Raw genomic sequence first — 56489 nt, 5'->3', positions numbered from 1 at the left:
AGGTCGGAGTCGGTAACGATGCAACACGGTAAATACCGGTTCATAGTCGGGTTCTTGGTGGTCCCGATGGCGTTGTACGTCATCTTCGTCATCTGGCCCTTCATCCAGTCCATCTACTACTCGTTCACGGACTGGACGGGTCTGAGCCCCGACTTCAAGATGGTCGGGTTCGACAACTACACCAAGATGCTCGACGACGACGTCTTCTGGAAATCGCTCCAGCACAGTGTGCTGCTGGCGGTGCTGCTCCCGCTGGTGACGCTGGGCCTCGCGCTCTTCTTCGCCTTCATGCTCAACGTGGGCGGGCGGCGCCGCAAGGGCGCCGCCGTCACCGGCGTACGGGGCTCGGGGTTCTACAAGATCGCGTACTTCTTCCCGCAGGTGCTCTCGATCGCGATCGTGGCCATCCTGTTCCAGTTCGCCTTCGACCCGGCCCAGGGCATGATCAACGGCACGCTCAAGGCCGTGGGCTTCGACGACGTACCGGACTGGCTGGGCGATCCGAACCTGGCCCTGTGGGTCATCATGGCGGTCCTCGTCTGGTGCACCACTGGCTTCTTCGTGGTGCTGTTCTCCGCGGGCATGGCCTCCATCCCCAAGGACTTCTACGAGGCGGCCCTGCTGGACGGGGCGAGCCGCTTCACGACCTTCTTCCGGATCACGCTGCCCCTGCTGTGGGACACGGTCCAGTCCGGCTGGGTCTACATGGGCATCCTGGCGCTCGGCGCCGAGGGCTTCGCCATCGTCCACATCATGAGCGTCGGCCCCGGCGGGCCCGACTACTCGACCACCGTCCTGCCGCTGTACGTCTACCAGTCGGCGTTCCGTGACGGACAGGCGGGCTACGCGACCACGATCGGTGTCGCCCTGCTCATCGTGACGCTGGCGTTCGCCGCCATCGTCATGCGGGTGGGCCGGCGCGAGCGGCTGGAGTTCTGATGAAGACCACTGACACCCCTCCGTCCGGGCCCGCGGGGTCCCCGTCCGGGGCCGACGCCAAGGTTCCGGCCCAGCGCTCCGGGACGGTCTCCAAGGGCTCATCGGCCCCCGCGAAGAGCAGCGAGGGCACCGTCCTCAACGTCTTCTCGCACGGGATGCTGATCCTGTGGGCGATCATGGTCGTCCTGCCGCTGTTCTGGGCGGTGATGTCCTCGTTCAAGACCGACTCGGACATCTTCAACACCCCGTGGTCGCTGCCCACCTCGCTGAACTTCGACAGCTGGGGCCGGGCCTGGAGCCAGGCCCACATGAGCGAGTACTTCCTGAACACCATCCTGGTGGTGGGCGGGTCGCTGGTGGGCACCCTGGTCCTCGGGTCCATGGCCGCCTATGTGCTGGCCCGCTTCGAGTTCCCCGGGAACCGCTTCATTTACTTCTTGTTCGTCGGCGGCATGAGCTTCCCGATCATGCTGGCGCTGGTCCCGCTGTTCTACGTCATGGACAACATGGGGCTGCTGAACACGATCCACGGCCTGATCGCCGTGTACATCGCGTACTCGCTGCCGTTCACCGTGTTCTTCCTGACCTCGTTCTTCCGTACGCTGCCGACCTCGGTGGCGGAGGCGTCGATCATCGACGGGGCCTCGCACACCCGGACGTTCTTCCAGGTCATGCTGCCGATGGCCAAGCCCGGCCTGATCAGCGTCGGGATCTTCAACTTCCTGGGGCAGTGGAACCAGTACATGCTGCCGACGGTGCTGAACACCGACCCGGAGAAGCGGGTGCTGGCTCAGGGCTTGGTGGAGCTGGCCGCCAGCCAGGGCTACAAGGGCGACTACTCCGGCCTCTTCGCCGGTCTGGTGATCGCGATGCTGCCCGTGCTGGCCGCCTACATCATCTTCCAGCGGCAGGTCGTCTCCGGTCTGACGGCGGGCGCGCTGAAGTAGGTCACGCGAGAAGGTCACATATCGGCAACAACCCGGTGCCCCGGCGGAGTCCCTCCGCCGGGGCACCGGGTTGTTATGGGGTGCGCCGGTGCTCAGGTCTTGACGGGAGGCACCCCCGAACGGTCAGCTTAGAGTTCACATGTTGGAGGAAGCGGGGGTCTCATCGCTGCGGCCCCGGCCGGGGCGGTCCTCAGGGGCCGCCCGCCAAGGGCAGGAGTGGATGAGTCGATGGAGACTCCCGGGTCGCAGACATCGCTGCACAGGGCCAATCTGGAGCGGGTCGTACGCGCCGTACGGATGGCGGGATCGCTCACCCAGGCGGAGATCGCCCGGAGCACGGGCCTCTCCGCGGCCACCGTCTCCAATATCGTCCGGGAGCTGAAGGACGGCGGAACGGTCGAGGTCACCCCCACCTCGGCGGGCGGCCGCCGGGCCCGCAGCGTCTCGCTCAGCGGCGACGCGGGCATCGTCATCGGCGTCGACTTCGGCCATACGCATCTGCGCGTCGCCGTCGGCAACCTCGCCCACCAGGTGCTCGCCGAGGAGTCCGAACCGCTGGACGTCGACGCCTCCTCCGCCGAGGGCTTCGACCGGGCCGAGGTGCTGGTCAAGCGGCTGATCGAGGCCACCGGGATCGGCCCGGACAAGGTGATCGGCGTCGGCCTCGGCGTGCCGGGCCCCATCGACGTCGAGTCCGGCACGCTGGGCTCCACCTCGATCCTGCCGGGCTGGACGGGCATCAACCCCAGCGAGGAGCTCTCCGGCCGCCTCGGCGTGCCCGTGTACGTCGACAACGACGCCAACCTCGGGGCGCTGGGCGAGCTGGTCTGGGGCAGCGGCCGGGGCGTCAAGGACCTGGCGTACATCAAGGTGGCCAGCGGCGTCGGCGCCGGTCTGGTGATCGACGGGACCATCTACCGGGGCCCGGGCGGCACGGCCGGCGAGATCGGGCACATCACGCTCGACGAGTCGGGCCCGGTCTGCCGCTGCGGCAACCGCGGCTGCCTGGAGACCTTCACCGCCGCCCGCTACGTCCTGCCGCTCCTCCAGCCCAGCCACGGCCCCGGGCTCACCATGGAGCGGGTGGTCCAGCTGGCCCGGGAGGGCGATCCGGGGTGCCGCCGGGTGATCGGGGACGTGGGCCGCCACATAGGCAGCGGCGTGGCCAACCTGTGCAATCTGCTCAACCCCAGCCGCGTGGTGCTCGGCGGCTCGCTGGCGGAGGCCGGGGAGCTGGTTCTGGGGCCCATACGGGACTCCGTGTCGCGGTACGCGATCCCCAGCGCCGCCCGGCAGCTCTCGGTCCTCCCCGGGGCGCTCGGCGGCCGTGCCGAGGTGCTGGGCGCACTCGCCCTGGTGCTCAGCGAGATGGGGGATTCAACCCTTTTGGAGAGCACCCTCCCCGTGGCCACTCCTGCCTTCACTTAGATAACGAATGGCACCGTTGTCATCTCGTTAAGGATTTACTCCTTGACGCTGGCGCTGGGGCCGAGTTGACTTCCAGCCACCTCGGCCGCAACGTCGCGGCCTCGTCAGGGAGGTTCGAGAATGAACACGCGTATGCGTCGTGCCGCCGTTGCCGTTGCCGCCACCACGATGGCGATCTCGCTGGCCGCTTGCGGGAGCGCCAAGGAGTCCGGCGACAAGGCCGAACAGAGCTCGGAGAAGAAGGGCGACGACCTGAAGATAGGTCTGCTCCTTCCCGAGAACCAGACGGCCCGTTACGAGAAGTTCGACCGGCCGATCATCGAGAAGAAGATCAGCGAGCTCACCGACGGCAAGGCGAAGGTCACCTACGCCAACGCCAAGCAGGATGCGACCACGCAGGCCCAGCAGGTCGACACCATGATCACCAACAAGGTCGACGCCCTCATCCTGGGCTCGGTCGACTCCAAGGCGATCGCCAACAGCGTCAAGAAGGCCAAGGAGGCCGGCATCCCGGTCGTCGCCTTCGACCGCCTCGCCGAGGGCCCCATCGACGCCTACACCTCCTTCGACAACGAAGAGGTCGGCCGGGCCCAGGGCACCGCCCTGCTGGAGGCCCTGGGCGACAAGGCCGACGGTGCCACGATCGTGATGATGAACGGTGCGATCACCGACCCGAACGCCGCGCTCTTCAAGAAGGGCGCCAAGTCCGTCCTCGACGGCAAGGTGAAGTACGGCAAGGAGTACGACACCAAGGAGTGGAAGCCGGAGAACGCCAACGCCAACATGGAGGCGGCGATCACCGCGCTCGGCAAGGACAAGATCGACGGCGTCTACTCCGCCAACGACGGCATGGCGGGCGGCATCATCACCGCCCTCAAGGGCGCCGGTCTCTCGCCGCTCCCGCCGGTCACCGGCCAGGACGCCGAGCTCGCGGGTGTGCAGCGCATCGTCTCCGGTGAGCAGTTCATGAGCGTCTACAAGTCCTACCCGGCCGAGGGCATCGTCGCCGCGGAGATGGCCGTCGCCCTCGCCAAGGGCGAGAAGCTCGACTCCATCGCCACCTCCAAGGTCGACAGCGCCACCACCAAGGGCATCCCGACGGTCCTCGTCCCGGTCGTCTCGCTGACCAAGGACAACATCAAGGACACCGTCGTCAAGGACGGCATCTGGACGCTGGACGAGATCTGCTCGGCCAAGTACAAGGCCGCCTGCGACAAGATCGGCCTGAAGTAGTCCCCCGGGGCTCCGGCCCCAGGGACCCGGCCCGCCCCCGAGCGGCCGGGTCCCGCCCGCTCCACCGCCACCCGGCCCGCCGCGTCCGCGCGAGGGCCGGGCGGCCCACCGCCCGCGCGGGCGCAGGCCCCCGGCCCGCCCGCGTCACGAAGCCTGTCCGGCGTCCCGCACATCAACCGTCCCGCTACCGGGCGGGGCGCCGGACGGAACGCTTCACCGCTTTTCCCGTATCTCTTCTGCTCGACACCGCCGCGCCTTCCCCCGGGCGCGGCATCCCCGCCGGTCAGGCGGCGAAGGAGATGGTTCATGTGTCCGCTACGCCCGTGTTGGCGTTGCGAGGGGTCTCCAAGCGCTTCGGTGCCGTCCAGGTACTCACCGATGTAGAGCTTGAGGTCCACGCCGGCGAGGTGGTCGCCCTGGTCGGCGACAACGGCGCCGGTAAATCAACGCTGGTCAAGACGATCGCCGGAGTGCACCCCATCGATGACGGCGTCATCGAGTGGGAGGGCCGGGCGGTGCAGATCAACAAGCCGCACGACTCCCAGAACCTCGGCGTCGCGACCGTCTATCAGGACCTCGCGCTGTGCGACAACATCGATGTCGTCGGCAACCTCTACCTGGGCCGGGAGCTGCGCAGGTTCGGCGTCCTGGACGAGGTGGAGATGGAGCGCCGCTCCCGTGAGCTGCTCTCCACGCTCTCCATCCGGATCCCGAGCGTCCGCATCCCGATCGCCTCGCTCTCCGGCGGTCAGCGCCAGACCGTGGCCATCGCCCGGTCGATGCTCGGCGAGCCCAAGCTCGTCATCCTCGACGAGCCGACCGCCGCCCTCGGCGTCGAGCAGACCGCCCAGGTCCTCGACCTCGTCGAGCGGCTGCGCGAGCGCGGTCACGCGGTCATCCTCATCAGCCACAACATGGCCGACGTGAAGGCCGTGGCCGACAAGGTCGCCGTGCTCCGGCTGGGCCGGAACAACGGTGTCTTCGATGTGAAGACCACCTCCCAGGAAGAGATCATCTCCGCCATCACCGGCGCCACGGACAACGCCGTGACCCGACGTGCGGCGCGCAACGCGGAGGTTTCCAAGTGACCACCGACGAGACCACCAACACGGTGGACAAGAGCAGCACCCCGCTCGACAAGGGCGCCACCCAGGCGGACCCGCCGCCGGTCGGCAACCCGGACGCCGCCGAGGGCGCCGCCACGGTCGTCGACCCCCGGCTGCTCATCCGCGAGCAGGGCCTCGCCGGTTACCTCACCGAGTTCAAGCGCAAGATCAGCGGCGGTGACCTGGGCTCGATCCCGGTGGTCATCGGCCTCGCGATCATCGCCATCGTCTTCCAGAGCCTGAACTCCGAGTTCCTCTCCGCGAAGAACATCAGCGACATCGCGGTCACCATGGTCGCCACCGGCATGATGGCCGTGGGCATCATCTTCGTGCTGCTGCTCGGCGAGATCGACCTCTCGGTCGGCTCCGTCTCCGGTGTCTCCGGCGCCCTGGTCGCGGTGCTCAGCGTCACCCAGGGCATGAACGAATGGCTGGCGATCGTCGTCGCCATCGTCAGCGGCGCGGTGATGGGCGCGATCCACGGCTTCTTCTTCGCCCGGATCGGGGCCCCGGCCTTCGCCGTCACCCTGGCCGGCCTGCTGTTCTGGCTCGGCTTCATGCTCCAGCTGCTCGGCGACTCCGGCACGATCAACCTGGACGGCGACGGCGTGGTCGGCCAGCTGACCACGTACTACTTCACCGATGTCGCCGCCGCCTACGGGCTCGCCGCCATCGCGGTCATCGGCTACTTCGCCGCGGCGTTCCTGGACACCCGCCGCCGCGAGGCCGCGGGCATCCCGTCCCGCCCGGTCGCCGACATCGTCGTACGCACCGCCGTCCTCGCGGTGTTCGCCTTCGCCGCCGCGTACATGTTCAACCAGTACCGCGGCCTGCCGCTCGCCCTGGTCCTCTTCCTGATCGTCCTGGTCGGCACGGACTTCCTGCTCCGCCGCACGGCCTACGGGCGGAAGATCTTCGCGCTCGGCGGCAGCGTCGAGGCCTCCCGGCGCGCCGGTATCAACGTCACCGCGATCCGGATCTCCGTCTTCTCCATCGCGGGGACCTTCGCGGCGATCGGCGGCCTGTTCTGGGCCTCCAAGATCGCGGCGGCCAACCAGGGCTCCGGCACCGGCGACCTCCTGATGAACGTCATCGCGGCGGCCGTCATCGGCGGCACCAGCCTCTTCGGCGGCCGCGGCCGCACCTGGAACGCGCTGCTCGGCGTCATGGTCATCGTCTCCATCCAGTACGGACTGTCGCTGGAGGGCATCGCCACGCCGATCCAGTACATGATCACCGGTGGTGTGCTCCTGGCCACCGTCGTCATCGACTCCGTCACCCGTAAGACCCAGAAGACCGCGGGCCGCGCCTGACCGCACAACCGCGCAGGTGCCCGGTGCCCCCAGGGGGTGCCGGGCACCTGCGCGTGTCCGGGTATCGCTACGAACAGGCCCGCCCGCTGCTCACGTCCGGTGGCGGAACACTAGAATCGTCGGATCGGCACGCTCGATCAGCTCAAACGCAAGGAGGCACGGGTGGATCTGCTGACCCGCATCAAGGGACCGCGCGACCTGGACCGGCTCAGCCTCGGTGAGCTGGACCAGCTCGCGGAGGAGATCCGCACCTTCCTGGTGGACGCGGTGTCCAAGACCGGCGGCCACCTCGGACCCAACCTGGGCGTCGTCGAGCTCACCATCGCCCTGCACCGGGTCTTCGACTCCCCCAAGGACAAGGTGCTCTGGGACACCGGCCACCAGGCCTACGTCCACAAGCTCCTCACCGGCCGCCAGGACTTCTCCCGGCTCAAGAGCAAGGGCGGCCTCTCCGGCTACCCCTCCCGCGCCGAGTCCGACCACGACATCATCGAGAACAGCCACGCCTCCGGCGTCCTCGGCTGGGCCGACGGCCTCGCCAAGGCGAACGAGGTCCTGAAGAAGGACGACCACGTCGTCGCGGTCATCGGTGACGGCGCGCTCACCGGCGGAATGGCCTGGGAGGCGCTGAACAACATCGCCGCCGCCAAGGACCGCCCCCTCGTCATCGTCGTCAACGACAACGAGCGCTCCTACGCCCCGACCATCGGCGGCCTGGCCAACCACCTCGCCACGCTCCGTACGACCGACGGTTACGAACGGTTCCTGGCCCGCGGCAAGGACATCCTGGAGCGCACGCCCGTCGTCGGCCGCCCGCTGTACGAGACCCTGCACGGCGCCAAGAAGGGCCTCAAGGACTTCATCGCCCCGCAGGGCATGTTCGAGGACCTCGGCCTCAAGTACGTCGGCCCGATCGACGGCCACGACGTCGAGGCCCTGGAATCCGCGCTCCAGCGCGCCAAACGCTTCGGCGGCCCGGTCATCGTGCACTGCCTCACCGAGAAGGGCCGCGGCTACACCCCGGCCCTGGAGGACGAGGCCGACCGCTTCCACGCCGTCGGCAAGATCCACCCCGACACCGGCCTGCCGATCTCCACCTCCGGCCTCGACTGGACCTCCGTCTTCGGTGAGGAGATGGTCAAGCTCGGCCAGGAGCGCGAGGACATCGTCGCCATCACGGCCGCCATGCTCCAGCCGGTCGGCCTCGGCAGGTTCGAGGAGGCCTTCCCGGACCGGATCTACGACGTCGGCATCGCCGAGCAGCACGGCGCGGTCTCCGCGGCCGGCCTCGCCACCGGCGGCCTCCACCCGGTCTTCGCGGTCTACGCCACCTTCCTCAACCGCGCCTTCGACCAGGTCCTGATGGACGTCGCCCTGCACAAGTGCGGCGTCACCTTCGTCCTGGACCGGGCCGGCATCACCGGCACGGACGGCGCCTCGCACAACGGCATGTGGGACATGTCGATCCTCCAGTGCGTGCCCGGCCTCCGCATCGCCGCCCCGCGCGACGCCGACCAGGTCCGCGCCCAGCTGCGCGAGGCCGTCGCCGTCGACGACGCGCCCACCGTGGTCCGCTTCTCCAAGGGCGCGGTCGGCCCCGCCGTCACGGCGGTCGGCAAGGCCGGCGGCATGGACATCCTGCGCAAGCCGAAGGCGGCCCGCCCCGACGTCCTGATCGTCTCCGTCGGCGCGCTCGCCCCGATGTGCCTGGAGATCGCCGATCTGCTGGACGCGCAGGGCATCTCCAGCACCGTCGTCGACCCCCGCTGGGTCAAGCCCGTCGACGAGGCGCTCGCCCCGCTCGCCGAGCGCCACCGCGTCGTCGTCACCGTCGAGGACAACAGCCGTGCCGGAGGCGTCGGCTCCGCCGTCTCCCAGGCCCTGCGCGACGCCGATGTCGACGTACCGCTGCGCGACTTCGGCATCCCGCCGGTCTTCCTCGACCACGCCTCGCGCGGCGAGGTCATGACCGACATCGGCCTGACCGCGCCGGACATCGCCCGGCAGGTCACGGGCCTGGTGGCCAAGCTCGACGGCCGCTTCGAGAGCCGCGCCGTGGAGCCCGCCCGCGACTGATCCACAGCGCTCCGTACGGCCGACGGGCCGGGAGAACCGCCCCTGTACGGGTGGTTCTCCCGGCCCATTCGCGTGAAACGGGCCGGATGGCGCGTTCGCGCGCCCGACCGGTCCGAATCATGGCGTTCACAACCAATGCGTGGAGGTACGCAGGTGAGCGCGCAGGTCACACCACCCCGCGGAAACGGAATGTTCCGCACCAAGTCCGTCGAACAGTCGATCCGGGACACCGAGGAGCCGGAGCACGGGCTCCGGAAGTCCCTCTCCGCCCTGGACCTGACGGTCTTCGGCGTCGGCGTCATCATCGGCACCGGCATCTTCGTCCTCACCGGCCAGGTCGCCAAGGAGACGGCGGGCCCCGCCACCGCCCTCGCGTTCGTCGCGGCGGGCATCGTGTGCGCCCTGGCCGCGCTCTGCTACGCCGAGTTCGCCTCCACCGTCCCGGTGGCCGGTTCCGCCTACACCTTCGCGTACGCATCGCTGGGCGAACTGGTCGCCTGGATCATCGGCTGGGACCTGGTGCTGGAGTTCGCCCTGGGCACCGCGGTGGTCGCGGTCGGCTGGTCCGGCTACGTCCGCTCGCTGATGGACAACGTCGACTGGACGATGCCCGAGGTGCTCTCGGGGCCGGACGTGGCGGAAGGTTTCGGCTTCGACATCCTCGCCTTCGCCCTGGTGCTCGTGCTGACCGTCATCCTGGTCGTCGGCATGAAGCTCTCCGCCCGCGTCACCTCGGTCGTGGTGGCGATCAAGGTCGGCGTGGTCCTCATGGTGATCATCGCGGGGCTGTTCTTCATCAAGGCCGAGAACTACAAGCCCTTCATCCCGCCGGCCGAGAAGCAGCCCGCGGGCTCGGGCTGGGACGCCCCGCTCGTTCAGCTGATGTTCGGTTACGAACCCACCAACTTCGGCGTGATGGGCATCTTCACCGCCGCCTCCATCGTCTTCTTCGCCTTCATCGGCTTCGATGTGGTCGCCACCGCCGCCGAGGAGACCAAGCTGCCCCAGCGCGACATGCCGCGCGGCATCCTCGGCTCGCTCCTGATCTGCACGGTGCTCTACGTGGCGGTCTCCCTCGTGGTCACCGGGATGCAGCACTACAGCGAACTGTCCGTCAGTGCCCCGCTCGCCGACGCCTTCAAGGCCACCGGGCATCCGTTCTACGCCGGTCTGATCAGCTTCGGCGCGGCGGTCGGCCTCACCACGGTCTGCATGATCCTGCTGCTCGGCCAGACCCGTGTCTTCTTCGCGATGAGCCGGGACGGCCTGCTCCCGCGCTTCTTCTCCAAGACCCACCCGCGCTTCCGCACCCCGTACCGGCCGACGATCCTGCTCGGCGTGGTCATCGCGATCATCGCCGGGTTCACCAGCATCGAGGAGCTGGCCACCCTGGTGAACATCGGCACGCTCTTCGCGTTCGTCGTCGTCGCCCTCGGCGTCCTGGTCCTGCGCCGCACCCAGCCGGACCTGCCCCGCGCGTTCCGCACGCCGTGGGTGCCGGTGCTTCCGGTCCTCTCGGTGGCTGCCTCGGTCTGGCTGATGCTCAACCTGCCGGTGGAGACCTGGGTGCGCTTCGGCGCCTGGATGGTCCTCGGCGTCGTCGTCTACTTCGCGTACGGCCGCTCCCACAGCCGGATGGCGAGGGAGAACCGCTAGCGTTCCCGGCCCTGGGGAGGCCGTACCGTACGGGGTCCCACGCACCGGGCCCCGTACGCCTCGACCCGCTGCCGCAGCCCGCGGTCGGCGGTGACGACGACGCACTCCCGGTCCGGTCCGGCGGCGGCCGCCAGTTCGGCGATGAGATCGTCACCGCTGCCGGGGGCCGATACGACCCGGACCCCGGCCACGGATGCGACGCCCCGGGCGGCCCCCTCGACCACGAGCACGATCTCGGCCGGGCCGGGCAGCCCGGGCAGCCCGTCCGTGGCGTACGGAACCAGGGAGTCGCGCAGCCGGACCGCCGCCCCGCGCCGGTCCCGCCACCAGCCGTCGGGCACGGACCCGACCACATTGGCGCCGTCCACGATCACCAGCACCGCTTCGTCCTCGCTCATCCCGGCAGGGTGTCACGGGCGAGCGGTACGACGGTCCGTCAGCCCCCGGTGGCGGGGGACTTCTTCGCTTCCTCGGGGATCGTGGTGTCCTCGCGGATCGCCTTCCACAGCTGACCGGCCTGCGGCTCGGCGGCGATCACCCGGTTCGGGTCGATCTTGTCGTACGCCACCGGCAGCATGATCGTCTCCATGGAGGCCGGGTCGACGCCGTTCATGGAGCGGGCGAACTCCGCCAGCGAGGAGAGCGAATCGAGCCCGGAGTCGGTGGTGAGCGCCTTGGTGGCCGAGTCGGCGATTCTGTAGGAGCCGGCCGGACTGCCCAGCAGGTCCTGCGACTTGACCTCGCTGAGCAGGGCCATCAGGAACTGCTGCTGGAGACCGATGCGGCCGAGGTCGCTGCCGTCGCCGATGCCGTGCCGGGTCCGGACGTACGCCAGGGACTGGGTGCCGTCCAGCTTGTGCGGACCCGCGGTGAGGTCCAGCCCGGACGCCTGGTCGTGGATGTCCTGCGGTACGTCGACGGTGACCCCGCCGATCGCGTCGACCAGGTCCTTGAACCCGGCGAAGTTGATCTCCAGGTAGTGGTCGACGCGGACGCCGGACATCTTCTCCACCGTCTTCACCACACAGGCCGGACCGACCTGCGCGTAGACGGAGTTGAACATGACGCGCTCCCTGGCCGCCACCGTGGAGCCGTCGTCCTTGACGCACTCGGGCCGGGTCACCAGGGTGTCGCGCGGGATGGAGACGGCGACGGCCTTCGACCGGCCCTCGGGTATGTGCACCACCATCGCGGTGTCGGAGCGCGCGCCGCTGACGGCACCGCCGCCGCCCAGCTCCTGGTTCTCCGCCCCGGCACGCGAGTCCGAGCCGAGGACCAGCAGATTCTGCCCGCTGGTGGGCAGCTTCTCGGGGCGGTCCTCGCCGAGCGCCTTGTTGATGTCGACGCCCTTGATGTTCCCGTCGAGCCGACTGTAGAGCCAGTAGAGGGTGCCGCCGGTCGCGAGCAGCAGGACGAGCAGGACCACCAGCGTGATCTTGAGACCGCGGCGTCTGCGGGGCTTGGCCGAACGTCGGGAGGCGCGGGGGCCCGGGGTCGTCTCGTCGTTGCTCATCGTGCGCGAGTCCTCAAGTCTCATGGCCCGCAGGGGCCGGGGGAGTGCGGGGGACTCGGGTGGGGGGCGCGGCCGGTCCGTGAATGTTCGACTGACCGAGCACTATAGAACAGAAGATCGCAAGAATGTATGTTCCCGCGATCGCGCGGTGGACCGAACCGAACGTCCGCTGTACGCCCGTCGCGACGGCCCCGGAACGCGAACCGGCCCGGCACCCCCCGAAGGGTGTGCCGGGCCGGACCCGTATCGGGGTGCCTAGGCGGGAACGCTCGCCACGCCCTGCGCGAGGAACGGCTTGCCGTTCACCCGCTGGGAGACGCCCTCGCGGTCCAGGTACGGCGTGATGCCGCCCAGGTGGAAGGGCCAGCCCGCACCGGTGATCAGGCACAGGTCGATGTCCTGGGCCTCGGCGACGACGCCCTCCTCCAGCATCAGGCCGATCTCCTGCGCCACCGCGTCGAGCACGCGGTCGCGGGTCTGCTCCTCCGTCAGGACGGTGTCGCCCTGCTTGAGAAGGGCGGCGACCTCGGGGTCGAGGACCGGCGCACCGGAGTCGTAGACGTAGAAGCCGCGCTTGCCGGCCTTCACGACCGCCGCCAGGTTCTCGGAGACGGTGAAGCGCTCCGGGAAGGCGCGGTTCAGGGTCTCGGAGACGTGCAGGCCGATGGCCGGACCGACCAGCTCCAGAAGGACCAGCGGGGACATCGGCAGGCCGAGCGGCTCGACGGCCTTCTCCGCGACCTCGACCGGGGTGCCCTCGTCGATGACGTTCTGGATCTCGCCCATGAAGCGGGTGAGGATGCGGTTGACGACGAACGCCGGGGCGTCCTTCACCAGGACCGCGGTCTTCTTCAGCTTCCGGGCCACACCGAACGCGGTGGCCAGCGAGGCGTCGTCCGTCTGCTCGCCGCGCACGATCTCCAGCAGCGGGAGGATCGCGACCGGGTTGAAGAAGTGGAAGCCGACGACCCGCTCGGGGTTCTTCAGCTTCGACGCCATCTCGGTCACCGACAGCGAGGAGGTGTTGGTGGCGAGGATCGCGTGCGCCGGGGCGACCGCCTCGACCTCCGCGAACACCTGCTGCTTGACGCCGATCTCCTCGAAGACGGCCTCGATGATGAAGTCCGCGTCCGCGAACCCCTCGGCCTTGTCGAGGACACCGGAGACCAGGCCCTTGAGGCGGTTGGCCTTGTCCTGGTTGATGCGGCCCTTGCCGAGCAGCTTCTCGATCTCGGCGTGGACGTAGCCCACACCCTTGTCGACGCGCTCCTGGTCGATGTCCGTGAGGACGACCGGGACCTCCAGGCGGCGCAGGAACAGCAGCGCCAGCTGCGAGGCCATCAGACCCGCGCCGACGACGCCGACCTTGGTGACCGGGCGGGCCAGGTTCTTGTCCGGGGCACCGGCCGGGCGCTTGGCGCGCTTCTGGACCAGGTTGAAGGCGTAGATGCCGCTGCGCAGCTCGCCGCCCATGATCAGGTCCGCGAGCGCCTGGTCCTCGGCGTCGAAGCCGGCGGACAGGTCGCCGTCCTTGGCCGCCGCGATGATGTCCAGCGCGCGGTACGCCGCCGGGGCCGCGCCGTGCACCTTGGAGTCGGCGATGGCCCGGCCGCGGGCGACAGCCGCGTCCCAGGCGTCACCGCGGTCGACCTCGGCGCGCTCGACCGAGACCGAGCCCTTGAGCACGTTCGCGGTCCACACGAGCGACTGCTCCAGGAAGTCCGCGCCCTCGAAGATCGCGTCCGCGATGCCGAGCTCGAAGACCTGCTTGCCCTTGAGCTGACGGTTCTGGTTCAGCGAGTTCTCGATGATCACCGAGACCGCGCGGTCCGCGCCGATCAGGTTCGGGAGCAGCGCGCAGCCGCCCCAGCCGGGGACCAGACCGAGGAAGACCTCGGGCAGCGAGAACGCCGGGATGGCGGTCGAGACGGTGCGGTAGGTGCAGTGCAGACCGACCTCGACACCGCCGCCCATCGCCGCGCCGTTGTAGTACGCGAAGGTGGGCACCGCGAGGCCGGAGAGACGGCGGAAGACGTCGTGGCCGCCCTTGCCGATGGCGAGCGCGTCCTCGTGACGGCCGAGCAGCTCGACGCCCTTGAGGTCGGCGCCGACGGCGAAGATGAACGGCTTGCCGGTGAGGCCGACACCGGTGATGGTGCCCTCGGCGGCCTCCTTCTCGACCTGGTCGATCGCGGCGTTCAGGTTCGCCAGCGACTGCGGTCCGAAGGTGGTCGGCTTGGTGTGGTCCAGGCCGTTGTCCAGCGTGATGAGCGCGAACCGCCCGGCGCCGAACGGCAGGTCCAGGTGGCGTACGTGCGCCTGCGTGACGACCTCGCCGGGGAACAGCTCGGCCGCACCCTTCAGAAGCTCAGTGGTGGAGCTCACTTGTTGCCTCCGTCGAAATTCGGGTTCTCCCAGATGACCGTGGCGCCCATGCCGAAGCCGACGCACATCGTCGTCAGGCCGTAGCGGACCTCGGGCTGCTCCTCGAACTGCCGGGCCAGCTGCGTCATGAGCCGGACACCGGAGGAGGCGAGCGGGTGGCCGTACGCGATCGCGCCGCCGTACTGGTTGACGCGGGCGTCGTCGTCGGCGATGCCGTAGTGCTCCAGGAAGGCGAGCACCTGCACGGCGAACGCCTCGTTGATCTCGAAGAGACCGATGTCGTCGATGGTCAGACCGGCCTGGGCCAGCGCCTTCTCGGTCGCCGGGATCGGGCCGTAACCCATGACCTCCGGCTCGACGCCCGCGAAGGCGTAGGAGACGAGGCGCATCTTGACCGGGAGGCCCAGCTCGCGGGCGACGTCCTCGGCGGCGAGCAGCGAGGCGGTGGCGCCGTCGTTGAGACCCGCGGCGTTACCGGCCGTCACGCGGCCGTGGGCGCGGAAGGGGGTCTTCAGGTTGGCGAGCGACTCCATGGTGGTGCCCGGGCGCATCGGCTCGTCGGCGGTGACCAGGCCCCAGCCCGTCTCGCCCGCCTCGGCGTTGGTGCGGCGCACCGACACCGGTACCAGGTCCTGCTGGATCTTGCCGTTGGCGTACGCCTTGGCGGCCTTCTCCTGCGAGCGCACCGCGTACTTGTCGGCGCGCTGCTTGGTGATCGTGGGGTAGCGGTCGTGCAGGTTCTCCGCCGTCATGCCCATGAACAGGGCGGACTCGTCGACCAGCTTCTCCGACACGAAGCGCGGGTTCGGGTCGACGCCCTCGCCCATCGGGTGGCGGCCCATGTGCTCGACGCCACCGGCCACGACGACGTCGTACGCGCCGAAGGCGATGGAACCGGCCGTCGAGGTGACGGCGGTCAGCGCGCCCGCGCACATGCGGTCGATCGAGTAGCCGGGGACGGACTGCGGCAGACCGGCCAGGATTCCGGCGGTGCGGCCCAGCGTCAGGCCCTGGTCCCCGATCTGCGTGGTCGCGGCGATGGCGACCTCGTCGATCTTCTTGGGGTCCAGGTCCGGGTTGCGGCGCAGCAGCTCCCGGATGGCCTTCACGACGAGGTCGTCGGCGCGGGTCTCGTGGTAGATGCCCTTCGGGCCCGCTTTGCCGAACGGGGTGCGGACGCCGTCGACGAAGACGACGTCCCGGATGGTACGAGGCACGGTGGCTCTCCTCCAGGGTGCGGGATGGCACTGCTGCGGGGCGCGCCACGGGGACGCACCGCCTGCCCATCATGCTACTTGCGGGTAACCAGACTGCCCACCCCCCACGGCCGGAGCGTCGAAGGTCACACCGCTCAGCGCATCGTCGCCGCGATCGGCCCCGAGGACCGGACCACCTCGCGGGCGAACCGGAACCGGCCCACCCCCAGCCGCCGCAGCGCCGGCCCGTGGTCGACGGCCACCACCAGCGCGGCCGCGGCCAGCGCGGCCCGCCACCCGGAGGTCACCAGCACCCGCACCGGCGGCGGCAGCGGGCGCAGCGAGCGGCGCAGGCGGTGGCAGTGGAAGGGCACGTGCCGCTCCTCGTCGGAGAGGATCCGCCCGGCCACCTCCCGCGTCAGCGCGTCGTCGGCCCCGTCCCGCAGGGCCCGGTAGTACCGCAGCGCGACCACTTCCGCGATCATCAGGACCAGCAGTTCGAGGCGGAGTCCCAGGGCGCGGCGCAGCGTCACGAAGACCCGGTCGCTCCAGTGCGAGGTGATCAGCGGAGCGCCGCCGGAGGTCAGCAGGAGCGCCAGCAACCTGGCGTGATTTCGCTCCTCCGCGACGAACATCCGCACCGCCGACGCATACTCCGCGTTACCGGCCGCCTCCGCTTTGGTGATCAGCTCGGCCCCGTCGCCGTCCTCGCCGACCTGGAAACGCTGCACGCTGCGCCGGATCGCGGGGGGCAGGGGGACCCCGGTACTCCAGTCCGGATCGCCCCGCTCGGCCCGCTCACGGCGCGCCGCCTCGAAGTCGCGTATCCACTCCCCGTACGCCGTGGCCCCCATGCCCGCCCCCCGTATCCGCGCCTCGCGGGGTCAGGCGGTGGCGCCCAGCGCCCGGAACAGGAGCGGGGCGACCTGCTGAATCTGCCAGTTCCGCGCCCCGTATCCGGCGAGGGTGTCCTCGACGGCGCCCGGGGTCGGGTTCTTCGGCGGCTCCCAGCAGAGCCGGCGCACGGTGTCCGGGGTGATCAGGTTCTCCTGGGGCATGCGGAGGCGTTCCGCCAGCTCCGAGACGGCCGTGCGGGCGGCCGAGAGCCGGGCGGCGGCGGCCGGGTCCTTGTCGGCCCAGGAGCGCGGCGGGGGCGGCCCGGCCGGCTGCTGACCGGGCTGCGGCAGCGCCGACTCCGGCAGCGCCTTGGCCCGGTCCACGGCCGCCTGCCACTGCTCCAGCTGACGGCGTCCCATGCGGTGGCCGAATCCCGGCAGCGCGGTCAGGGCCTGCACATCGACCGGCAGCGCGAGCGCGGCCTCGACGATCGCGGCGTCCCCGAGCACCTTGCCCGGCGAGACGTCACGGCGCTGCGCGACCTGGTCACGGGTGGTCCACAGCTCCCGGACGACGGCCATCTGGCGGCGGCGGCGTACCTTGTGCATGCCGGACGTGCGGCGCCAGGGGTCCTTGCGGGGCGGGGCTGGCGGCGCGGCGGCGATGGCGTCGAACTCCTCGCGGGCCCACTCCAGCTTGCCCTGCCGCTCCAGCTCCTCCTCCAGCGCGTCGCGCAGGTCGATCAGGAGCTCCACGTCGAGCGCGGCGTAGCGCAGCCAGGGGTCGGGCAGCGGGCGGGTGGACCAGTCGACCGCGGAGTGGCCCTTCTCCAGGGCGTATCCGAGGACGTTCTCCACCATCGCGCCGAGGCCGACGCGCGGGAAGCCCGCGAGCCGTCCGGCCAGCTCGGTGTCGAACAGCGAGGTGGGGGTCATGCCTATGTCCCGCAGGCACGGCAGGTCCTGGGTCGCGGCGTGCAGGATCCACTCGGTGCCGTCCAGCGCGGTGCCGAGGCCGGAGAGGTCGGGGCAGCCCACCGGGTCGACCAGGGCGCTGCCCGCGCCCTCGCGGCGCAGCTGTACGAGATAGGCGCGCTGGCCGTAGCGGTACCCGGAGGCGCGCTCGGCGTCGACGGCCACCGGCCCGGTGCCCGCGGCGAAGGCGGCGATCACCCGGGCGAGGGCGTCGTCGGACGTCACCACCGGGGGAATGCCCTCGCGCGGCTCCAGCAAGGGGATCGGCGCCGGGGCGACGTCGTCCGGGGGAGCGCCCCCGGTGGTTCGCAGTGAAGTGTCTGCTGCGGTCTCTTGGGCGTCGGTCACGTGTCAAGGGTATCTGTGTATGCACGGAGCCCGTCGACGGAACGTTCCGTCGACGGGCGGCCATGCACGTATTCCAGCCGGAGACGCATCGGTGCACGTCCCGGCGGGGGTGCGGTCAGTGGATGATGCCCGTCCGCAGGGCGACGGCGACCATGCCGGCCCGGTCTCCGGTGCCGAGCTTGCGGGCGATGCGGGCGAGGTGGGACTTGACGGTCAGGGCGGAGAGGCCCATCGAGACGCCGATGGCCTTGTTGGACTGGCCCTCGGCGACCAGGCGGAGCACCTCCACCTCGCGTCCGGAGAGTTCGCGGTAGCCGCCCGGGTGGCTCGGGGACCCGGGGGGACGGCGGTGCATACGGGCGGCATTGGCGCCAATGGGGGCGACGCCGGGGCGGGTGGGGTGGCCGATGTTGGTTCGGGTGCCGGTGACGACGTACCCCTTCACGCCGCCCGCGAGGGCGTTGCGAACGGCGCCGATGTCGTCGGCGGCGGAGAGGGCGAGACCGTTGGGCCAGCCTGCGGCGCGGGTCTCGGACAGCAGGGTCAGCCCGGAACCGTCGGGCAGATGGACGTCGGCAATGCAGATGTCGCGCGGGTTGCCGACGCGGGGACGTGCCTCCGCGATGGACGACGCCTCGATGACGTCACGTACTCCGAGGGCCCACAGATGGCGGGTGACGGTGGAACGGACGCGCGGGTCGGCCACGACGACCATGGCCGTCGGCTTGTTCGGGCGGTAGGCGACCAGGCTTGCGGGCTGCTCAAGGAGAACGGACACCAGGCCTCCTGGGGGGAGTGGCGGGACGGGCCGGCTCGGGGGATGAAGCCGGGGGCGAACCGTGCTTGAAGGGTCATTGACCTCTTCGGCAGCGGACCCGTCCTCCTTTAGGGGAAGATCACGATTTGGTGAGTAACAATTCGGGCAAATAGGACGCGCGATCGATTGTACGAAAAGAGATCCGGCGTATGTGCGATACGGGTGACGGAGTGTTACGAAACCTGCGGCCCGCGCCGCTGCGGCAGCGTCACCACCGCCGCGTCCGACAGATCGGACGGCGGCAGCCCCGCGATCTGGCACAGCAGATCACCCCAGGCCATCAGGTGCGACGCGGTGTCCGGGATGCCCCCGCGCCACTCCCTCGGCGTCCACGAGGCGCGGATCTCGATCTGAGTCGCCGGACGGCGCGCGGAGAGCGCACCGAAGTAGTGCGATCCGGCGCGTGTCACCGTCCCGCCGGCCTCCCCGTACGACAGCCCCCGCGCGTCCAGCGCCCCCGTCAGCCAGGACCAGCACACCTCCGGCAGCAGCGGGTCCGCCGCCATCTCCGGCTCCAGCTCCGCGCGGACCAGGGTCACCAGCCGGAACGTGCCCTGCCAGGCGTCGTGCCCCGCCGGGTCGTGCAGCAGCACCAGCCTGCCGTCCGCGAGATCGTCCTCACCGTCCACCACCGCCGCCTCCAGGGCGTACGCGTGCGGCGCGAGCCGCTGGGGCGGCCTGGTCGCCTCCACCTCCAGCTCCGGGCGCAGCCGCGCGGAACGCAGCGCGTCCACCGCCGCCAGGAACGCCGGAGGCACGGGAGGGCCCTCCTCCGCGCGGTCCTTGCTTTCAACGCCGTCGGAATGATCGGAGAACTGTCCCTGAGCCGGAGCCATGCGGGGAAGAGTAGGCGGAAGGCGGGCCGCGCGCAGGGAGAGACACCCGTGCGGGGCCTGGCTCCTTCGGCACGCGTGCGAAGATTCTGTGCGTGAGTGCCAACGACAGCCCTTCGGGCCAGCAGACGACGACCTCCGCCAGCCTCGACGCGGTCCGCAACGCCACCCACGACTCGGCGTTCCTGAAGGCGTGCCGCCGCGAACCCGTACCGCACACGCCGGTCTGGTTCATGCGCCAGGCGGGGCGCTCGCTGCCCGAGTACCTGAAGGTCCGCGAGGGCATCGCGATGCTCGACTCCTGCATGATGCCGGAGCTGGTCGCCGAGATCACCCTCCAGCCCGTACGCCGCCACAAGGTCGACGCCGCGATCTACTTCAGCGACATCGTCGTGCCCCTGAAGGCCATCGGCATCGACCTCGACATCAAGCCCGGCGTCGGCCCCGTCATCGCCGAGCCGATCCGCACCCGCGCCGACCTCGCCCGGCTGCGCGACCTCACCCCCGAGGACGTCCCGTACGTCACCGAGGCCATCGGGATCCTCACCGCCGAGCTGGGCGCCACCCCGCTCATCGGCTTCGCCGGGGCCCCGTTCACACTGGCCAGCTATCTCGTCGAGGGCGGCCCCTCGCGCAACCACGAGCGCACCAAGGCCATGATGTACGGCGACCCGCAGCTCTGGGCCGACCTCGTGGACCGGCTCGCGGAGATCACCGGCGCCTTCCTCAAGGTCCAGATCGAGGCCGGGGCGTCCGCCGTCCAGCTCTTCGACTCCTGGGTCGGCGCGCTGGCCCCCGCCGACTACCGCCGCGCGGTGCTCCCCGCCTCCGCGAAGGTCTTCGACGCCGTCGCCCCCTACGGCGTCCCCCGCATCCACTTCGGCGTCGGCACCGGCGAACTGCTCGGCCTGATGGGCGAGGCCGGAGCGGACGTCGTCGGCGTCGACTGGCGCGTCCCGCTGGACGAGGCCGCGCGCCGCGTCGGCCCCGGCAAGGCGCTCCAGGGCAACCTCGACCCGGCCGTCCTCTTCGCGCCGACCCCGGCCGTCGAGGCCAAGACCCGCGAGGTGCTGGACGCCGCCGCCGGACTGGAGGGCCACGTCTTCAACCTGGGCCACGGCGTCATGCCGAACATGGACCCGGACGCGCTCACCCGCCTCGTGGGGTACGTCCACGAGCAGACCGCGCGCTGAGGCAGCCGCGCCCCGGGCGCGGGAGGCCTCGTCAGCTTCCCGCGCCCCGCACCGCCGCCACCGTCTTGCGGGCGGCCACCAGCACCGGGTCCCACACCGGTGAGAACGGCGGGGCGTAGCCGAGGTCGAGCGCCGTCATCTGCTCCACCGTCATCCCGGCCGTCAGCGCCACCGCCGCCACGTCCACCCGCTTCGCCGACCCCTCGCGGCCGACGATCTGCACCCCGAGCAGCCGGCCCGTCCGCAGCTCCGCGATCATCTTCACCGTCATCGGCCTCGCCCCCGGGTAGTACCCGGCCCGCTGCGTCGACTCGACAGTCGCCGTGACATAGCGGAGCCCCACCGCGCGGGCGTCCTTCTCCCGCAGCCCGGTCCGGGCGATCTCCAGGTCGCAGACCTTGCTCACCGCCGTACCGACCACACCGGGGAACGTGCCGTAGCCGCCCCCGATGTTGGAACCGATCACCTGGCCGTGCTTGTTGGCGTGGGTGCCCAGCGCGATGTGCCGGGTGCGGCCCGCCACCAGGTCCAGGACCTCCACGCAGTCGCCGCCCGCCCAGATGTTGTCGTGGCCCACGACCCGCATCGCCAGGTCCGTCAGCAGCCCGCCGTGCGGCCCCACCGGCAGCCCCGCCGCACGCGCCAGCGCCGTCTCCGGCTCCACGCCGATACCGAGGACCACCACGTCCGCCGGGTACGTCCCCGCGTCCGTCGCCACGTCGGTGACCCGGCCGTCCGGACCGGTCAGGATCTTCGTCACGGCCGCCCCGTTGACCGTCGTGATGCCAAGACCGTCCATCGCCTCGTGGACGAGGCGCCCCATGTCCGGGTCGAGCGTCGCCATCGGCTGCTCGCCCCGGTTGAGGACGGTCACCTCGAAGCCCCGCTTGAGCAGCGCCTCGGCCATCTCCACGCCGATGTACCCCGCGCCCACCACAACGGCCCGCCGGGGCCCATCGCCGGAGCGCAGCGCGTCCAGCGAGTCGAGGAGCGCCTGCCCGTCGTCCAGGGTCTGCACCCCGTGCACCCCGGCCGCGTCCATCCCCGGCAGCGCCGGGCGCACCGGACGGGCCCCGGTGGCGATCACCAGCTTGTCGAAGCCCGTCCAGTACGTCGTCCCGCTCTCCCGGTCCAGCGCCTTCACCCGCCGCCCGGCCACGTCCAGCTCGGTCACCTCGGTCCGCATCCGCAGATCGATGTCCCGTGCCCGGTGCTCCTCGGGGGTGCGGGCGATCAGGTCGTCGCGCTCCTCCACGTCGCCGCCCACCCAGTACGGGATGCCGCAGGCGGAGTACGAGGTGAAGTGGCCACGCTCGAAGGCGACGATCTCCAGCGCGTTGGGCCCCTTCAGCCTGCGGGCCTGTGACGCTGCGGACATCCCCGCCGCGTCACCGCCGATGACCACCAGTCGCTCCGCTGCCATGCCGGGTCCCTTCCGCCGGTTCGCCGCACCGGCGAATCAGGGCCCCACGCTACGACGCCGAGCGGTTCAGGAGTCCGAGGCGTCGTCCTTCCCCGCTGCGGGCGCCGTAACCGCCGGAGCGGCGGGACGGGCGGCCCTGCGCTTCCGCAGCACCCGCCAGACCAGCGCGGCCAGGGCCCCGGTGAGCAGGAACGGGAACGCGGCCCCGAACGCCACCGCGATCCACCGCAGCATCGTCACGAACGCGTCCCAGCCGCCGCCCAGCGCGTCCAGGAACCCGGGGTCGTCGTCCTTCTTCCGGTCGTCGTCCGGGGCGTCCGGCGGCGTCAGGTCCAGCGTGATCGTCGCCAGCGAGGTGCGGTCCTTCAGGCTCGCCTGCTGGGCCAGCAGCGACTCCAGATCGGACTGACGGCTGCTCAGCTCGCCCTCCAGGGCCACCACATCGCTGATCCGCTCCGCCTTGTCCATCAGCTCCCGCACCCGCGCCACACTCGCGCGCTGGGTGGAGATCCGGCTCTCCACGTCGACCACCTGGTCGGTGACGTCCTTCGCGTTCGAGGTGCGCGACAGCAGCTTCCCGGAACCCGCCAGCTCCCGCAGCACCTCCTGGAACCGCTCCTGCGGCACCCGCAGCACCAGATGCGAGGTCTCGTGGGTGTCGTCGAGCCGCTCGGTGTTCTCCGAGGCGACCAGGCCCCCGGCGCCCTCCGCCGCGGCCCGCGCGGCGGCCACGGCCTTCGGCACGCTCTTCACCTCGACGGACAGCGTGGCCGTACGGATGACGTGCGAGACGCCCGGCTTCGGCGCCGCCTTCTTCCCGCCCGCCTTCTGGTCCGTCTGCTCCCCGGGGGCGGCGGAGGCCGCCGCCCCGCTCTCGTCCGCGTACCCTTCACGCGCCGCGGCTTCTCCGTTCGCCGCCTTCGCGCCGCTGTCCGACGCGTCACCAGACGCCCCGCAGCCGCCGACGGCGAGCAGGACGCCGAGCGCCCCGGCCACGAGCGCCACCCGTGCGCGGACGAACGATCGCCCGCTCTTGCTTGCGTTCCGCATAACTGGTCCCCCCAGGACGTTGGTTGATGTGACCCTTCGACGCGGCGGCTCCGGGACCGGTTGCCGGAGGGGGTTTCGAAGCGGTCACGGTCAGGACTCGGTACGGGTTTGAGAGAGTGGACCCATGCAGCGTTCTCAACAGCGTGCGGAAACGCCCCCGGGGCACGTCGTCGTCATCGGCGGCGGCATCGCCGGCCTGGCGGCCGCCCACCACCTGGTCGCCACCGGCCTGCGGGTCACCCTCCTGGAGGCCACGGACCGGCTCGGCGGCAAGCTCATGACCGGCGAGGTCGCGGGCGTCCAGGTCGACCTGGGGGCCGAGTCGATGCTCGCCCGGCGCCCCGAGGCGGTCGAACTCGCCGAAGCGGTGGGCCTCGCCGACCGCCTCCAGCCGCCCGCCACCGCCACCGCGTCGCTCTGGACGCGCGACGCGCTGCGCCCCATGCCCAAGGGCCACGTCATGGGCGTCCCCGGCGACCCGGCGGTCCTCGGCGAGGTGCTGTCCCCCGAGGGCCTGGCCCGGATCGCCGAGGAGCGCGACCTCACCCCGACCCCCGTCGGCGACGACGTCGCGGTCGGCGCGTACGTCGCCGACCGGCTCGGCCGCGAGGTCGTCGACCGGCTGGTGGAGCCCCTCCTCGGCGGGGTCTACGCGGGCGACGCCTACCGCATCTCGATGCGTGCCGCCGTCCCCCAGCTCTTCGAGGCCGTGAAGGAGGGTGGCCCGCTGCTCGACGGCGTCCGCCGCATCCAGGAGCGGGCCGCCGCCCGGCAGCAGACCGGCCCCGTCTTCCAGGGCATCGCGGGCGGCATCGGCACCCTCCCGCCCGCCGTCGGCGACGCCGTACGGGCCGGGGGCGGCGACATCCTCACCGAGACGCCCGTCCTCGGTCTGACCCGTACGGAATCGGGCTGGGCCGTCCGCACCGACGCCCGGACCATCGCCGCCGACGGCATCGTCCTGGCCACCCCCGCCTGGTCCGCGGGCGCCCTGCTGGCCGCTGAGTCCCCGGCCGCCTCCGCCGAGCTGTCCGGTGTCGAGTACGCCTCGATGGCCCTGGTCACCCTCGCATTCCGGCGTACCGACATCGAGGCGTACGAGGCCCTGCGCGGCCGCTCCGGCTTCCTCGTACCGCCGGTCGACGGGCACACGATCAAGGCGTCCACGTTCTCCAGCAACAAGTGGCAGTGGGTCGCCGACGCCGCCCCCGACCTGTTCGTGCTCCGTACCTCCGTCGGCCGCTACGGCGAGGAGGACCACCTCCACCGCGAGGACGAGGAGCTGGTCGCCGTCTCCCTGCGCGACCTCGCCGCCGCCACCGGCCTCACCGCCCGGCCCGTAGACACCGAGGTCACCCGCTGGATCGGCGGCCTGCCGCAGTACCCGGTCGGCCATCCGACCCGGGTCGCCCGCATCCGCGACGAGGTCGCCAAGCTGCCCGCCCTGCGGGTCTGCGGCGCGGTCTACGACGGGGTGGGCATCCCCGCCTGCATCGCGAGCGCCCGGCGCGCGGCCGACGAGATCGCGAGCGAGATCATCGCCACGCCGACCCTGGTTCGGGGCACGGGGAGCGAGGCGGGACAATAGCCGTATGAGTGCTCCTGAGACTGTGACATCAAGCAAGAGTCCGAACGCCGGCAAGAAGGCCAAGGACCTCAACGAGGTCATCCGCTACACCCTGTGGTCGGTCTTCAAACTGCGCGACGTGCTCCCCCTGGACCGCGCGGGATACGCCGACGAGGTGCAGGAGCTGTTCGACCAGCTCGCGGCCAAGGACGTCACCGTCCGGGGCACCTACGACCTGTCCGGGCTGCGGGCCGACGCGGACATCATGATCTGGTGGCACGCCGAGACCTCGGACCAGCTCCAGGACGCGTACAACCTCTTCCGCCGTACCAAGCTCGGCCGCGCGCTCGACCCGGTCTGGTCGAACATGGCGCTGCACCGGCCCGCCGAGTTCAACAAGTCGCACATCCCGGCGTTCCTCGCCGACGAGACGCCCCGCGACTACATCAGCGTCTACCCCTTCGTCCGGTCCTACGACTGGTACCTGCTGCCCGACGAGGACCGCCGCCGCATGCTCGCGGACCACGGCAAGATGGCCCGGGGCTACCCGGACGTCCGCGCCAACACCGTCGCCTCGTTCTCGCTCGGCGACTACGAGTGGATCCTCGCCTTCGAGGCGGACGAGCTCTACCGCATCGTCGACCTGATGCGTCACCTGCGCGCCTCCGAGGCACGGCTCCACGTGCGCGAGGAGGTCCCGTTCTACACGGGCCGCAGGAAGAGCGTCGCAGACCTGGTGGCCGGGCTCGCATAACCAGCGAGTCCCGCACCACCCCAACCCGGAAGATCAGAGAGTCGGGCACCGGGCACCGATCGTGCCGTCCGCCTCTCCAGCGACACCGGGTTCGGCTTCGGGGGCCGTCACACCGTCAAGGTGCGGCGGCCCCCGCTCCGTACGCCCGCCGACCGCCGGATCAGTCCAGCGACACCGGGTTCGGCTCCGGATGCGCGGCGCAGTCCGCACCCCGCCCCGGCACCTCGCCGGTCAGCAGATACCGGCGCAGATGATCGTCGACGCAGGCGTTCCCCGCCCCGCCGATGCCATGCGTCCCCGCGTCCCGCTCGGTCACCAGCGAAGAACCGGGCAGCCGCTTCCGCAGCTCCAGCGCCCCCTTGTACGGGGTCGCCGCGTCCCGCTCCGCCGCCAGGATCAGCACCGGCGGCAGCTCGCCCCACCCCACGCGGACATCCAGCGGCCGCTGCCGGGGAGCGGTCCAGAAGGCGCACGGCAGATTCGAGAAGGCGTTGTCCCAGGTCTCGAAGGGCGCGACGCGCGCCAGCTCCGTGTGGTCGCGGTCCCACACCGCGAAGTCCTCCGGCCAGGGCGCGTCGTTGCACTCGACGGCCGTGTACACCGCCTGCGCGTTCTCGTTGTCCTTCGCCGCCACCGCGCGCGGGGACGCCTGCGCGACCAGCGGCTCCGGGTTGCCCCGGACGTACTCCGACAGCGCCGTCGCCCGCATCGCCCAGTAGTCGTCGTAGTAACCCGCCCCCAGGAACGCCGAGTGCAGCTGCCCCGGCCCGACCTTGCCGCCCGCCGGCTTCACCGCCAGCTCGGCGCGCACCTCGCCGTAGTGCTCCTGCACCGCCTCCGGCGTGGTCCCCAGGTGATACACGTCGTCGTGCTTGGCGACCCAGCGGCGGAAGTCCTCCCACCGCGCTTCAAAGGCCAGCGACTGCCCCATGTTGGAGCGGTACCAGATCTGCTCCGGGTCCGGATCCACCGCCGAGTCGAACACCATGCGGCGTACGTGGGAGGGGAACAGCGTCGCGTACAGCGCCCCGAAGTACGTCCCGTACGACGCCCCCATAAAGGTCAGCCGGCTCTCACCGAGCGCGGCCCGCAGCACGTCGAGGTCCCGGGCGTTGTTCAGCGAGGTGTAGTGCCGCAGCGTCTCGCCCGCGTGCTCCGCGCAGCCCCGCGCGTACGCCTTCGCCCGGGCGACACGCCGCTCCTTGTCCGCCTCGGTCGGATGCGTCGGAGCGTCGGTCGGGCCCTTCGTGTACGCGGCGGGGTCCTGGCAGCTCAGCGGGGCGGAGGAGCCGTTGACGCCACGCGGGGCGTAGCCGACCAGGTCGTACGCCTCGGCGATCTCCTTCCACTCCGGCAGCTCCCCGGCCAGCGGGAAGGTGATGCTGGACGCGCCGGGGCCGCCCGGGTTGTAGACGAACGCGCCCTGCCGTTCCTTCGCCGGTCCGGTGGCGGGCGTCCGGCTGACGGTCAGTTCGAGCTGCCGCCCGTCCGGCTCGGCGTAGTCGAGGGGAACCTTCACCGTGCCGCACTTCAGGGAGTCCGGGAGCATCTCCTCCTCGGGGCAGGCGGCGAAGTCGATCCCGGCGGCGGTGGCCCGGGCGGCGGCGATCGCGGTGCCCCGGGCCTCGGCGGAACCGGGGCGGTCCCAGGCCCCCGCCGGAGCGGCGGCGAGGGCGGACAGGACGAGGGAGCCGATCGATGTGTAGAGCGCAGCAGTTCTCACGCGCGGGGGCCTCTCTGCGGATGCGGAGAGGGGAGGGTCGGGCGGCCGGGGAGACATGTCCAGCACCGACCCGGAATGTCACCGAAAACCACCCTGATGGACGGTCAAAATCCTTGCGTACGCGCCTGATTCAGGTCACCAAGGGAGACCGTTTCAGGACCCGCCTCCGCAACTGGAGCCACCACCGCAGCTGGAACTGCTGCAACTGGAGCCGCCGCCACAGCTCGACCCGCTGCTGCCTCCGCACCCGGACCCCGAGGAGCACCCGGACCCGCCGCCGCAGCTCGATCCGGAACCGCCTCCGGTCGACCCGCCGCAACTGGAACCGCCGGGACCGGACGCGGCGCACCAGACCGTCGTCGCGCCGACGGCGGCGGCACCGGTCGCCGTGGACCCGGCGAGGCGCCGCCCGGAGGACCGCCGGCGCGGAGCGCTCAGCCGTGCGGCCGCCATCAACTGCTCCTGGAACACGGGGTCCGGCAGGGCGCGCAGGCCCAGCGTGGCGACGAGATGGGCGGGGGTCACCGCATAGCCGTGGGCGGCCCGGAACTCCTGGGCGGCCTGGCGCCCCGACTTCGTGAGGCGGCTCGCGGAGGAGGCGGCGACGATCAGCCCGGTGAACGAGCCGATCACGATCGCGGGCAGCATCTTCACGATGAACGGGACCGCGAAGTCCAGGGAGTCGGCCGAGACGAACTGGACGAACGTCAGGAACAGGCTCAGCGGCAGGGCGACCAGGCACAGGATCCCCTGGGTCAGGCCCCACCGCCGCAGCGGACGGACCCGGTGGGGCGGCACCAGCAGCCCGCGCGCCGCGAGCCCGTCGCCGACCTCCTGGACCGCCGGGTGCCGCATCACGGCTTCCCGCAGGAGGTGCAGGGCGCCGTTCGGAGCGGCGGCCAGCTCCTCGAACACCGCGCGTTCCACCGGGTCGTTCGCCTGTTCCCGCTGTACGGCGACGATGCCGGGCCCGCCGACGGCCAGCCGGCCGTCCGCGTGCAGGGCGGTCAGGGCGGTGTCGACGACCCTGGCCGGACCGCCGTTCAGGAAAGCGACCTCGTACACGTCGTGAAGGGGGACGCCGGATCCCGGAGAGGGACGGCGGGACCGCACGGCGACCGCCTTGACGACGAGCAGCACGGAGGAGAGGACGACCCCGAGGGTCGCCAGCAGGGCGAGCGTGTTCATGGCGGTTACTTTCCTACGAGGACGGCACGGGCCGCCCGGACCAGACGGGTGGTACGGCGCGGGGGCCGGGCGCCCGACCGGTCCTGCCACCAGTACGTCAGCCGGCGCCGCGCCACCGGATCGGCGGGACCGCCCGCGATGAGCAGGTGCTCCGCGAAGTTCAGGGCGTCGCGCCGGTAACCGCCGGACATCGGGCGGCTCCCGGCGTACGCGAGGAACGCGGCGCGGTAGCCGTCGCCGAGGATCTCCGGCAGCTCGGGGGCCACCTTGGCGACGACGTCGGCGCGCTTGGCGGCCAGCGCCCGGCTCTGCACCCGCAGCCGCCGGTGGTCGAAGCCCTCGGGGGCGGGCGTTCCGGCGACCAGTGCGGAGAGGAGAGCGGTCTGCGCGACGGCGGTACGGTCACGGGTGCGGGCGGGGACGGGGGTGACGGTACGGGGCTCGGCTCCTGCGGTGCGGTCGGGCGCGGGGCCCGGGGCCGGGCCCGGAGACGGCTCCAGGCTCGGGCTCGGGTCCGGACGCGGGGCCGCCGTGTCCGCCTTCCGCAGTACAGCCCGGTCCGGCCCCGGGCCCACAGCCGTGTCCGCCGCCTTTCGCAGCGTCGCCCGGATCGCGTCCAGTTCACCCGCCAGCTCCGCGCCCGGCGGGAAGGCGTCGTCCCGCTCCAGCAGCACGCCCGGCGGATCGACCCGGGAGCGCAGTTCGGCCAGCACCTCCAGCACGGGTTCGGACACCGGGTGGGCGTGCGTGTCGTGCCAGACGCCGTTCTTCTCGACCCCGCCCGCCACATGGACGTACGCGATGGCCTCCACCGGCAGTTCGTCGAGCGCCTTCGCCGGGTCCTGGCCGAGGTTGACGTGATTGGTGTGCAGATTGGCCACGTCGATCAGCAGCCGCACCCCGGTCCGCTCGACCAGCTCCGCCAGGAACTGCCCCTCGGTCAGCTCCTCGTCCGGCCAGGTGATCAGCGCGGCGATGTTCTCCAGCGCGAGCGGCACCGGCAGCGAGTCCTGCGCGATCCGCACGTTCTCGCAGAGCACGTCCAGCGCGTCCCAGGTGCGGGGCACCGGCAGCAGGTGCCCGGCCTCCAGCCTCGGCGACGCGGTCAGCGGCCCCCCGGCCCGTACGAACGCGATGTGCTCGGTCACCAGGGGCGCCCCCAGCAGTTCGGCGCGCGCCGCGAGACCGGCGAGCCGGTCGGGGTCGGGGCGGTCCGCGCCGCCGAGGCCGAGTGCAACCCCGTGCGGCACGACGGTCACCCCGCGCTCCCGGAGCCGTACGAGCGAATCCGGGAGATGGTCGGCGCAGAGGTTCTCCGCGACCGCCTCCACCCAGTCGATCCCGCTCAGCGACTCGACCTCGGCCGCGATCTCCGGCCGCCAGCCGATTCCGATGCCCAGTTCCATGGTGCCCCCGTCCCCCTGCTCACCTCGTTCTGTTCAGGGGTCATGGCCCCGTCGCGCGGCGATGAACCCGACCGGTGGGACGTTCAGAGCTTCATTTGAGGTTCCGGACCCGCCGCCGTCGTTATGGCATCGGCATCATCGTGGGCGGCACCGGGCGCGAGGTGAAGGACTGGTCGCCGGTCGGCGTCACCGGCACCGGGGCCAGCGGAGCCTGGCCGTCGCGGGGCATCGACGGGCCGGAAGGACTGGCCGTCGACCCGCTCGCCGCCTCGCGCGCCAGGGCGTCGAAGTCGACGAACCCGGTGGCCTCCAGCATGGTGATGTGGTCCAGCACGGTCTGGTTGGCGTCGCTCGCCAGCTGCCGGATGAGCGTGTTGCGGGTGGTGTGGCGGACCTGGCCGATCAGACCGAAGACCTTGCCGTGGGCGGCGCGCAGGATATTGGCGAACTTCCGCTCGTACTCGTCGCCGCTCGCCGCGGTCAGCTCCCGCAGCCACTCCTGCTGCTGGGCGGTGGGCTGGTTGGGCAGCTCCACGCCGAGCTTGGCCGCCACGTCCCGGGCCCGCCGGTCGAGGTCGGTGTGCCCGACGACGAGGTGGTCCCCGGCGGCCTTCGTGGCCTCGCTGGGCGCCCGTTCGATCGCCTGCTGCCCAGCGGGCAGCTCCCACAGCCCGGCGAGCCGCACCTTGACCAGGAAGTCCCGGTCGGTCGCGGAGAGCGGCCCCCACTGGGTGGCGACACTGGAGGCGTTGAGGTTCGCCTCGCCGGTGCCCGAACGGTCCGCGTAGGACCAGACGGGGAACGCGAGCGCGCCGAGTGTGGCGACCAGTGCCGCGATGATGAGGGCCGTGCCGTTGATGCGTCGCAACAAGGTGTCTCCCGGGCCGAGGCGTGACAGCGTCGATCGAACAGGCGTCAATCAACCGCCAATCGACTGGCTGTGCAGGCTACTTGGCGGTAATGCCGATAGGGCAGTACCGGGAGATACGTAAGAGGAACCAGAAACGTTCAGCGCGCGGGCGATGCGGTCGCGGCTCCGTGACGGGGGATCCGCTGTGGTCACCGTCCCGTTCAGCGCCGCAGTGCCGGGTGGTCGGCGATCACCGTGCAGGAGCCGGGGGCGATCTCGGTGAACCCCGCGTCGCGCACCACCGGCAGCCCGCTCGCCGTCAGCGCCCGCCAGCGCTCCGCCCCGGGGGTGGCCACGGAGAGCGGGAACCCGGCCTCGCGCCAGGACTTGCGCTCGGTGTCGGACAGTTCCCACCAGGCGAGCTGCGCCCCGTGCCCGACCTGGGCCATCGTCTTCCCCGCCGACATGTCGACATCGGGGTTGAGCCACAGCACCGGGCCGGAGAGATCGGGCGCGGCGGGCGGCTCGGGGTCCTCCAGATCGGTGCCCGACACCTGGAGCTTGGCCAGCTCCTTGGGCCAGCCGTCCAGCGGGATCGGCGGGAACACCCGTACCTCCGCGCCGTCCTCGCCGGTCACCGTGATGCCCTCCAGCGCAGCCGCCTTCCGCCACTCCGCACCGCGCGCCCGGCGAACGACCTTGCGGATCCGGGCGTCCTGCCAGTCCCGCATCGCCTCCGCCCACACGCCGTCGCCGAGGGACCGCTCGTCGGAGAGGATCGTCAGCACCGCCCGGGCGGCGGTCCGCAGCGCGTCGGTGCGGGCGGGCGGGTCCGTCTTCTCCAGGTGGAGCACCAGCGGCAGCACGAACTGCGGCGCCTGATCGCGGTCGGTCGGGCTGCTGCGGAACGGGCTCCCGGAAGCGGGGGAGGGGGTGTCATGGCTGGTCACCGTCCCAGTCTGCCAGGCGGACGACGTCACCTGCTTGGCGGAACGGCCGGGTCCGGGTGAGGATGCTCCGCATGAAGAGCGATCTCTTTTCCAGCGACCACATGGCCCAGCAGGCCACCGCCCCCGGTATGACCTTGCAGAACTCCAAGTCGATCAAGTATGCCGTCAACGGGGAGATGCACGCCCGGCAGGGCTCGATGATCGCCTTCCGCGGCAACCTCCAGTTCGAGCGCAAGGGCCAGGGCATCGGCGGCCTGCTCAAGCGCGCGGTCACCGGCGAGGGCCTTGCGCTGATGGCGGTCCGGGGCCAGGGCGAGGCATGGTTCGCGCACGAGGCGGCGAACTGTTTCATCGTGGAGCTGGACCAGGGCGACGCCATCACCATCAACGGCCGCAACGTCCTGTGCTTCGACGCCACGCTCTCCTACGAGATCAAGACCGTGAAGGGCGCCGGAATGGTCGGCGGCGGCCTTTTCAACAGCGTCTTCACGGGGTACGGCAAGCTCGGCCTGATGTGCGAGGGCACCCCGATCGTGATCCCCGTGACGGCCGCCCAGCCGGTGTACGTGGACACGGACGCGGTCGTCGGCTGGAGCCAGCAGCTCACGACCAGCCTGCACCGCTCCCAGAGCGTCGGCTCGATGGTTCGCGGCGGCTCGGGCGAGGCGGTCCAGCTGATGCTCCAGGGCGAGGGCTTCGTCATCGTGCGTCCGAGCGAGGCCCGTCCCGACAGGACCTCCAACTGACCCTGGACCTGCGGGGCGTGGGGCACCGGTACGGCCCCGCCGGCCAATGGGTGCTGCGCGGGGTCGACCTCGCCCTGCCCGCCCGGGCGCTCGTCCGCGTCGAGGGCGGCAACGGCGCGGGCAAGTCGACCCTGTTACGGCTGCTCGCCGGCATCGAGACCCCCGCCGAGGGACGGATCACCGGCCGCCCGGCCCGTACGGCGTACGTCCCCGAGCGCTTCCCGGCGGCACTGCCCCTGACCGCCACCAGCTACCTCGTCCACCTCGGCCGGATCCACGGACTGCGGACCGCCGAGGCGAAGCGGTGCGCGGGGGAGTGGCTGACCCGGTTCGGAGCGGCGGAGCACGCCCGCACCCCGCTCGCCGAACTCTCCAAGGGCACCAGCCAGAAGGTCGCCGTAGCCCAGGCGCTGCTGGCCGCCCCGGACCTGCTGATTCTGGACGAGGCCTGGACCGGGCTCGACAAGGCGGCCCGAGCCGAACTCGACCGTGCCGTGGCCGAACGCGTCGCGGCGGGCGCCACCGTCGTCTTCGTCGACCACGACCCGCGACGCCTGGCCGGGGCGGCGGACCTGACGCTGCGGACCGGAGTCGGCGGAGTACACCGGGCGCCGACCACGACAGCGACCGCCCCCGACGTCCGGATCGAGGCAGAGGGCCCGCCCGGCACGCCGCTGCCCCAGGACCTCCCGGGCGACCCGACCCGGAACCGAGTGACCGGCGAGGCCTCGGACGTCGTACGCCTCACGGTTCCGACGCCGTACTCCGACGCCCTGCTGACGGCGCTGCTGACGGCCCGTCCGCCGTGGCACATCAGGCAGGTGGCGTCCGTCGACTCACCCGAGCGGTGTGGGCCGTCGGGCCCGTCCGCGCAGGTCGAGGTATCCGAGCAGCCCGAGGTGTCCGAAGCCCCATGACCGCCCTGCTCCGCTACCAGGCCGCCCTGCTCGCCCGCTCCCAGCGCTGGCTGGCGCCCCTCCTGCTGTACGCGGCCGTCCTCGCCGTCGGCGTGCAGAGCGGGCAGCCCGTACTGGGTTCGCTCGGTGTCGCGGCCGCCGCCCTGCTGCCCGTCACCGCGTGGGCCGTCCACCTCTGCGTCGGCCAGGAACCACCCGCCGCCCGGGCGGTCGCCTCGGCCGCCGCCGGACCCCGACGGGTCCACCTGGCCGCACTGCTCACCGCCACCAGCGGTGCGGCGGTGCTCGCCGGGGTGACCACCGCGCTCGTCGTGCTCGTCAGCAGCCCGGCCACCGACAACGGCACCCACGCCGTCTCCCGGCCGGCCGCCGCGCTCGCCGGCCTGCTCGCGGCCCTGTGCTGCGTGCTGCTGGGCGCGGCCGTAGGGGCGCTCAGCACCCGCCCGGTGCTGCGCCGCCGGGGCTGGTCGGTCACGGCGGCCGCGCTCGGATCGCTCCTGGCGCTCGTGACCACCGGATCCCCGGCGCGGTACGCGGTCACGGCCCTGGTCACCGGATCAAGGACCGGGACGTTCGACCCGCCCGTCCTGCCGTCGCTCGGGGCAGCGGCCGTCGCGGGGGCAGCAGCGCTCTTCGTCTGCCGGCTCGCCGCCCGACGCGGATGAGTAGGCTCGTGGACGTGGACGAAACGTACTGCGAGACCCCGGAACCGATCGCACCGACCACCGAACCACCCGCACCGGACGGACCCGCCGAGGGCCCTCCGTACGCCGAGTGCGTGCTGTGCCGCGAACCGACGGAGTACCCGGAGTCGACGAAGGGCGCCACGCTCTGCCCGGTCTGCACCTGGCAGGAGGCGGGCCGGACGGCCTGTTCCGGCTAGGCAGTTTCTTACGGACCACTGCACCCGCTCTCAGCGGCAGTCCTGGGCGGGCTCTTCACGTTGTGGCTCATCTCGGCTGCCAGGTGAGAATCCAGCCCGCGGCCACCGCCACCGCGCCGCCTGCCAGGGCGATTGCGCCGCCTGTTCCCATGCCTGTGGCCACCGCGCCCAAGCAGACCGGCCCGACGCCCTGCAACGTCATGCTGCCGGAGCCGAGCAAACCGAAGGCCTGACCCTGGCCATCCTGCGGCAGGGCGTCCAGGAACGGCCGTTGCAGGCCGAGGCCGTAGGCGTAACCGAAGCCGCTGAGCAGCAGCAGACAGGATGAGACGCCCACCCCGGGCTCGGCGGCGAAGCCGATCAGGGGCAGCCCCGCCAGCGCGACCAACGGGACCACCAGCCGCTCTCGGGTGCGTGGCCGCAGCAGTCGACCCACCAGCAGGTCACCGACCAGCATGCCGACCGGAAGACAGCCCATCAGCACCGCGTACCGGCCGGGGGCGAAGCGGCGTTCTCCCGCGTAGGCGACGATGATGCCCTCCGCGCCCGCCACGAGCGCGACGGGCAGCCACTGGGCCAGCATCAGTCGGCGCACCGAGCGTCCGCGCAGCAGCAGACCTGCACCCCGCAAGCTTGCGCGGACGGCCCCGCTGTCGCCCCCGGCGCCGCCGGGCGTGCCGCTGAACTCTCCTGGTTGCAGCCGAGGTAGCCGGATGCGGATGGCAAGCGCGCAGCCGAGGTAGAGGACGGCACTGACCGCGAGCGCCCGGCGCGGGCCGATTGCCGCGACGGCCGCACCTCCCAGCGCCAGACCGAACAACTGCGCGCCCGCTCCGGCGATGTTGTTCAGTGACCGGCCCAGTACATAGGCGTCACCCTCCAGCGACTGAGCGACCAGCCGACTCGACGCGCCGTGAAAAACCGGCGTGGCGAAGGAGACCAGCGCCACGACACCGAGGCTCGCCGCGACCGGCATCCGCACCAGGGTGAGCAGCAGGGCGGCGACGCACGTCACGGCGTAGCCGCCGGCAATGAGCGCGCGGGGCGGCAGCCGGTCGGCCAGAGAGCCCAGCAGCAGCGAACCGAACAGCTGAGGGATGAAGCCGATGCCGAAGGCCACTGCGCTCAGCAGCGCCGAGCCGGTGGCCGAGAAGACCAGTACCGAGAACGTGGTGATCCGCAGTGCGTCCGCAGTGATCGAGACTGCGCGGGTCGAGAAGAGCAGCCGGAATCGCGGCTCCGCCAGCACCTCCCGGTAGGTGGCACGGTGGTTGGCCTGCGCGGACCGGGCGGTTGGGGTCATGACGTCCAGCCTCGCCGGGCGCTCACGTCACTCACCAATGATTCGTCGCTGGACGAATCGGAGTAGATGTCCCGCAGTAACATGGCCGGATGCTGCGCTTCGAAGTCGCCGTCGAGGACCTGCTGCGCAGCCGCTTCGCGCTGTCGCCGGTGATGGACCTGTGCTTCCTGCTGGCCGCGCTCGCAGGCCAGGACCGGCCGTTGCCGCGAGCCTGGGCCACCCGGCTCCTGCCGGCTTTCGAACGGCTTCGTCGCGAGACCGAGCTGAACGCCGCTCTCGCCCTGTACAGCCCGCGAGGCGGACCGAACTTCGTCGCTCCGCCCCCGCGTGGCCTCAACCAGACCTGGGCGGACGACCTGGCCATGATCCGGGCCACCCCGCTGGAAGCGGCCCGCCACGAATGCGCCACCACCGCGACCGGCCCGTCCGCCCGTGATCCCCGCGTACGCGCAGTGCTGGACGCACCGGACGCCGTCTCCCGGATCGCCGAGGCGATGGACCGGGCGTGGCACGAACTGCTCGCCCCGGACTGGCCGCAACTGCGAGCGATCTGTGAGCGGGATGTCGTGCACCGGGTGGGTGTGATCGGCGAACACGGCTGGGCCACGACCATCGAGAGCCTGCACCCGAGCATCGCCTGGCAGGCCGGCGGGATCGACATCGGCCACTTTCCCCCGGTGGGAACAGTCCGCCTCGCCGGTGACGGGCTCCTGTTGATCCCCTCGGTCTTCGTCGGGAACATCGCCGCCCACACGGAAGACCCGTGGCCCCGGACCCTGATCTATCGTGCCCGCGGCACCGCCGCCCTGTGGGGTGAACAGGAGACCGTCCCCCGACCGGACGCGCTGACCGCTCTGGTCGGCCGGTCCCGAGCCCGGCTGCTGTCGGCGCTGGACGCCCCGGCCAGTACCAGCCATCTCGCCCGAAGCCTCGCCATGGCACCCGGCGCGGTCGGAGACCACCTGGCCATCCTGCGCAGCGCGGGGCTGCTCGTCCGCGCCCGGTCCGGACGGTCGGTGCTCTACCGGCGCACCCCGCTCGGCGAGGCACTGGTCGCCGGTTCGGGCTGAGGGACCAGCCCGGGCCCGGACAGCGCCTACGCGCCGTCCCTCATCAGTTCCGACACCTTCACGAAGCGGTACCCGCGCTCGCGCAGCTCCGGCACGATCCGGCGTACCGCCGCCTCGGTGGCCGGGGCCGCGCTGCGGGTGCAGTGCATCACTACCAGCGAGCCCGGCCGGACGCCGTCCAGGACCTGTCGGGCGACCGCGTCCGCGTCCGTGGCGAAGGCGTCGCCGCTGATCACGTCCCACTGGACCGCCGTCACGTTCGCCGGGGCCAGGGCGCGCAGGGCCGTGTCGTCGTAACAGCCGCCGGGGAAGCGGAAGTACGGCACGACGTTCCGCACGCCCGCCTTCCGGAACGCCGTGAAGGCGCGTTCCACGTCGCGGGTCATCGCGTTCTTCTCGACCACCGGCAGCCCGTAGCAGGGGGAGCTGAACGCGTGATGGCTGTACGAGTGGTTGGCGACCTCGAACAGGGGGTCCGCGCCGATGGCCTTCGCCTGGGCCGGGTACTCCTCGGCCCAGCGCCCCGTCATGAAGACCGTGGAGGGCACCTTCAGCCGGCGCAGCAGCGCCACCAGCCCCGGGTTGTCGAACCGCTCGCCCGAGGCGGCCCGGGGGCCCTGATCGGCCGTCATGTCGGCGTCGAACGTGAGCGCCACGACCTTCTCCGCCGAGCCGCCGCCCGTGCCCCCGTCCGTCGTCCTCCGCTCGAAGACCGGCGTGCGGCCCGCCGGGCCGGGCGCCATCGTCGGCGGCTTCTCCGGGGGCGGGGAGGCCGAGGCGGAGGCCGAAGCGGGCGGGGGAGCGGGTGCGGGGGGTTCGCCCCCGCACCCGGTCAGGGCGGCGCCCGTCAGCACCCCCGCGATCGCCAGAACCGCCGCCCTCCGTGTCTTCCGCGTCTTCCGCATCTTCCGTGCAGCAGTGATCATCCACGGAAAATATCCGACAATATGGGTATGTCGGTCTACGGCGCTCCGAAGGTGAGAGCCTGGGGGCGGCTACCTCAGCACCACGGCCCCGTCACCGCGAACGTCGTCCCCGGCGTGTAGCAGTTCACGTACATCGTCGAGCCGTCCGGCGAGAACGTGACCCCTGCGAACTCGCCCCACTCCGGCTCCTCGGGCGTCCCGATGTTCTGGCGTCCGCGCGCCATCGCGTACACCTCGCCGCGCCGGGTCACCCCGAGCACGTGCTGCGCGCCGCCGCCGTCCTCGCAGACCATCAGTCCGCCGTCGGCCGCCAGGCAGATGTTGTCGGGGGACTCACCGGGCAGCTGGATGTCGGTGTCCGGGCCGAAGATCACCACCAGGGTCAGCCGGCGCTTCTTCGGCTCGTAGCGCCATACCTGGCCGTAGTGGTCGGCCGCCGAGCCCTCGTCGCGATGGGCGAAGCTGGAGACGAAGTAGACCGACGAGCCGCCCCAGTAGCAGCCTTCCAGCTTCTGGGCGTGCGTGATGCCCTTCGGCCCGAAGTCCTGGAAGCGGATCGCCGTCTCGGCCGCCAGCGGGTCCGGTACGGGGACCCACTCGATCCGGTCGAAGCTCGTGCCGGTCTCCTGGACGACCGAGAGATCCGGCACGCCCGGCACCCGCATCGCCTCCAGCTCCCCGCCCGCCCGGAGCGAACCGGTGCCGCCGAGCGGCTTCTCGGGGAGGAAGCGGTAGAAGAGCCCGAACGGCTTCTCGAACGCGTCCTCCGTCTCGTACACGATCCCCGACTTCGGGTCGACGGCGATCGCCTCGTGCTGGAAGCGGCCCATCGCGGTCAGCGGGACGGCCCCGGTGCGGCGCGGATCGGCGCCGTCCACCTCGAAGATGAAGCCGTGGTCCTTGGTGTACCCGTTGGTCCCGGCCTTGTCCTCGGTCTCCTCGCAGGTCAGCCAGGTGTGCCAAGGGGTGGGCCCGCCCGCGCAGTTGACCGCCGTACCCGCGATGGCGACCCGCTCGCCGAGCACCTTGTTGCGGCCGTCCAGCTCCAGCGACGTACAGCCGCCCTTGGCCGCCGGGTCGTACGTCAGCCCCGGAATCGTCGGCACGCCGATCTCGGCCGTGTGCCGGTTCTCGTGGTTGCGGACCAGGTGGATCCGCCCGTTGCGGCCCCGCAGGGCCGCCATGCCGTCGTGGTTGCTCGGCACCGGGCCCTCGCCGGAGCGCAGCGGCTCGCCCTCCCGGGACAGCACCCGGTAGCGGAACCCTTTCGGCAGGTCGAGCAGACCGTCCGGATCGGGGACGAGGGGACCGTAACCGTTGTGGCCGCGCGCGGCTGCCGTGCCCGCGAAGAGTTCGGAGAAGGCCCCCGTGAAGGCGATCGCGGCGGCCGCGCCGCTGCCGGCCAGGACCTGACGTCGGGTTGCGGTGGTGCGGGGTGCGGTTGACATGAGGTGACTCCCTGTTGGCGGACAGGTGAAGTGACCCGCACGTGTGTAGCACGCACGGAGGCGCGGGGGAACCATGCGTACCCCCGCGCCCCGTGTTGCTGCTGGGACGGCCCCCGTTGGGAGCAGCCGTCCGCGAAGATCAGGCCAGCGAGGCCGACAGCGTGATCGCCGTGCCCGTCAGCGCCTGGCTGACCGGGCAGTTCGCCTTGGCGTCCTCGGCGGCCTTCACGAAGCCGGCCTCGTCGAGACCGGGTACCTCGCCCACGACGCTGAGGTGGATGCCGGTGATGCCCGTGCCGGGCTGGAAGGTCACCTCGGCCTTGGTCTCCAGCTTGGTGGGCGGGGTACCGGCCCCGGCGAGCCCGTGGGAGAGCGCCATCGAGAAGCAGCTGGAGTGCGCGGCGGCGATGAGCTCTTCGGGGCTCGTCTTACCGTTCGCCTGCTCCGAGCGGGAGGGCCAGGAGACCGGGTAGTCGCCGATGCCGGAGGAGTCGAAGGTGACGACCCCCTTGCCCTCGATCAGGTTGCCTTCCCAGTTCGTGTGCGCCTGACGCGTGGTAGCCATGCTGGATCCCTTCGGACGGTGTGCGCGGTGGTACGGGATAAACAGGAGGCACCTCGCGGCGCGCGGTGCCCCGTTGCGTTACGCCCCCGAACCTACTGCGCCACCAGTCCCTTCGCGTCACGCGCCAGCGCCGTCAGCCGGGAGATCGCCCGGAAGTACTTCTTCCGGTACCCGCCGTTCAGCATCTCGTCGCTGAACAGCTGGTCGAACGGCAGCCCGGAGGCGAGCACCGGAACCTCCCGGTCGTACAGCCGGTCGGCCAGCACCACCAGGCGCAACGCGGTCGACTGGTCGGGCACCGGCGTCACCCCGGTCAGACAGACCGCGCCCAACTCGTCGGTGAGCGCGCCGTACCGGCTCGGGTGCACCTTCGCCAGGTGTTCCAGCAGCCCCGGGAAGTCGTCCAGCGACGCGCCCGGCGTGGCGTACGCGGCCCGGGTCACCTGCTCGTCGCTGTACGGCGGCGGGGCCTCGGGCAGACCGCGGTGCCGGTAGTCCTCGCCGTCGATGCGCAGCGGGCGGAAGTGCGCGGACAGCCCCTGGATCTCGCGCAGGAAGTCGGCGGCGGCGAACCGGCCCTCGCCCAGCTTGCCCGGCAGCGTGTTCGAGGTCGCGGCCAGCGCCACCCCCGACTCCACGAGCCGGCTGAGCAGCGAGGACACCAGCACGGTGTCGCCCGGGTCGTCCAGCTCGAACTCGTCGATGCACAGGAGCCGGTGACCGCTGAGCGTCCGTACGGTCTGCTGGAACCCCAGCGCGCCCACGAGGTTGGTCAGCTCCACGAACGTCCCGAACGCTTTCAGTGACGGCTCGGCGGGCGTGGCGTGCCAGAGGGAGGCCAGCAGGTGGGTCTTGCCGACGCCGTAGCCGCCGTCGAGATACACCCCGCGCGGCCCGGCCGGCGCGGCCGGCTTCTTGTTCCCGAACCACTTGCGGCGGCCGGAGCCCGTCGCGTGCGCCCCGCCGAGCCCGGCGGCGAACCCCGAAAGGACCGTGACCGCCTCACTCTGGCTGGGCTGGTTCGGGTCGGGTACGTACGTGTCGAAGCGCACCGAATCGAAGCGCGGCGGAGGCACCATCTCGGCGACCAGACGGTCGGCGGGGACGTGCGGCTCGCGGGCGCACAGGGACAGCGGGGCCGTTTCGGCAAGGGGGCTCTGCCCCGGAAACGCGGTGGATGACGACACAACTCTCCACCCTAAGGCCCGTGCCAGACTGCAACCCATGCGAAGCCTGTTCCCTGTGACGGACCTGACAACGACGGCCGCCGCCGCCCCCGACCGCGAGTGGAGCCTCGACGAGCTGGCGGAGACGTACGCCTACCCCGCCGGCCTCCCCGACGGGACCCCCTGGCTGCGCGCCAACATGGTCTCCACCCTCGACGGGGCCGCCCAGCACGACGGCCGCTCGCAGCCCATCTCCTGCGCCGCCGACATGCGGATCTTCGGCACCCTGCGGGGCCTGGCCGACGTGGTGATCGCCGGGGCCGAGACCGTACGGCAGGAGGGGTACCGTCCGGCCCGCGCCCGGGAGGCGTTCGCCGCGCGCCGGGCGGCCGCCGGACAGGGCCCCGCGCCCGCCGTCGCGGTGGTGACCGGCTCCCTGGACCTGGACTTCTCGCTGCCGCTGTTCACCGAGCCGCTCGTCCCGACCCTCGTGGTGACCGGGGCCGGCGCCCCCGCCGACCGGATCGAGGCGGCCCGGAAGGCGGGCGCCGAGGTGGTGATCGCGGGCGACGGGACCCGGGTGGACCCGGCCCGGGTGGTCCGCGAGCTGGCCGCCCGGGGGCTGCGCCGCCAGCTCACCGAGGGCGGGCCCCGGCTGCTCGGCCAGTTCGTGGCGGCCGGCGCGCTGGACGAGCTCTGCCTGACGCTCTCCCCGATGCTCACTGCGGGTGACGCTCAGCGCATCGCCGGGGGCCCCGGGGTCGCCGTGCCGGAACGTTTTTTCCTGGCATCGCTGCTGGAAGAGGCCGGTTTCCTCTTCTCTCGGTACCGTCGGACTGACAGTTAGCGGAATTTACCGTTCCGCTTAGCTTCGGCTGGGCACACTTACCCCTGCAACCCCGTGGAAGCACGGGGAAGGATGGTTTCAGCAAACGACCGTCGACGGTCGAGCCGGCGGTCGACGAGACGAAGAAGCGGAAGGGCGCCTGTCGTGTTCACAAGCGTTTTGATGATCGAGAAGCCGCTCACGGCCGAGGACGTGGACTTCGTCACCACGCTCCACGGCGAGGAGCGGATCTCGTTCGTCGTTCTGTTGCAGCCGCGCGGTGACCAGGCCGATGTTCTGCTGCGCGCGATCGACGACGTGGCGATGGGGGAGCTGAAGGAAGCGGTGCGCGAGGGCGAGGAGCCGGAGGGCAGCGAGGCCCGCGAACCTGCCGAGATCGGCCTGGAGTACTCCCTACGGGCCCTGCGCCAGGCGGGCGCCGAAGCCGTCGGACAGGTGGTCGAGGAGCACCCCCTGGACAAGCTGAAGACCGTCGTCGACGACGCGGGCGCCGACGAGGTCATCGTCCTGACGGCCCCGCACTACGTCGAGGAGTTCTTCCACCGCGACTGGGCCTCCCGGGCCCGCCACAAGGTCGGCGTCCCGGTGCTCAAGCTCTTCGCGCACAGCGAATAGGCTAAAGCCGCGCGGTCCGGGTTGGCCCTCGGCCGCCCCACTCGGAACCCGAACCACGACCGCAGGAGTACAGATGGCACCCGGCATTCCCGCCGCCATGGAACGACCGCACTTCATCGGCATCGGCGGCGCCGGAATGTCGGGCATCGCGAAGATCCTCGCCCAGCGGGGCGCGAAGGTGGCGGGCAGCGACGCCAAGGAGTCCGCCACCGCCGAGTCGCTGCGGGCGCTGGGGGCGACCGTGCACATCGGGCACGAGGCCCGGCATCTGGCCGAGGACGCGTCCTGCGTGGTCGTCTCCAGCGCCATCCGCGCCGACAACCCGGAGCTGCTCCGGGCCAACGAGCTGGCCGTCCCGGTCGTCCACCGTTCGGACGCCCTGGCCTCCCTGATGAACGGCCTGCGGGCCATCGCGGTGGCCGGCACCCACGGCAAGACGACGACGACCTCGATGCTGGCCGTCGCCCTCTCCTCGCTGAGCCTGGCCCCCTCGTACGCCATCGGCGGCGACCTGGAGGGCCCGGGCACCAACGCCACGCACGGCGAGGGGGACATCTTCGTCGCGGAGGCGGACGAGAGCGACCGCAGCTTCCAGAAGTACGACCCCGAGGTCGCGATCGTCCTCAACGTCGAGCTGGACCACCACGCGAACTACGCCTCGATGGACGAGATCTACGACTCCTTCGAGACCTTCGTCGGCAAGATCGTCCCCGGCGGCACCCTGGTCATCTCCGCCGACCAGCCCGGCGCGGTCGAGCTGACCCGCCGGGTCCGCGACCTCGCCGACCTCAAGGTCGTCACCTACGGCTCCGCCGAGGACGCCGACGTACGCGTCCACAAGGTCACCCCGCGCGGCCTGACCAGCGAGGTCACCGTCCTCCTCAACGGCAGGTTCCTCACCTTCACGGTCTCGGTCCCCGGCGCCCACTACGCCCACAACGCGGTCGCCGCGCTGGCCGCCGGGGTCGCCCTCGGCATCCCGGCGCACAACCTGGCCTCCGCCCTCGGCAGCTACACCGGGGTCAAGCGCCGCCTCCAGCTCAAGGGCGAGGCGGCGGGCGTGCAGGTCATCGACTCGTACGCGCACCACCCGACCGAGATGACCGCCGACCTGGAGGCCATGCGCGGCGCGGCCGCCGACTCCCGCATCCTGGTCGTCTTCCAGCCGCACCTGTTCTCCCGTACGCAGGAGCTGGGCGCCGAGATGGGCCAGGCCCTCGCCCTGGCCGACGCCTCCGTGGTCCTGGACATCTACCCGGCCCGCGAGGACCCGATCCCCGGCATCACCAGCGCCCTGATCATCGACGCGGCGAAGGCGGCGGGCGCCGAGGTCACCGCCGTCCACGACCAGGCGGACGTACCCGCCGCGATCGCGGGAATGGCGAAGCCCGGCGATCTCGTTCTCACCATGGGAGCGGGCGACGTCACCGACCTCGGCCCGCACATCCTGGACCACCTGTCGAACGCCCGGTAGCCGACCGGCCACCGAGCGAGCCGACGACATCGCCGAGCTGAGGAGCGAGCCGTGCCGTACGACGTCGAGAAGCCGGACGAGCAGTGGCGGGAAGAGCTGACCCCCGCCGAGTACGCGGTGCTGCGCCAGGCCGGCACCGAGCCCGCCTTCCGGGGTGAGTACACCGACACCAAGACAGCGGGCGTCTACTCCTGCCGGGCCTGCGGGGCGGAGCTGTTCCGCTCCGACACCAAGTTCGAGTCGCACTGCGGCTGGCCGTCCTTCTACGACCCGAAGGACACGGACGCGGTCGAGCTGATCGAGGACCGCAGCCACGGCATGGTCCGCACCGAGGTGCGCTGCGCCCGCTGCGGCTCCCACCTGGGCCATGTTTTCAAGGGCGAGGGCTACCCCACCCCGACGGACCAGCGCTACTGCATCAACTCGATCTCGCTGACGCTGGCGCCGGACGAGAGCTGAGCCGTACGCCGACGGAACGCGAAGATGCCCGCACGGGGAGACCTGTGCGGGCATCTCTCGTTCTCCGTCCCGCCGGGCGTCAGGAGGCGGGGAGGAAGGGGGCCAGCGTCGCGGCCACCGCAGCGGACCGCAGATAGGGAGAAGCGCGGTGGAAGTCGAACGGAGCGATGCTGTCCGTCAGATCGAGGTCCACCATCGGGAAGCGTTGCTTGAACGGACGGGGGATCGCGACGATGTCGCCGTGGTCACTCACGTTGACCCACCGGCGCACCCCGGGTGGCCGTTGTCCGGTGCCGTCGACCGGGGCCGGTGCCAGCCGGTCGAAGACACCGTGGGGCAGGGCGAGCGGTGAGCCGAGCGTCAGGAACAGGTCGATCTCGATCTCCGGGTGGGCGTGAAGCGCCTCGTAGGCGACGACGCTGCCGAGGGAATGCGCTATCACCACCCGGGCCCCCGTCGAGGTGATCGTGGTGGCCACCTCCTCCCGGGCGGCGGTGCGGGCGTCGGGGGCATCGAGATAGCGCACCACGTCGCGGAAGAAGGCGGCGACGAACGCGCGAGTCAGGCGGCCGTCGAGGCTGAGGCGCTCAGCGATCACGGAGACGAGCTGCCGGAGCGGGACGGCGAGGCGCCCCTGGGCCGTCACGGGCGGAATCCTCAGCTCCGTGGATGCTTCCAGCGTCCCCACCCAGTGGACGAGGGCCTGGAATGCGCGCGGGTCCTCGTGCTCCAGCAGTTCCAGCTCGTCCGTGCCCTGAGCGACCGGCCTGCCGTGGTGGAGGTGGTGGGCGTAGTAGGCAAGGGTGAGCGGAACCCGGTCGACGTCGACACCGAGTCCGGTGGCGAGGTCCTGGGCCCAGACCGCCGACCGGGCGGAAGCTATGGCTGCCGGTGTGTGGGCGGGGGAGAACTGGCCCACGCCGTGTACGGCCACGATGGGATTCAACGGGGTGTCCTTCGATCGGGGGTGGGACAGGGGCGCAGGTGGAGGTGGTCACCCAGTGTCATGTGGATGATGTCGGGGCCCACCCCGAGGTACAGGGCACCGTCGTGAGCGACCGCGATGGCGAACACGCTGTCCGGGAACCAGAAGGCGTCGATCTGGCTGCCGTTGCGCAGGTCCCACAGCCGTAGGGAGCGATCGAGCCCACCGGTGAAGAGGTGCGGGTGCCCGTCGAGGAGGACCGGTGCGGAGGCGAAGACCGCGCGCGTGTGGCCGGCCAGGGTGAACGCCCTGGTGGAGTCGAGGGCGGTGACGCGTACCTCGCCCTTGTCGTCACCGCTGACGACGTACGGCTGTGCGTCGATGCTCACGGCGGCGACGGTGTGAACGGCGGCGGAGTGCTGGGTGTGGATCTGGGGCCGCGACGGTTCCAGCAGGTGTGCGGACCGGACGTGACCGGAGTGATAGCCGGCGAGAACGCGGTTGGGGGTGGCCGCCAGGGACAGGCACGGCCCACACCCCGACTCGGGAAGCAGAACGCGCTCCGGCACGTCCGGCTCTCCCGGTTCGGCCGAGTCAGTGTCGTCCTGGCGGAACATCCGGTTCACGTGGTCGACCCCGGATACCGCGACCTCGCCGCTTTCGGAGGCGTGGACGGCGAAGGTGGTTCCTCGAGCCGTGACGGTCAGCACCACGGACGCCCGGAAGCCGTCGTCGAAGATGCGGCGGTGGAGATGGTTCTCCTGCGCGTTCGTGTCCCACAACGCGATTCCGTCGAGTGCGCAGGAGGCGAGGATCCGCGGATGCTCTCCGGCCTCCAGGACTGCGACGCTGGTGGCCCTGTCCGGTGCCGGGATGTCGTCCCGGTACAGGAGCACCCGGTGTCCGACTCCGCTTTCCGCGTTCCACAGGGCCAGGGTTCCGTCCTCACTGCACGAGACCAGACGGCCGTCCGGCAGCAAGGTGAGTGCGTTGATCGCGTGGGTGTGCCCGGGATGGCGTTGCGGGATCTCGTGCCCCGCCGCATCCGAGACACGGACCGTGCCGCCCTCGCTCGCCGTCAGGATGCGGGTCCCGTGTGCTTCCGGCACGACGGCGACACGGGTGATCGCCGTCGTGTGGCTCGCGACCTGGCGACTGCTGCCGTCGGTGTGCGTCAGCCGTGCGATGCCGTCCGCGCCGCCACTGAGTACGTACACGGAGCCGTCCAGCGCGACGGCGGCCAGATCGTTGACGGCGTCGGCGTGGTCCGCGTTGAGGATGGCCGGACCGGCCAGGATGTTGCCGTCCGAGTCGCCCTGGACCGGTTCGAGGCCTTCTCCCAGGTCGAGGAAGCAGTAGTACGTCGCGTGCGGTTGAGCGTACGGCGGTATCAACGCCTTGTCGCCCTGAACGGACAGCACCTCGACGATGTCGTGCTGGGCGACCACGTAGTCGCCCTTGCCTTCCAGTGCGACACAGGACATCCGTTTCACCGGAGTGATCAGCGCGGACACCTCGACACTGGACAGGTGGGCGCCGGTGGCGATGTCCCAGTAGTGGATCACCCGGTCGCCACCGGCGCTGGCTACTGCGGGTGTCCACCCGTACCGCACGGCCACCAGGGACCGGACCGGCCCCCGGTGGGCACGGACCGTCCACAGGAGGTGTCCCGTGGCCAGGTCCCACCCCCTCAGCTCACCGTTGTCGCAGCCGGTCACGGCGAGCCGGCCGCCATCGGTCCGCCCGGCCACCACCCCGCCCACCGGAGAGCCGTGGTGGTCGAGCTCCAGCGTCGGCGCGGCGGAGGCGAGGTCCCACAGCCGAGCTGTTCCGTCCTGTCCGGCGGTCAGGGCGTGGGGGCGGCCGTGGATCTCCAGGGTCGTCAGGTCCCGGATCATGCCGCGGTGACCCGTGAGCGTCGTCAGGAGGCCGGTGTGCAGGGACCGGCCCGCCGTCCAGAGAATGCGCCGACCGGTGTCCTGGGTGAGTTCGGCAGCCAGCCGGTACTGCTGGTGCCGGGTCGCGTCGACGGCCAGGATGTCGCGCCGCTGGTCGGGCGGACCGCTGTGATGGGCGCCGTACGACGTGAGGTAGACCGCGCCGTGCGGGCCGCCTTCACCGTGATACAGCTCCTCGGCCAGGGGAGCCGGGTCGGCGTGGACCAGGAACTCGCCGTCCTGAAGAAGTTCTCCCAGCCTGCCGGCGAGCGCGCTGTGCCGTGCGGCGTGCCGCAGGAGGTACGGCTCGGTGCTGGCCCAGCGCCGTCGGCCCGAGCCGGTCGTGCCCACCGTCGCGAGCAGGCGTTCCCAGACCGTCGCGGCGTTCAGTTCGGACCGCTCGCGGAGCCGGTCGGCCAGCCCCTGGTGGAAGAGGCGGTAGACCGGGGTGCCTTCACGGTCGACGTTGCGCCGCAGGTAGAAGCGCACGGCGTACAGGAGATGCGCGGTGTCCGGCTGCTCCTCCCCGGCCGAGCCGGGCTTAACGGCCGCGACGTGGCCGAGCAGGCTCTCCGGCATACCCGCGCCCTCGGCCCAGGCCAGCGTGGCAAGCATCTCGTGCAGGCCCGGCCGGGCGGCCAGCTCCAGGTCGAGGTCGAGGACCCCGTCGAGGGATCTGGGCACGGCCCTGCCCAGCGTCTCCGCTTCCTCCTTCGTGGCGGGCGGTGTTCCCCGGTCCCGAAGAAGCCGCAGGTAGAGCCCCGCGACCAGGAACTCACCCCACTCACGTGTCCCACTCAGCAAAGTGTCCGCGAGCGTTTCCCCCAGGCTCTCGGCCGCCGCGAGCGAGCACCAGGGCGAGACGCGCCCGTCCGCCGGGCGCAACGTACGGCGAACGAAGTGCACCAGGTCTTTGCGCAGGCGCTGGACCGGGACCTCGCCCAGGTCGATCAGGCCGCCTTGGGCACGGGCCGTCTCGATCAGAGACCCGAGTCCCGTTTCGGGGCGCGTCGCGACGAGCATCCTGCACAACGGCTGACCGTCCGGTCGCCGGGCCGACGCCAAGGGCGACAGCACGGTGGCGACGAGATCGGCCGGATGCTCGGCCTCGTCCACGGCATCCACGATGAGACTCGGAGGCTCCGGCCTCGCGTGCAGGGCGACCATCAGCCGGTGGGTGGTCCACGGCAGACCTGGGCCGGGGGATTCCACGCCCCACTGTGCGGCCAGCGAGGACAGGATCTCGGGGACCCTGCGCCGTCGCGCATGCACGACGGCCAGGCCCTCGGCCATCCCGGGAAGGTCTCCTCCCGATGTCCGCCACACCTGTTCCGTGGCCTCGCGCAACAAGGGGTGCGCGGCGCAGGCGAGTGCTCCGACCAGTGCTGACTTACCTACGCCCGGCACGCCGGTGACCACCCGGAGCGATGCCCCCTGCCCCTCCAACCACCCGGTCAGAGCGCGGAGTTCGTCACTGCGCCCGGTGAAGGACGGAACGGTGATGTCGACTCGTTCCTCGCCGCCGGCGGCCCTGATGACGAAATGGCGGGTGTCCGCCACGTCGTCGAGGACCGTGAACACGGCAGGGTCCACACCGCTGCGGAAGCGCGAGCCGGCCGGGTCGTGTCGCGGGTTCGGGAAGAACCGCAGGTGCGACAGGTCATCACCGAGAGGGGCGAGGGGGCGTACGACAGTCTGCTGAATGCCACCCGCGCTCTGCCCCTCCACATGACGGGCTACTTCGCGGCAGAACCGGGCGATCGGGATGTACGGCAGGGACTCGTCGAGCGGCAGGGCGCCGGAGGCGAAACCGCGGAGCACCTCGTCGACCGCGATGCTGAGACGACCGTCATAGGCGGGTTCGTCGGTCTGGCAGGCGGCCAGCACCCAGACACGTCGGTGGTTCGGGTGGAGCAGGGACCGCAGCTGGTCTGCCGAGACGGCACCGGCGTGACACAGGTCCAGGACGAGGAGTACGGCCGGAGCGTCCTCTCCGGCCGTGGCCGGGCGCTCCGCCATGTCGACCCAGCGACTCAGCGAGTCGGTGGTGAGCCGGCCGTCGCCGCCCACGGCGTAGACCTTGCGGGTTTCGCGTGCGAGTTTTCCGTGCGCCAGCACATGGATGATCGTGAAGTCGGCCCTGTCCTTGACCGCGTGTGTCAGTGCGTCTTCCAGGGCGGCGGCGGTGGAGGCGGGGTCCGGAACGGGCTCCAGGAGAAGGTACGCGTACTGCTCTGCCAGTACCTCGCGCAACCGTCGCGAGTGCTGTGTCGCGTAGATGAGCGGCTGCCACTGGGGCGGCGATTCGTCTGCGGGGTCCGTGGCCGGTCCCTCCACCCCGACGACCAATGCCTGACGGCGCATTCGCATCCTTCGGTCCCGCCAACACCTTTTGTGGAGCCTCGTCATGGTCACCCTACGGGCGCGGCTCCGACGATCACTCCCCGTCGTCGCCCTTCTCGGCCGCTTCCGACCGCAGCAGCGGGTGAATGACCCCGGGAAAGACGGTCGCCTGCACGACCTCCTCGGCCGACCCGCCCTTGACGACGGTCTCGGCGACGCCCCAGGGCCGCCCGGCCAGGTGGACGGTGAGGGTGTACGAGGAGGAGCAGCCGGTGCACTCGTAGCGGTCGGCCCAGGTCTCGACCTCGGTGGTGGAACCCGGGTAGCGCTTCACATGCCGGTGGCGGGCGTGGCAGCGGTCGCAGGTATCGCCCGGCTCGCAGGTCCCGCCGCAGGGGCAGGGCACGTCGAACGAGTCGGCGGGCGTCCAGCGCTGCACGAGGACGGCGTCGCGGGTGGCGGCGGTGTCCTTCATGGCCTTGAGATTGCGGGCGGCGACGTTGTACGACTCGCCGGTGGCGGCCATCCGGTCGCGGATGACGTCCTTGCGTCCACGGTTGGTCGTCATGTGGTTCCTCCGGGGTTCACGCAGCCCGCCAGGAGGCCCATGAGTGACATCGATGCCTCTTTACGGTACCTGTGCCGGGCCCGGCACACGGACCCGCCGTCAGACCGCCGCCGGGCGACCTCATAGTGTGGCGGTGGAGAACGACGGGGGAGATCCATCGTGGCGAGCAACGCGCAGCAGACCGCCGGACCGGCGGTGCGGTCCCGCAACACACCCGCCCGGGTGGCCGCGTGGGCGGCCGCTCTGGGGGCCGGCCTCATCGTGGCGATCGTGGCGGCACCGATGTTCTGGCTGCTGTACGGCGGCCTCTACACGGCCTTCATGTTCCTGTGCGGCCTCGTCGCCATCCCGGCCGGCCACCTCGGCCGCCGCCGGGGCAAGCGGCTGGGCGGGCAGGACCGGGGCAAGGCCCTGCTGGCGATCGTGACCGGCTGGCTGCTGATCCTCTTCGCGCTGGTGCTGGTGCTCGCGTACGTGGGGCTGGTGGCGGGACTCGGGGTCCTGAGCGACTCCGCGAGCTGACCGTCCGGGCGGTATGACTGGCGCGATCACCGCGACGGAGCCTGCCGGTCAGCCGGTCAGCCGGTCAGCCGGTCAGCCGGTCAGCCGGTCAGTCTGTCCGCCGGTCAGCCGGCCCGTCGGCCTCCCGCAGCCGGGTCAGTTCGGCTGTCGACCGGCGCAGGATCTCGACGGTGCCCGTGAGCCAGCGGGTGACCGCCGCGCGTTCCACGTCGTCCATGCCGTCCACGAGACCGTTCATCGCCTCGGCCATCGGAGCGAACAGCCGGGCCAGGTCCCGGCGGTGCGTCGACGTCACGCTCAGCGCGTACCTGCGCCCGTCCGAACCGTCCTTGCGACGGTCCACGTGCCCGAGCGAGACCAGCCGGTGAACGATCTTGGTGATGGCCGGGTTGGACAGCCCGGTGCGCTCCACGAGCTGCCCGGGGCTGACCCCCGGCTCCGCCGCGATCAGGGAGAGGATCTTGTGCTCGGTGGCGTTGAGCCCGAGATGAGCGGCGACGGCCTCGTGGAAGAGGATCACGCGCAGGCTCAACTCCTGCCCCATCGCCCGGCCGTCGGGGTCGGGGCTCTCGTGCGTCGTCATGGCCGCCACCTTAGGCAAACTCCTTCACTTTGGTGAAATACCCGGCCTATGCTGAGCCCATGACAGCCACCTCTGCGACGCGTATGTCTCATCCGTCTCATCCGGGCGGTTCCCTCCTCGACCCCCGCGCCCTGGCCCGCACCTTCGCGGCCTGCCTCGCGGTGAACGTACCGATCCTGGCGCTGCTGCTGATCCCGCAACTGATGCGCAGCCGCGCCGGCTCCGAGGCCCTGCTCACGGTGGGCCTGCTCCTGCTGCTCACCCTGGTCGTCGGCGCGGTGGTGCTCGTGCCGGAGGTGAGCGCGAAGGTGGCGTCGGCCGGTCCCCACTGGCTCCCGGGCGGCGCCCGCGCCCGGGTCCGTACCCTGAGGCGCGAGAGCCGGCGCACCTACCTGTGGCGTCTCGGAGAGTTCGTGACGCTGTACGTCGCGGCGCAGGGCGTCGGCGGCCTCATCGCGTGGCTGCTGCCGCATGTGTCGGACAACCCGGCCCACGCCGCCGACCCGACGGCGAGCGCCTGGATCATCGACTACCCGAACTACGCGATCCAGGCCGGTGCGATGTACGTGTGCATCTGCTTCGCCCTGGCCTGGTACGCGACACGGCTGCGCGCGGAGTCCGTACGGTCAACTGCCCGCGCGCAGGACGGCGACTGACGGCTCCTCAGCCCCGGGCGGCGTACGAGAGGAAGCGCGTCCAGGCGGCCGGGGCGAGGGCGAGCTGCGGGCTCTCGTCGAGCTTGGAGTCGCGGACGTGGACGGTGGAGGGGCAGGTGGCGACTTCGACGCAGTCGTCGCCGGAGCCGCTGCTGTAGCTCGACTTGTGCCACTCCATGGCGACCTCGACGCAGGAGTCTCCGGAGCCGCTGCTGTAGCTGCTCTTGAACCAGGCCAGGGGTGTGGTGCTCATCTCGCTCCTCGCATCCGCCGCATCAGGCTCTTGGAGTCATCCAACGAGAGAGCCTGTGAACGCATACTGGCACACCGCATCTGGAGCGCGCTGATCACCTTGGGTTCGGAGACGAACTGCCCGTGCTCCTGCCCTTCCAGATAGCCGAACCACTGGTGATCCGGCGTTTCCAGCAACCGCATCGGCCCATGCAGTCCCGCATGGTGATGGCGTACGAGCGGCATGATCTGGATGTCGACATTGCGCAGCTCGGACAGGTCGAGGATGTGGTCGAGAAGCTCCCTGGTGACCTCCTCGCCGCCCAAGTCCCGGAGGAGCAGGTGCTCTTCGAGGATGAAGCCGAACGAGGTGTTCGGCCGCTCACGCAGCAGCTGCTGGCGTTCCAGCCGAGCCGTGAGCTGGGCCTCGATCTGCTCGTCGGAGAGCGGCGGCAACTGGTCGGCGAACAGCGTCCGCGCGTACGCCGCCGTCTGCAACAACCCCGGAATCAACCGGCACTCGTACGTGTAGAGGCTGAGCGCCGACAACTCCAGTTCCGCCCACTGCCGGAACCAGCTCGCCAGTCCCTTCCGCCGCGTCAGATGCTTTGCCGCCGCGAGGATCACCCCGAACGCGTCGAGGATGCTGTCCGCGCGCTCCGCGAAGTCCGGCGGCGGGAGGCGGCGGCCCTGCTCGATGGAGGCGACGGTCTCGGGTGAGTACCCGACGAGCGGGGCGAACTGTTCCTGCGTCAGCCGTGCCCGCTTGCGGAAGGTCTTGACGACTTCCCCGAACATCTTGAGGCTGTAGTGCGGTTCGGGCTCGGGGCTGCGCCCGTTGCCGAAGGTCCCGTAGGTCGGGCTGTCGATGCCATCCGTGCCGTGCGTCATGTACGGCCACCTCCCCGTGCGCCTGTCCTGGTTCGCAACCCGTCCATGCTCACGGAACGTGACCCGTACCGTCTACCCTTCGCGCCCGTACGCTGACTCAGCGTACGGGTTGGTGACCTGGTGAGTGGGCTCCGAAGCCCGGAATCTGGGGGCATGGAAGCACCTGCACAGACCCAACCACCCGTAACCGTACGTGTGTTCAATCATCAATACCCGGCGGATCCGCGCGGCGCCCGGCTCGCCCGCCGCGTCGGCCTGCACAAGCTGCACACCTGGGGTATCCCGTACCTCAGTGACGCCTCGGAGTCGGCGGCCCTGATCATCGGGGAGCTGGCGGCCAACGCGGTGACCCACGGCCGCGTCCCCGGCCGCAACTTTGCACTGCGCCTGTCACACGTGCCCGGCGACCCGGAAATGCCGGGCCTCCTGCGGATCGAGGTCTCCGACACCCGGGGCGAGCGCCGGCCGCCGGGTCCCGGCGAGATCACGGCTCCGGCGGACGGCTGCGACAGCGGGCGCGGGCTCCTGATCGTGGAGGCCTTGGCAGACCGCTGGGCAGTCCTGGACCGCAGTCCGGGCAAGACAGTTCGGGCGGAACTCGACCTGCTGTACTGAGGGTTCTCGTCGCCGACGGGCACACCATCGTCTCGGCGCCGATCGGCGGCCCCTTCGGCCGGACGTTCACCTTCGCCGACTCCGACGGCTACCACGTCACGCTGTACGGCCGCGTGTGACGGGGCGGGTTGAGTAGGCGTACGGATGGCGGAGGGCCGGTCTGTGGCTGGACGATCGTGTGCATGACCATCCGATATCCCGGGAAACGGCCCTCGATCGTAGGTGCCGGGGTGAATGCGCTCCTTGTGCGCTGGGTGTGGTGGCCCCTGCTCGTCGCGTTCGTCGTTGTGGCCCGTGTGTGGACTTTCTTCAGCTCGACCAGCCGCCGCAGAGCGCGGCGCCTGGCGGGCAGTGACGCGGCCCGTCAGGCCGGACGAGCCGCGGAGGCGCGACTGCGTGCCATCGTCGGAACCTACGTGGGGAGCACGCCACTGGAGCTGCGCCTCCTCGTCGTCGAGGACCACTATGCGCGCGGATGGGCGGACTCGGGCCTGTTCACGCTGTCCAGGTCTGCCTACCGGGTGTCCTGTGAGATGCGGGTGACTGCCTACTTCAGTTCACCGCTGCCGTCGGCCGAAACTGTCGCGCACATTCTGGACGCCGGCGAGCGTGCCCTGTCTGGTATCCCCTTCACCCATGACCTTGCCCTTCGGGACTCTCCCGGTGGACTTGCCCATGCCGGACACATCCTGGCCTGGGATCAGCCGACTGTCCCGCTTCCCGAACACGCAGAGGCCGCACACGACTGCCGGTTTCGTCTCCTGTGGGAGCCCCCGACCGCGAGCAGTGTGGCGAGCATCCGCCGTAGGCACGGCGCGGTGTTCGCGCTGACCCTTCCGTCGGTCACCTACTTCCGGGTCCCACGGGGGCGTGGCAGCCGGCTCACGCGCACCCGAGTTCCTTCTGGGTGAAGACAGTGAACTGCTTGAGGAGGCCCGGGAGGGTCTTCCGTCGGTTCTCGACTCGGGCGCCGCTGACGTGGATGGTGAGCTGAAGGTATTTCGCGGTCGACGGGCTGGAATTGGCTGTCGCCTTGCAGGGGAAGTAGGTGATCGCTCCGGTATTCCAGACGATCGCTTTCTTTCCGATACGGATCAGGTCCGGCTTCAGGTGGTCGAATGAACTCGAATGCGTTCCAGCAGAACTGGTTCGGCAACTCCGGTGCTGTCTTGGCCTCCTCTTCAGAGCAGCCCGCCGCGCCTGCGGTGAGTGCCAGCGAGGGGGTAGCGGCTTCTATGAATCGTCTGGTAGGTGTTGTATTCCTCGGGTGTCAGCCCGGCGGCTTTTCCCGCCCGTGGCCACGGCAGCTGCGGCGGCCCTCTTCGTAGCCTCCTCCGCGCTCGCGTATCCTTCTCCCGATTCGAGGACGGCCCCGTCCAGGTCCTCTTCCTTCGCGTTTTCCACCACTGATTCTGTGACGTCTTCCTGAATCCAAGTGATGGCGTTCCCGCCGAAGGGAAGTAGTTCGAGGTACTTGGCTCAAGTGCTTCTCGAATTCGGCCGGTTCGCCGAACGGCTTCTCGACGACCATGGTGACGTGACGATGCCGTCGTCGTTGGTGTCCGACCGCAGGTTCTCGTTGAAGAACTCCGCTGCTGCCGCAGGGTGCCTGCTCATCGCTTCCATGAGCCCGGTGACCGGGTTGAAGCCTTTCCCTCCCTCCGCGCCCAGGTTGATCGCCATGTCCTGGTTGTACGGCAGGTTCCGGGACCAGATCTCGGGGTCCTTTTCGTTGACGCCCGCGAAGCCGGAGACGTCGATCTCCTTCCGGCCGGCCTTCAGCAGCTGGTTGGTCCAGGCAGGGGCAACCTATCCCGCGTGGACAGGGGGAACGTATGCATGTGCGATCTCGACGGGCCCGACGCCGAAGCCCCCGGCTCACCCCTGCCGCACCCGCCCCGCGATCCGGCTGCCACCGGGGCCAGGTTTTGCCCGTGTTTCCGGGGGCGTCGAGGTTCAGAGGGCGTCGAGGTTCATGGCGGAGGCGATGGCGTGGGACCCGGCTTCGTTGGGGTGCACGCCGTCCGGGTGGACGTAGCCGGGGCGCGGCAGGGCGGGATCAGCGGGGTTTGCCAGGGCCCGGTCGACGTCGAGGACGGAGTCGTAGGCACCGCTGGTGCGTATCCATCGGTTGACGGCGTTCCGGGTCCTCTCGCCCCGCTCGCTGTAGGCGGGGAAGAGGGCACCCTTCATGGGCAGGATGGTCGCGCCGACGGCCTTGATCCCACGAGCGTGGGCGGCTCGGATCAGATCTTTGTGAGCGCTGATGATCTGATGCGCGGTCACGACGGGGGCGGAGCCCATGCAGGGGTCGTCCAACTCGGGAGCGGCGAGGTCGTTGCCTCCGAGGCCGACGATCACCGTGCGCACGCCGGGGCGGTCGAGCACGTCGCGTCGGAAGCGGTCGGTGGCCTTGTCCCCGTAACAGGGGGAGTCGTTGAGGAGCCGGTTTCCGCTGATGCCGGCGTTGACCACGTCCAGCGGTCGGCGGTCGGCTGCCAGGCGTTCGGCGAGCTTGTCCGTGAAGCGGGTGTCGGCGCCGGGCGGTGCCCCTGTGCCGTCCACCAGCGAATCCCCGAAGGCGACCACGGTGCCGCGCCGTGGGGAGGGCGGACCGGACACCTCCACCCCGCTCAGGAAGTACCAGGCGTTCGTGGACGCGGTGAAGGCGCCGCCGTCGGCGTCGGTCAGATGGCGCCCGGAGGCGCGGTACGAGGTGGCGGTGGTGAACCGGTGGAAGGTGGCCGGGCCGGTGCGGTCGGCGAAGTACAGGGTGACGGTCACCTTCTCCAGCGGCGAGGTGCTCAAGGCGCCGGCATCGCTCACGATCTCGCGCCCCGGGGCGACGGTGGTGCCCGGGGACCCGCCGAACGTCAGCTTCCGTGCTGTGCCGGGCCAGACCTGGGCGTCACCGGCGGACCGGCCGACCACCGCCGCGGTGATCCGCAACGGCGTGGTGCCGTACGCATGGGACAGCCTGATCCTCAAGGTGGAGCCGCCGGTCGCGACGCGGACCACTTGGCGTACGGACTGGTCGGCGAATCCCTGCCGCGACCAGTTGGTCCCCCAGTCCTCGCTGCCCTCGACGGGCCGC

The 56489-nt window shown here is 71.1% G+C and carries 52 protein-coding genes and 1 pseudogene (1 of these 53 only partly in view); 25 read left to right on the top strand and 28 right to left on the bottom strand.

Annotated elements, in window-relative coordinates; translation table 11 throughout:
* Positions 1-18 precede the first annotated feature (18 nt).
* The 8 genes from A3Q37_RS04715 to A3Q37_RS04680 all read left to right on the top strand — a co-directional run bounded on the left by A3Q37_RS04715 (position 19) and on the right by A3Q37_RS04680 (position 10698).
* Entirely contained in the window at positions 19-939 is a 921-nt protein-coding gene (locus tag A3Q37_RS04715; protein ID WP_065477844.1) for a carbohydrate ABC transporter permease, read from the top strand.
* A complete protein-coding gene (locus A3Q37_RS04710) occupies positions 939-1886 on the top strand; it encodes a carbohydrate ABC transporter permease (protein ID WP_065477841.1) in 948 nt (315 codons plus the stop codon). The genes A3Q37_RS04715 and A3Q37_RS04710 overlap by 1 nt, the downstream gene beginning before the upstream one ends.
* Before the next feature lie 228 nt (positions 1887-2114).
* Positions 2115-3314 carry an ROK family transcriptional regulator gene (locus A3Q37_RS04705; protein WP_010072512.1) on the top strand — a complete coding sequence of 400 codons (1200 nt, stop codon included), beginning with the start codon at positions 2115-2117 and terminating at the stop codon, positions 3312-3314.
* 120 nt (positions 3315-3434) lie between these two features.
* Complete coding sequence (locus tag A3Q37_RS04700; RefSeq protein ID WP_065477838.1) at positions 3435-4547, top strand: sugar ABC transporter substrate-binding protein; 1113 nt, start codon at positions 3435-3437, stop codon at positions 4545-4547.
* Between the two features lie 299 nt (positions 4548-4846).
* On the top strand, positions 4847-5635 hold the full coding sequence (locus A3Q37_RS04695) for an ATP-binding cassette domain-containing protein (RefSeq protein WP_065477835.1): 789 nt from the start codon (positions 4847-4849) through the stop codon (positions 5633-5635).
* Positions 5632-6966, top strand: coding sequence for a sugar ABC transporter permease (locus A3Q37_RS04690; protein WP_176711344.1), 1335 nt, complete (start codon positions 5632-5634; stop codon positions 6964-6966). The genes A3Q37_RS04695 and A3Q37_RS04690 overlap by 4 nt, the downstream gene beginning before the upstream one ends.
* A 162-nt stretch (positions 6967-7128) precedes the next feature.
* Positions 7129-9042 (top strand): 1-deoxy-D-xylulose-5-phosphate synthase, encoded by a 1914-nt coding sequence (gene dxs / locus A3Q37_RS04685; protein WP_065477832.1) that lies wholly within the window; start codon positions 7129-7131, stop codon positions 9040-9042.
* 189 nt (positions 9043-9231) lie between these two features.
* Complete coding sequence (locus A3Q37_RS04680) at positions 9232-10698, top strand: amino acid permease (RefSeq protein WP_065477829.1); 1467 nt, start codon at positions 9232-9234, stop codon at positions 10696-10698.
* Here A3Q37_RS04680 and A3Q37_RS04675 read toward each other — a convergent pair.
* The 8 genes from A3Q37_RS04675 to A3Q37_RS04640 all read right to left on the bottom strand — a co-directional run bounded on the left by A3Q37_RS04675 (position 10695) and on the right by A3Q37_RS04640 (position 19604).
* Positions 10695-11096, bottom strand: a complete 402-nt coding sequence (locus A3Q37_RS04675; protein ID WP_065477826.1) for an NTP pyrophosphohydrolase — start codon at positions 11094-11096, stop codon at positions 10695-10697. The genes A3Q37_RS04680 and A3Q37_RS04675 overlap by 4 nt on opposite strands.
* 38 nt (positions 11097-11134) lie before the next feature.
* Entirely contained in the window at positions 11135-12211 is a 1077-nt protein-coding gene (locus tag A3Q37_RS04670; protein ID WP_065477823.1) for an LCP family protein, read from the bottom strand.
* Between the two features lie 255 nt (positions 12212-12466).
* A complete protein-coding gene (locus A3Q37_RS04665) occupies positions 12467-14596 on the bottom strand; it encodes a 3-hydroxyacyl-CoA dehydrogenase NAD-binding domain-containing protein (protein WP_065477820.1) in 2130 nt (709 codons plus the stop codon).
* Positions 14593-15813 (bottom strand): acetyl-CoA C-acyltransferase, encoded by a 1221-nt coding sequence (locus tag A3Q37_RS04660; RefSeq protein ID WP_065477817.1) that lies wholly within the window; start codon positions 15811-15813, stop codon positions 14593-14595. Before A3Q37_RS04660 ends, A3Q37_RS04665 begins: the two co-directional genes overlap by 4 nt.
* 134 nt (positions 15814-15947) lie before the next feature.
* A complete protein-coding gene (locus tag A3Q37_RS04655) occupies positions 15948-16646 on the bottom strand; it encodes a ferritin-like domain-containing protein (RefSeq protein ID WP_065477814.1) in 699 nt (232 codons plus the stop codon).
* 30 nt (positions 16647-16676) lie between these two features.
* The gene (locus tag A3Q37_RS04650) at positions 16677-17951 is read right to left on the bottom strand and encodes a ribonuclease D (protein WP_079137659.1); all 1275 of its coding nucleotides are present in this window, start codon (positions 17949-17951) and stop codon (positions 16677-16679) included.
* Positions 17952-18066: 115 nt separating this feature from the next.
* A complete protein-coding gene (locus A3Q37_RS04645) occupies positions 18067-18729 on the bottom strand; it encodes a response regulator transcription factor (RefSeq protein WP_003965521.1) in 663 nt (220 codons plus the stop codon).
* A 212-nt stretch (positions 18730-18941) separates the two neighbouring features.
* A complete protein-coding gene (locus A3Q37_RS04640; RefSeq protein WP_065477808.1) occupies positions 18942-19604 on the bottom strand; it encodes a DUF3000 domain-containing protein in 663 nt (220 codons plus the stop codon).
* A gap of 92 nt (positions 19605-19696) precedes the next feature.
* Here A3Q37_RS04640 and hemE point away from each other — a divergent pair, with 92 nt between their 5' ends.
* Complete coding sequence (hemE, locus tag A3Q37_RS04635) at positions 19697-20794, top strand: uroporphyrinogen decarboxylase (protein WP_065477806.1); 1098 nt, start codon at positions 19697-19699, stop codon at positions 20792-20794.
* 31 nt (positions 20795-20825) lie between these two features.
* Here hemE and A3Q37_RS04630 read toward each other — a convergent pair whose 3' ends face one another.
* On the bottom strand, positions 20826-22217 hold the full coding sequence (locus tag A3Q37_RS04630) for an FAD-dependent oxidoreductase (protein WP_065477804.1): 1392 nt from the start codon (positions 22215-22217) through the stop codon (positions 20826-20828).
* 66 nt (positions 22218-22283) lie between these two features.
* On the bottom strand, positions 22284-23267 hold the full coding sequence (locus A3Q37_RS04625; protein WP_065477800.1) for a DUF4349 domain-containing protein: 984 nt from the start codon (positions 23265-23267) through the stop codon (positions 22284-22286).
* A gap of 124 nt (positions 23268-23391) precedes the next feature.
* Here A3Q37_RS04625 and hemG point away from each other — a divergent pair, with 124 nt between their 5' ends.
* Positions 23392-24855 carry a protoporphyrinogen oxidase gene (hemG, locus tag A3Q37_RS04620; RefSeq protein ID WP_065477797.1) on the top strand — a complete coding sequence of 488 codons (1464 nt, stop codon included), beginning with the start codon at positions 23392-23394 and terminating at the stop codon, positions 24853-24855.
* A gap of 4 nt (positions 24856-24859) precedes the next feature.
* On the top strand, positions 24860-25588 hold the full coding sequence (gene hemQ, locus A3Q37_RS04615) for a hydrogen peroxide-dependent heme synthase (RefSeq protein WP_030079714.1): 729 nt from the start codon (positions 24860-24862) through the stop codon (positions 25586-25588).
* Between the two features lie 160 nt (positions 25589-25748).
* Here the strand turns inward: hemQ and A3Q37_RS04610 are convergent, their stop codons facing one another.
* The 5 genes from A3Q37_RS04610 to A3Q37_RS04590 all read right to left on the bottom strand — a co-directional run bounded on the left by A3Q37_RS04610 (position 25749) and on the right by A3Q37_RS04590 (position 31705).
* Positions 25749-27311, bottom strand: a complete 1563-nt coding sequence (locus tag A3Q37_RS04610) for an alpha/beta hydrolase (protein WP_065477794.1) — start codon at positions 27309-27311, stop codon at positions 25749-25751.
* Between the two features lie 153 nt (positions 27312-27464).
* Positions 27465-28499, bottom strand: coding sequence for a TIGR04222 domain-containing membrane protein (locus A3Q37_RS04605; RefSeq protein WP_065477792.1), 1035 nt, complete (start codon positions 28497-28499; stop codon positions 27465-27467).
* Between the two features lie 5 nt (positions 28500-28504).
* A complete protein-coding gene (locus A3Q37_RS04600; protein ID WP_065477789.1) occupies positions 28505-29905 on the bottom strand; it encodes a DUF692 domain-containing protein in 1401 nt (466 codons plus the stop codon).
* 121 nt (positions 29906-30026) lie between these two features.
* Entirely contained in the window at positions 30027-30773 is a 747-nt protein-coding gene (locus A3Q37_RS04595; RefSeq protein WP_010072530.1) for a DUF4142 domain-containing protein, read from the bottom strand.
* 203 nt (positions 30774-30976) lie between these two features.
* The gene (locus tag A3Q37_RS04590; protein ID WP_065477787.1) at positions 30977-31705 is read right to left on the bottom strand and encodes an aminoacyl-tRNA hydrolase; all 729 of its coding nucleotides are present in this window, start codon (positions 31703-31705) and stop codon (positions 30977-30979) included.
* Positions 31706-31776: 71 nt separating this feature from the next.
* On the opposite strand from A3Q37_RS04590, the gene A3Q37_RS04585 reads away from it, so the two are divergent.
* From A3Q37_RS04585 to A3Q37_RS04570, 4 genes are read left to right on the top strand one after another with little or no spacing between them, the layout of a single operon-like run.
* On the top strand, positions 31777-32451 hold the full coding sequence (locus A3Q37_RS04585) for an AIM24 family protein (RefSeq protein WP_065477996.1): 675 nt from the start codon (positions 31777-31779) through the stop codon (positions 32449-32451).
* A 2-nt stretch (positions 32452-32453) separates the two neighbouring features.
* Positions 32454-33368: an ATP-binding cassette domain-containing protein gene (locus A3Q37_RS37635; protein ID WP_255311737.1), complete on the top strand. Its 915-nt coding sequence runs from the start codon at positions 32454-32456 to the stop codon at positions 33366-33368.
* Positions 33365-34033, top strand: a complete 669-nt coding sequence (locus A3Q37_RS37630; protein ID WP_065477781.1) for an ABC transporter — start codon at positions 33365-33367, stop codon at positions 34031-34033. Before A3Q37_RS37635 ends, A3Q37_RS37630 begins: the two co-directional genes overlap by 4 nt.
* A complete protein-coding gene (locus A3Q37_RS04570; RefSeq protein WP_176711343.1) occupies positions 34030-34251 on the top strand; it encodes a hypothetical protein in 222 nt (73 codons plus the stop codon). The genes A3Q37_RS37630 and A3Q37_RS04570 overlap by 4 nt, the downstream gene beginning before the upstream one ends.
* A 67-nt stretch (positions 34252-34318) precedes the next feature.
* Here A3Q37_RS04570 and A3Q37_RS04565 read toward each other — a convergent pair whose 3' ends face one another.
* Positions 34319-35554, bottom strand: a complete 1236-nt coding sequence (locus A3Q37_RS04565; protein ID WP_065477778.1) for an MFS transporter — start codon at positions 35552-35554, stop codon at positions 34319-34321.
* A gap of 89 nt (positions 35555-35643) precedes the next feature.
* On the opposite strand from A3Q37_RS04565, the gene A3Q37_RS04560 reads away from it, so the two are divergent.
* Positions 35644-36624: a helix-turn-helix transcriptional regulator gene (locus A3Q37_RS04560; protein WP_065477775.1), complete on the top strand. Its 981-nt coding sequence runs from the start codon at positions 35644-35646 to the stop codon at positions 36622-36624.
* Between the two features lie 26 nt (positions 36625-36650).
* Here A3Q37_RS04560 and A3Q37_RS04555 read toward each other — a convergent pair whose 3' ends face one another.
* From A3Q37_RS04555 to zapE, 4 genes are all read right to left on the bottom strand, one after another.
* The gene (locus A3Q37_RS04555; RefSeq protein ID WP_079137657.1) at positions 36651-37550 is read right to left on the bottom strand and encodes a polysaccharide deacetylase family protein; all 900 of its coding nucleotides are present in this window, start codon (positions 37548-37550) and stop codon (positions 36651-36653) included.
* A gap of 74 nt (positions 37551-37624) precedes the next feature.
* Positions 37625-38998 carry an alkaline phosphatase PhoX gene (locus A3Q37_RS04550; protein WP_065477768.1) on the bottom strand — a complete coding sequence of 458 codons (1374 nt, stop codon included), beginning with the start codon at positions 38996-38998 and terminating at the stop codon, positions 37625-37627.
* A 139-nt stretch (positions 38999-39137) separates the two neighbouring features.
* Positions 39138-39563: an OsmC family protein gene (locus tag A3Q37_RS04545; RefSeq protein ID WP_065477764.1), complete on the bottom strand. Its 426-nt coding sequence runs from the start codon at positions 39561-39563 to the stop codon at positions 39138-39140.
* Between the two features lie 92 nt (positions 39564-39655).
* Entirely contained in the window at positions 39656-40750 is a 1095-nt protein-coding gene (gene zapE, locus A3Q37_RS04540; protein ID WP_079137656.1) for a cell division protein ZapE, read from the bottom strand.
* A 37-nt stretch (positions 40751-40787) separates the two neighbouring features.
* Here zapE and A3Q37_RS04535 point away from each other — a divergent pair, with 37 nt between their 5' ends.
* The 4 genes from A3Q37_RS04535 to msrB all read left to right on the top strand — a co-directional run bounded on the left by A3Q37_RS04535 (position 40788) and on the right by msrB (position 44124).
* Complete coding sequence (locus A3Q37_RS04535; RefSeq protein ID WP_065477753.1) at positions 40788-41576, top strand: pyrimidine reductase family protein; 789 nt, start codon at positions 40788-40790, stop codon at positions 41574-41576.
* 162 nt (positions 41577-41738) lie between these two features.
* Complete coding sequence (locus A3Q37_RS04530) at positions 41739-42191, top strand: indole-3-glycerol phosphate synthase (protein WP_176711342.1); 453 nt, start codon at positions 41739-41741, stop codon at positions 42189-42191.
* A 73-nt stretch (positions 42192-42264) separates the two neighbouring features.
* On the top strand, positions 42265-43665 hold the full coding sequence (gene murC, locus A3Q37_RS04525; RefSeq protein ID WP_065477747.1) for a UDP-N-acetylmuramate--L-alanine ligase: 1401 nt from the start codon (positions 42265-42267) through the stop codon (positions 43663-43665).
* A 51-nt stretch (positions 43666-43716) separates the two neighbouring features.
* Positions 43717-44124: a peptide-methionine (R)-S-oxide reductase MsrB gene (gene msrB / locus A3Q37_RS04520; protein WP_006128431.1), complete on the top strand. Its 408-nt coding sequence runs from the start codon at positions 43717-43719 to the stop codon at positions 44122-44124.
* A gap of 79 nt (positions 44125-44203) precedes the next feature.
* Here the strand turns inward: msrB and A3Q37_RS04515 are convergent, their stop codons facing one another.
* The 3 genes from A3Q37_RS04515 to A3Q37_RS04505 all read right to left on the bottom strand — a co-directional run bounded on the left by A3Q37_RS04515 (position 44204) and on the right by A3Q37_RS04505 (position 49897).
* Entirely contained in the window at positions 44204-45070 is an 867-nt protein-coding gene (locus A3Q37_RS04515) for a hypothetical protein (protein WP_065477744.1), read from the bottom strand.
* Positions 45067-49350 carry an AAA family ATPase gene (locus A3Q37_RS04510; protein WP_141693548.1) on the bottom strand — a complete coding sequence of 1428 codons (4284 nt, stop codon included), beginning with the start codon at positions 49348-49350 and terminating at the stop codon, positions 45067-45069. Before A3Q37_RS04510 ends, A3Q37_RS04515 begins: the two co-directional genes overlap by 4 nt.
* A gap of 73 nt (positions 49351-49423) precedes the next feature.
* Positions 49424-49897, bottom strand: a complete 474-nt coding sequence (locus A3Q37_RS04505; protein ID WP_065477738.1) for a hypothetical protein — start codon at positions 49895-49897, stop codon at positions 49424-49426.
* A gap of 159 nt (positions 49898-50056) precedes the next feature.
* Here A3Q37_RS04505 and A3Q37_RS04500 point away from each other — a divergent pair, with 159 nt between their 5' ends.
* The gene (locus tag A3Q37_RS04500; protein WP_065477736.1) at positions 50057-50419 is read left to right on the top strand and encodes a hypothetical protein; all 363 of its coding nucleotides are present in this window, start codon (positions 50057-50059) and stop codon (positions 50417-50419) included.
* An 88-nt stretch (positions 50420-50507) separates the two neighbouring features.
* Here the strand turns inward: A3Q37_RS04500 and A3Q37_RS04495 are convergent, their stop codons facing one another.
* Positions 50508-51002, bottom strand: a complete 495-nt coding sequence (locus A3Q37_RS04495) for a MarR family winged helix-turn-helix transcriptional regulator (protein ID WP_065477734.1) — start codon at positions 51000-51002, stop codon at positions 50508-50510.
* A 59-nt stretch (positions 51003-51061) separates the two neighbouring features.
* Between A3Q37_RS04495 and A3Q37_RS04490 the strand changes: the two genes are divergently transcribed.
* Positions 51062-51658 (top strand): hypothetical protein, encoded by a 597-nt coding sequence (locus A3Q37_RS04490; protein ID WP_065477732.1) that lies wholly within the window; start codon positions 51062-51064, stop codon positions 51656-51658.
* 7 nt (positions 51659-51665) lie between these two features.
* On the opposite strand, the gene A3Q37_RS04485 is transcribed toward A3Q37_RS04490, so the two are convergent.
* Together A3Q37_RS04485 and A3Q37_RS04480 are read right to left on the bottom strand one after the other, a co-directional pair.
* Positions 51666-51911, bottom strand: coding sequence for a DUF397 domain-containing protein (locus A3Q37_RS04485; RefSeq protein ID WP_065477730.1), 246 nt, complete (start codon positions 51909-51911; stop codon positions 51666-51668).
* Positions 51908-52780, bottom strand: coding sequence for a helix-turn-helix transcriptional regulator (locus A3Q37_RS04480; RefSeq protein ID WP_065477726.1), 873 nt, complete (start codon positions 52778-52780; stop codon positions 51908-51910). Before A3Q37_RS04480 ends, A3Q37_RS04485 begins: the two co-directional genes overlap by 4 nt.
* 153 nt (positions 52781-52933) lie before the next feature.
* On the opposite strand from A3Q37_RS04480, the gene A3Q37_RS04475 reads away from it, so the two are divergent.
* The 3 genes and pseudogenes from A3Q37_RS04475 (at position 52934) to A3Q37_RS04470 (ending at position 54306) form a co-directional block, all read left to right on the top strand.
* A complete protein-coding gene (locus A3Q37_RS04475) occupies positions 52934-53395 on the top strand; it encodes an ATP-binding protein (protein WP_065477723.1) in 462 nt (153 codons plus the stop codon).
* 5 nt (positions 53396-53400) lie between these two features.
* A pseudogene (locus tag A3Q37_RS35370) lies at positions 53401-53514 on the top strand (VOC family protein); the annotation flags it as partial.
* A 63-nt stretch (positions 53515-53577) separates the two neighbouring features.
* Positions 53578-54306 (top strand): hypothetical protein, encoded by a 729-nt coding sequence (locus A3Q37_RS04470; protein ID WP_141693547.1) that lies wholly within the window; start codon positions 53578-53580, stop codon positions 54304-54306.
* A 568-nt stretch (positions 54307-54874) separates the two neighbouring features.
* On the opposite strand, the gene A3Q37_RS37625 is transcribed toward A3Q37_RS04470, so the two are convergent.
* Together A3Q37_RS37625 and A3Q37_RS04465 are read right to left on the bottom strand one after the other, a co-directional pair.
* A complete protein-coding gene (locus A3Q37_RS37625; RefSeq protein WP_255311733.1) occupies positions 54875-55078 on the bottom strand; it encodes a hypothetical protein in 204 nt (67 codons plus the stop codon).
* A gap of 273 nt (positions 55079-55351) precedes the next feature.
* Positions 55352-56489, bottom strand: partial view of an SGNH/GDSL hydrolase family protein gene (locus A3Q37_RS04465; protein ID WP_079137653.1) — the 3' portion only. It continues 182 nt past the right edge of the window; 1138 of the gene's 1320 nt are visible here — the last part of the coding sequence; the start codon falls outside the window, past its right edge; the stop codon is at positions 55352-55354.

The organism is Streptomyces sp. PTY087I2, assembly GCF_001687325.1.
GTDB lineage: Bacteria > Actinomycetota > Actinomycetes > Streptomycetales > Streptomycetaceae > Streptomyces.
This window is presented reverse-complemented; position numbering and strand designations above follow the sequence as displayed.

What these genes read in the sequence shown, in the direction of transcription:
- A3Q37_RS04550 (WP_065477768.1), bottom strand. Translation starts at nt 38,998, where the DNA reads ATGTCAACCGCACCCCGCACCACCGCAACCCGACGTCAGGTCCTGGCC.
- A3Q37_RS04705 (WP_010072512.1), top strand. Translation starts at nt 2,115, where the DNA reads ATGGAGACTCCCGGGTCGCAGACATCGCTGCACAGGGCCAATCTGGAG.
- A3Q37_RS37625 (WP_255311733.1), bottom strand. Translation starts at nt 55,078, where the DNA reads ATGGCGATCAACCTGGGCGCGGAGGGAGGGAAAGGCTTCAACCCGGTC.
- A3Q37_RS04470 (WP_141693547.1), top strand. Translation starts at nt 53,578, where the DNA reads ATGACCATCCGATATCCCGGGAAACGGCCCTCGATCGTAGGTGCCGGG.
- A3Q37_RS04510 (WP_141693548.1), bottom strand. Translation starts at nt 49,350, where the DNA reads ATGCGCCGTCAGGCATTGGTCGTCGGGGTGGAGGGACCGGCCACGGAC.
- A3Q37_RS04700 (WP_065477838.1), top strand. Translation starts at nt 3,435, where the DNA reads ATGAACACGCGTATGCGTCGTGCCGCCGTTGCCGTTGCCGCCACCACG.
- A3Q37_RS04480 (WP_065477726.1), bottom strand. Translation starts at nt 52,780, where the DNA reads ATGACGCACGGCACGGATGGCATCGACAGCCCGACCTACGGGACCTTC.
- hemG (WP_065477797.1), top strand. Translation starts at nt 23,392, where the DNA reads ATGCAGCGTTCTCAACAGCGTGCGGAAACGCCCCCGGGGCACGTCGTC.
- A3Q37_RS04630 (WP_065477804.1), bottom strand. Translation starts at nt 22,217, where the DNA reads ATGGCAGCGGAGCGACTGGTGGTCATCGGCGGTGACGCGGCGGGGATG.
- A3Q37_RS04655 (WP_065477814.1), bottom strand. Translation starts at nt 16,646, where the DNA reads ATGGGGGCCACGGCGTACGGGGAGTGGATACGCGACTTCGAGGCGGCG.
- A3Q37_RS04625 (WP_065477800.1), bottom strand. Translation starts at nt 23,267, where the DNA reads ATGCGGAACGCAAGCAAGAGCGGGCGATCGTTCGTCCGCGCACGGGTG.
- A3Q37_RS04585 (WP_065477996.1), top strand. Translation starts at nt 31,777, where the DNA reads ATGAAGAGCGATCTCTTTTCCAGCGACCACATGGCCCAGCAGGCCACC.
- A3Q37_RS04600 (WP_065477789.1), bottom strand. Translation starts at nt 29,905, where the DNA reads ATGGAACTGGGCATCGGAATCGGCTGGCGGCCGGAGATCGCGGCCGAG.
- A3Q37_RS04535 (WP_065477753.1), top strand. Translation starts at nt 40,788, where the DNA reads ATGCGAAGCCTGTTCCCTGTGACGGACCTGACAACGACGGCCGCCGCC.
- hemQ (WP_030079714.1), top strand. Translation starts at nt 24,860, where the DNA reads ATGAGTGCTCCTGAGACTGTGACATCAAGCAAGAGTCCGAACGCCGGC.
- A3Q37_RS04605 (WP_065477792.1), bottom strand. Translation starts at nt 28,499, where the DNA reads ATGAACACGCTCGCCCTGCTGGCGACCCTCGGGGTCGTCCTCTCCTCC.
- A3Q37_RS04570 (WP_176711343.1), top strand. Translation starts at nt 34,030, where the DNA reads ATGAGTAGGCTCGTGGACGTGGACGAAACGTACTGCGAGACCCCGGAA.
- A3Q37_RS04505 (WP_065477738.1), bottom strand. Translation starts at nt 49,897, where the DNA reads ATGACGACCAACCGTGGACGCAAGGACGTCATCCGCGACCGGATGGCC.
- A3Q37_RS04555 (WP_079137657.1), bottom strand. Translation starts at nt 37,550, where the DNA reads ATGATCACTGCTGCACGGAAGATGCGGAAGACGCGGAAGACACGGAGG.
- A3Q37_RS04475 (WP_065477723.1), top strand. Translation starts at nt 52,934, where the DNA reads ATGGAAGCACCTGCACAGACCCAACCACCCGTAACCGTACGTGTGTTC.
- A3Q37_RS04670 (WP_065477823.1), bottom strand. Translation starts at nt 12,211, where the DNA reads ATGAGCAACGACGAGACGACCCCGGGCCCCCGCGCCTCCCGACGTTCG.
- A3Q37_RS37630 (WP_065477781.1), top strand. Translation starts at nt 33,365, where the DNA reads ATGACCGCCCTGCTCCGCTACCAGGCCGCCCTGCTCGCCCGCTCCCAG.
- A3Q37_RS04695 (WP_065477835.1), top strand. Translation starts at nt 4,847, where the DNA reads ATGGTTCATGTGTCCGCTACGCCCGTGTTGGCGTTGCGAGGGGTCTCC.
- A3Q37_RS04485 (WP_065477730.1), bottom strand. Translation starts at nt 51,911, where the DNA reads ATGAGCACCACACCCCTGGCCTGGTTCAAGAGCAGCTACAGCAGCGGC.
- A3Q37_RS04545 (WP_065477764.1), bottom strand. Translation starts at nt 39,563, where the DNA reads ATGGCTACCACGCGTCAGGCGCACACGAACTGGGAAGGCAACCTGATC.
- A3Q37_RS04560 (WP_065477775.1), top strand. Translation starts at nt 35,644, where the DNA reads ATGCTGCGCTTCGAAGTCGCCGTCGAGGACCTGCTGCGCAGCCGCTTC.
- A3Q37_RS04715 (WP_065477844.1), top strand. Translation starts at nt 19, where the DNA reads ATGCAACACGGTAAATACCGGTTCATAGTCGGGTTCTTGGTGGTCCCG.
- A3Q37_RS04710 (WP_065477841.1), top strand. Translation starts at nt 939, where the DNA reads ATGAAGACCACTGACACCCCTCCGTCCGGGCCCGCGGGGTCCCCGTCC.
- A3Q37_RS04490 (WP_065477732.1), top strand. Translation starts at nt 51,062, where the DNA reads ATGACAGCCACCTCTGCGACGCGTATGTCTCATCCGTCTCATCCGGGC.
- A3Q37_RS04680 (WP_065477829.1), top strand. Translation starts at nt 9,232, where the DNA reads ATGTTCCGCACCAAGTCCGTCGAACAGTCGATCCGGGACACCGAGGAG.
- A3Q37_RS04640 (WP_065477808.1), bottom strand. Translation starts at nt 19,604, where the DNA reads ATGGCTCCGGCTCAGGGACAGTTCTCCGATCATTCCGACGGCGTTGAA.
- A3Q37_RS04565 (WP_065477778.1), bottom strand. Translation starts at nt 35,554, where the DNA reads ATGACCCCAACCGCCCGGTCCGCGCAGGCCAACCACCGTGCCACCTAC.
- A3Q37_RS04675 (WP_065477826.1), bottom strand. Translation starts at nt 11,096, where the DNA reads ATGAGCGAGGACGAAGCGGTGCTGGTGATCGTGGACGGCGCCAATGTG.
- A3Q37_RS04495 (WP_065477734.1), bottom strand. Translation starts at nt 51,002, where the DNA reads ATGACGACGCACGAGAGCCCCGACCCCGACGGCCGGGCGATGGGGCAG.
- murC (WP_065477747.1), top strand. Translation starts at nt 42,265, where the DNA reads ATGGCACCCGGCATTCCCGCCGCCATGGAACGACCGCACTTCATCGGC.
- A3Q37_RS04530 (WP_176711342.1), top strand. Translation starts at nt 41,739, where the DNA reads ATGATCGAGAAGCCGCTCACGGCCGAGGACGTGGACTTCGTCACCACG.